The organism is Corynebacterium senegalense, assembly GCF_900411315.1.
GTDB classification, from domain to species: Bacteria; Actinomycetota; Actinomycetes; order Mycobacteriales; family Mycobacteriaceae; genus Corynebacterium; species Corynebacterium senegalense.
In genome coordinates this window covers 396,118-452,811 of the sequence record NZ_LS990887.1, presented here as the reverse complement: position 1 = coordinate 452,811, position 56,694 = coordinate 396,118, and the positions used below count along the sequence as shown (strand labels likewise).

49 protein-coding genes, 2 tRNA genes and 3 pseudogenes (1 of these 54 only partly in view) are annotated in these 56,694 nt (G+C 69.1%); 38 read left to right on the top strand and 16 right to left on the bottom strand.

Annotated elements, in window-relative coordinates:
* Positions 1-262 carry the end of an alpha/beta hydrolase gene (locus tag DYZ02_RS02175; RefSeq protein WP_115684795.1) on the top strand. 956 nt of this gene lie to the left of the window's left edge, so only the last 262 of its 1,218 coding nucleotides appear in the window; its start codon lies off the left edge, out of view; its stop codon occupies positions 260-262.
* The gene (locus DYZ02_RS02170; protein ID WP_115684794.1) at positions 259-2,688 is read left to right on the top strand and encodes a bifunctional lysylphosphatidylglycerol flippase/synthetase MprF; all 2,430 of its coding nucleotides are present in this window, start codon (positions 259-261) and stop codon (positions 2,686-2,688) included. Before DYZ02_RS02175 ends, DYZ02_RS02170 begins: the two co-directional genes overlap by 4 nt.
* On the opposite strand, the gene DYZ02_RS02165 is transcribed toward DYZ02_RS02170, so the two are convergent.
* A complete protein-coding gene (locus DYZ02_RS02165; RefSeq protein ID WP_115684793.1) occupies positions 2,612-3,415 on the bottom strand; it encodes a spermidine synthase in 804 nt (267 codons plus the stop codon). The genes DYZ02_RS02170 and DYZ02_RS02165 overlap by 77 nt on opposite strands.
* 26 nt (positions 3,416-3,441) lie before the next feature.
* Between DYZ02_RS02165 and mnmA the strand changes: the two genes are divergently transcribed.
* A complete protein-coding gene (gene mnmA / locus DYZ02_RS02160) occupies positions 3,442-4,521 on the top strand; it encodes a tRNA 2-thiouridine(34) synthase MnmA (RefSeq protein ID WP_115684792.1) in 1,080 nt (359 codons plus the stop codon).
* Between the two features lie 11 nt (positions 4,522-4,532).
* On the top strand, positions 4,533-5,378 hold the full coding sequence (locus tag DYZ02_RS02155; protein ID WP_115684791.1) for a uroporphyrinogen decarboxylase/cobalamine-independent methonine synthase family protein: 846 nt from the start codon (positions 4,533-4,535) through the stop codon (positions 5,376-5,378).
* An 8-nt stretch (positions 5,379-5,386) separates the two neighbouring features.
* Here DYZ02_RS02155 and DYZ02_RS02150 read toward each other — a convergent pair whose 3' ends face one another.
* Positions 5,387-6,058, bottom strand: a complete 672-nt coding sequence (locus tag DYZ02_RS02150; RefSeq protein ID WP_115684790.1) for an exonuclease domain-containing protein — start codon at positions 6,056-6,058, stop codon at positions 5,387-5,389.
* A gap of 28 nt (positions 6,059-6,086) precedes the next feature.
* Here DYZ02_RS02150 and ligA (DYZ02_RS11490) point away from each other — a divergent pair, with 28 nt between their 5' ends.
* A complete protein-coding gene (gene ligA / locus DYZ02_RS11490; protein WP_245945822.1) occupies positions 6,087-8,378 on the top strand; it encodes an NAD-dependent DNA ligase LigA in 2,292 nt (763 codons plus the stop codon).
* Between the two features lie 13 nt (positions 8,379-8,391).
* Here the strand turns inward: ligA (DYZ02_RS11490) and DYZ02_RS02140 are convergent, their stop codons facing one another.
* The gene (locus DYZ02_RS02140; protein ID WP_115684788.1) at positions 8,392-9,531 is read right to left on the bottom strand and encodes a MarR family transcriptional regulator; all 1,140 of its coding nucleotides are present in this window, start codon (positions 9,529-9,531) and stop codon (positions 8,392-8,394) included.
* A gap of 161 nt (positions 9,532-9,692) precedes the next feature.
* On the opposite strand from DYZ02_RS02140, the gene DYZ02_RS02135 reads away from it, so the two are divergent.
* From DYZ02_RS02135 to DYZ02_RS02090, 9 genes are all read left to right on the top strand, one after another.
* The gene (locus DYZ02_RS02135) at positions 9,693-10,823 is read left to right on the top strand and encodes an LLM class flavin-dependent oxidoreductase (protein ID WP_115684787.1); all 1,131 of its coding nucleotides are present in this window, start codon (positions 9,693-9,695) and stop codon (positions 10,821-10,823) included.
* A gap of 12 nt (positions 10,824-10,835) precedes the next feature.
* Positions 10,836-11,357, top strand: coding sequence for a flavin reductase family protein (locus DYZ02_RS02130; protein ID WP_115684786.1), 522 nt, complete (start codon positions 10,836-10,838; stop codon positions 11,355-11,357).
* 29 nt (positions 11,358-11,386) lie between these two features.
* Positions 11,387-12,217, top strand: coding sequence for an ABC transporter permease (locus DYZ02_RS02125; RefSeq protein ID WP_245945536.1), 831 nt, complete (start codon positions 11,387-11,389; stop codon positions 12,215-12,217).
* A gap of 2 nt (positions 12,218-12,219) precedes the next feature.
* The gene (locus DYZ02_RS02120; protein ID WP_115684784.1) at positions 12,220-13,266 is read left to right on the top strand and encodes a taurine ABC transporter substrate-binding protein; all 1,047 of its coding nucleotides are present in this window, start codon (positions 12,220-12,222) and stop codon (positions 13,264-13,266) included.
* Complete coding sequence (locus DYZ02_RS02115; RefSeq protein ID WP_115684783.1) at positions 13,259-14,053, top strand: ABC transporter ATP-binding protein; 795 nt, start codon at positions 13,259-13,261, stop codon at positions 14,051-14,053. The genes DYZ02_RS02120 and DYZ02_RS02115 overlap by 8 nt, the downstream gene beginning before the upstream one ends.
* 193 nt (positions 14,054-14,246) lie before the next feature.
* Complete coding sequence (locus tag DYZ02_RS11295) at positions 14,247-15,053, top strand: CPBP family intramembrane glutamic endopeptidase (RefSeq protein ID WP_181896868.1); 807 nt, start codon at positions 14,247-14,249, stop codon at positions 15,051-15,053.
* A 40-nt stretch (positions 15,054-15,093) separates the two neighbouring features.
* Positions 15,094-15,585, top strand: a complete 492-nt coding sequence (locus tag DYZ02_RS02105; protein WP_115684782.1) for an ArsR/SmtB family transcription factor — start codon at positions 15,094-15,096, stop codon at positions 15,583-15,585.
* A complete protein-coding gene (locus DYZ02_RS02100; RefSeq protein WP_245945535.1) occupies positions 15,585-16,601 on the top strand; it encodes a serine hydrolase domain-containing protein in 1,017 nt (338 codons plus the stop codon). Before DYZ02_RS02105 ends, DYZ02_RS02100 begins: the two co-directional genes overlap by 1 nt.
* A gap of 269 nt (positions 16,602-16,870) precedes the next feature.
* Positions 16,871-17,269, top strand: coding sequence for a hypothetical protein (locus tag DYZ02_RS02090; protein WP_115684779.1), 399 nt, complete (start codon positions 16,871-16,873; stop codon positions 17,267-17,269).
* Between the two features lie 360 nt (positions 17,270-17,629).
* Here DYZ02_RS02090 and DYZ02_RS02080 read toward each other — a convergent pair.
* Positions 17,630-18,127: pseudogene (locus tag DYZ02_RS02080) on the bottom strand (helix-hairpin-helix domain-containing protein); the annotation flags it as partial.
* Here DYZ02_RS02080 and ligA (DYZ02_RS02075) point away from each other — a divergent pair.
* Positions 18,126-19,259 (top strand): annotated as a pseudogene (ligA, locus tag DYZ02_RS02075) (NAD-dependent DNA ligase LigA); the annotation flags it as partial. The pseudogenes DYZ02_RS02080 and ligA (DYZ02_RS02075) sit on opposite strands and share 2 nt — an antisense overlap.
* On the opposite strand, the gene DYZ02_RS02070 reads toward ligA (DYZ02_RS02075), so the two are convergent.
* From DYZ02_RS02070 to DYZ02_RS02050, 5 genes are all read right to left on the bottom strand, one after another.
* Positions 19,213-19,491 carry a hypothetical protein gene (locus tag DYZ02_RS02070; protein ID WP_115684777.1) on the bottom strand — a complete coding sequence of 93 codons (279 nt, stop codon included), beginning with the start codon at positions 19,489-19,491 and terminating at the stop codon, positions 19,213-19,215. The pseudogene ligA (DYZ02_RS02075) and the gene DYZ02_RS02070 sit on opposite strands and share 47 nt — an antisense overlap.
* Positions 19,488-20,504 carry a serine hydrolase domain-containing protein gene (locus tag DYZ02_RS02065; RefSeq protein WP_181896867.1) on the bottom strand — a complete coding sequence of 339 codons (1,017 nt, stop codon included), beginning with the start codon at positions 20,502-20,504 and terminating at the stop codon, positions 19,488-19,490. The genes DYZ02_RS02070 and DYZ02_RS02065 overlap by 4 nt, the downstream gene beginning before the upstream one ends.
* Positions 20,504-21,019, bottom strand: a complete 516-nt coding sequence (locus DYZ02_RS02060; RefSeq protein ID WP_115684775.1) for an ArsR/SmtB family transcription factor — start codon at positions 21,017-21,019, stop codon at positions 20,504-20,506. The genes DYZ02_RS02065 and DYZ02_RS02060 overlap by 1 nt, the downstream gene beginning before the upstream one ends.
* Before the next feature lie 75 nt (positions 21,020-21,094).
* Positions 21,095-22,129: a serine hydrolase domain-containing protein gene (locus DYZ02_RS02055; RefSeq protein ID WP_115684774.1), complete on the bottom strand. Its 1,035-nt coding sequence runs from the start codon at positions 22,127-22,129 to the stop codon at positions 21,095-21,097.
* A 30-nt stretch (positions 22,130-22,159) separates the two neighbouring features.
* Positions 22,160-22,825: an ACT domain-containing protein gene (locus tag DYZ02_RS02050; RefSeq protein WP_115684773.1), complete on the bottom strand. Its 666-nt coding sequence runs from the start codon at positions 22,823-22,825 to the stop codon at positions 22,160-22,162.
* Positions 22,826-22,940: 115 nt separating this feature from the next.
* Between DYZ02_RS02050 and gatC the strand changes: the two genes are divergently transcribed.
* From gatC to gatB, 7 genes and pseudogenes are all read left to right on the top strand, one after another.
* Entirely contained in the window at positions 22,941-23,249 is a 309-nt protein-coding gene (gatC, locus tag DYZ02_RS02045; protein WP_115684772.1) for an Asp-tRNA(Asn)/Glu-tRNA(Gln) amidotransferase subunit GatC, read from the top strand.
* A 2-nt stretch (positions 23,250-23,251) separates the two neighbouring features.
* Positions 23,252-24,739 carry an Asp-tRNA(Asn)/Glu-tRNA(Gln) amidotransferase subunit GatA gene (gatA, locus tag DYZ02_RS02040; protein WP_115684771.1) on the top strand — a complete coding sequence of 496 codons (1,488 nt, stop codon included), beginning with the start codon at positions 23,252-23,254 and terminating at the stop codon, positions 24,737-24,739.
* Between the two features lie 45 nt (positions 24,740-24,784).
* Positions 24,785-25,816 (top strand): 6-phosphofructokinase, encoded by a 1,032-nt coding sequence (locus DYZ02_RS02035; protein WP_115684770.1) that lies wholly within the window; start codon positions 24,785-24,787, stop codon positions 25,814-25,816.
* The gene (locus DYZ02_RS02030) at positions 25,813-26,331 is read left to right on the top strand and encodes a mismatch-specific DNA-glycosylase (protein WP_115684769.1); all 519 of its coding nucleotides are present in this window, start codon (positions 25,813-25,815) and stop codon (positions 26,329-26,331) included. Before DYZ02_RS02035 ends, DYZ02_RS02030 begins: the two co-directional genes overlap by 4 nt.
* A 22-nt stretch (positions 26,332-26,353) precedes the next feature.
* Positions 26,354-27,295: pseudogene (locus DYZ02_RS02025) on the top strand (bile acid:sodium symporter family protein).
* Positions 27,296-27,684: 389 nt separating this feature from the next.
* Positions 27,685-28,470: a hypothetical protein gene (locus DYZ02_RS02020; RefSeq protein ID WP_115684768.1), complete on the top strand. Its 786-nt coding sequence runs from the start codon at positions 27,685-27,687 to the stop codon at positions 28,468-28,470.
* A gap of 69 nt (positions 28,471-28,539) precedes the next feature.
* On the top strand, positions 28,540-30,039 hold the full coding sequence (gene gatB / locus DYZ02_RS02015; RefSeq protein ID WP_115684767.1) for an Asp-tRNA(Asn)/Glu-tRNA(Gln) amidotransferase subunit GatB: 1,500 nt from the start codon (positions 28,540-28,542) through the stop codon (positions 30,037-30,039).
* 33 nt (positions 30,040-30,072) lie between these two features.
* Here the strand turns inward: gatB and DYZ02_RS02010 are convergent, their stop codons facing one another.
* Positions 30,073-31,476, bottom strand: coding sequence for a YkvI family membrane protein (locus tag DYZ02_RS02010; protein WP_115684766.1), 1,404 nt, complete (start codon positions 31,474-31,476; stop codon positions 30,073-30,075).
* An 84-nt stretch (positions 31,477-31,560) separates the two neighbouring features.
* Positions 31,561-32,640 (bottom strand): glutathione S-transferase family protein, encoded by a 1,080-nt coding sequence (locus tag DYZ02_RS02005; protein WP_245945533.1) that lies wholly within the window; start codon positions 32,638-32,640, stop codon positions 31,561-31,563.
* 104 nt (positions 32,641-32,744) lie between these two features.
* Here DYZ02_RS02005 and DYZ02_RS02000 point away from each other — a divergent pair, with 104 nt between their 5' ends.
* Positions 32,745-33,626, top strand: a complete 882-nt coding sequence (locus DYZ02_RS02000; RefSeq protein ID WP_115684764.1) for a DoxX family protein — start codon at positions 32,745-32,747, stop codon at positions 33,624-33,626.
* A gap of 63 nt (positions 33,627-33,689) precedes the next feature.
* On the opposite strand, the gene ilvD is transcribed toward DYZ02_RS02000, so the two are convergent.
* The 3 genes from ilvD to DYZ02_RS01985 are packed head-to-tail and all read right to left on the bottom strand — an operon-like array spanning position 33,690 to position 37,673.
* Positions 33,690-35,528 carry a dihydroxy-acid dehydratase gene (ilvD, locus tag DYZ02_RS01995; RefSeq protein ID WP_115684763.1) on the bottom strand — a complete coding sequence of 613 codons (1,839 nt, stop codon included), beginning with the start codon at positions 35,526-35,528 and terminating at the stop codon, positions 33,690-33,692.
* Between the two features lie 10 nt (positions 35,529-35,538).
* On the bottom strand, positions 35,539-36,063 hold the full coding sequence (locus tag DYZ02_RS01990; RefSeq protein ID WP_115684762.1) for a PH domain-containing protein: 525 nt from the start codon (positions 36,061-36,063) through the stop codon (positions 35,539-35,541).
* 14 nt (positions 36,064-36,077) lie between these two features.
* A complete protein-coding gene (locus tag DYZ02_RS01985; protein ID WP_115684761.1) occupies positions 36,078-37,673 on the bottom strand; it encodes a mechanosensitive ion channel family protein in 1,596 nt (531 codons plus the stop codon).
* Between the two features lie 252 nt (positions 37,674-37,925).
* Here DYZ02_RS01985 and DYZ02_RS01980 point away from each other — a divergent pair, with 252 nt between their 5' ends.
* The 3 genes from DYZ02_RS01980 to ilvC all read left to right on the top strand — a co-directional run bounded on the left by DYZ02_RS01980 (position 37,926) and on the right by ilvC (position 41,463).
* Complete coding sequence (locus DYZ02_RS01980; protein ID WP_115684760.1) at positions 37,926-39,821, top strand: acetolactate synthase large subunit; 1,896 nt, start codon at positions 37,926-37,928, stop codon at positions 39,819-39,821.
* 2 nt (positions 39,822-39,823) lie between these two features.
* On the top strand, positions 39,824-40,342 hold the full coding sequence (gene ilvN / locus DYZ02_RS01975) for an acetolactate synthase small subunit (RefSeq protein WP_425450994.1): 519 nt from the start codon (positions 39,824-39,826) through the stop codon (positions 40,340-40,342).
* Positions 40,343-40,446: 104 nt separating this feature from the next.
* A complete protein-coding gene (gene ilvC / locus DYZ02_RS01970; RefSeq protein WP_115684759.1) occupies positions 40,447-41,463 on the top strand; it encodes a ketol-acid reductoisomerase in 1,017 nt (338 codons plus the stop codon).
* A 79-nt stretch (positions 41,464-41,542) separates the two neighbouring features.
* Here ilvC and DYZ02_RS01965 read toward each other — a convergent pair whose 3' ends face one another.
* A complete protein-coding gene (locus DYZ02_RS01965) occupies positions 41,543-42,091 on the bottom strand; it encodes a hypothetical protein (RefSeq protein WP_115684758.1) in 549 nt (182 codons plus the stop codon).
* A 228-nt stretch (positions 42,092-42,319) separates the two neighbouring features.
* Between DYZ02_RS01965 and DYZ02_RS01960 the strand changes: the two genes are divergently transcribed.
* From DYZ02_RS01960 to DYZ02_RS01920, 9 genes are all read left to right on the top strand, one after another.
* Positions 42,320-43,273 carry a cation diffusion facilitator family transporter gene (locus DYZ02_RS01960; RefSeq protein ID WP_115684757.1) on the top strand — a complete coding sequence of 318 codons (954 nt, stop codon included), beginning with the start codon at positions 42,320-42,322 and terminating at the stop codon, positions 43,271-43,273.
* A gap of 21 nt (positions 43,274-43,294) precedes the next feature.
* Entirely contained in the window at positions 43,295-45,157 is a 1,863-nt protein-coding gene (locus DYZ02_RS01955) for a DUF262 domain-containing protein (protein ID WP_115684756.1), read from the top strand.
* Positions 45,123-46,001: a hypothetical protein gene (locus DYZ02_RS01950; protein ID WP_245945530.1), complete on the top strand. Its 879-nt coding sequence runs from the start codon at positions 45,123-45,125 to the stop codon at positions 45,999-46,001. Before DYZ02_RS01955 ends, DYZ02_RS01950 begins: the two co-directional genes overlap by 35 nt.
* A 136-nt stretch (positions 46,002-46,137) precedes the next feature.
* Entirely contained in the window at positions 46,138-47,721 is a 1,584-nt protein-coding gene (gene serA, locus DYZ02_RS01945) for a phosphoglycerate dehydrogenase (protein WP_115684755.1), read from the top strand.
* Between the two features lie 70 nt (positions 47,722-47,791).
* The gene (locus tag DYZ02_RS01940) at positions 47,792-48,808 is read left to right on the top strand and encodes a 3-isopropylmalate dehydrogenase (protein WP_115684754.1); all 1,017 of its coding nucleotides are present in this window, start codon (positions 47,792-47,794) and stop codon (positions 48,806-48,808) included.
* A 112-nt stretch (positions 48,809-48,920) separates the two neighbouring features.
* Positions 48,921-50,390 carry a cell wall-binding repeat-containing protein gene (locus tag DYZ02_RS01935; RefSeq protein WP_115684753.1) on the top strand — a complete coding sequence of 490 codons (1,470 nt, stop codon included), beginning with the start codon at positions 48,921-48,923 and terminating at the stop codon, positions 50,388-50,390.
* 41 nt (positions 50,391-50,431) lie between these two features.
* Positions 50,432-52,285, top strand: a complete 1,854-nt coding sequence (locus DYZ02_RS01930) for a DUF294 nucleotidyltransferase-like domain-containing protein (RefSeq protein ID WP_115684752.1) — start codon at positions 50,432-50,434, stop codon at positions 52,283-52,285.
* On the top strand, positions 52,286-52,852 hold the full coding sequence (locus tag DYZ02_RS01925) for an exonuclease domain-containing protein (RefSeq protein WP_115684751.1): 567 nt from the start codon (positions 52,286-52,288) through the stop codon (positions 52,850-52,852).
* 21 nt (positions 52,853-52,873) lie between these two features.
* Positions 52,874-53,665, top strand: coding sequence for a fumarylacetoacetate hydrolase family protein (locus DYZ02_RS01920; protein WP_115684750.1), 792 nt, complete (start codon positions 52,874-52,876; stop codon positions 53,663-53,665).
* On the opposite strand, the gene DYZ02_RS01915 is transcribed toward DYZ02_RS01920, so the two are convergent.
* On the bottom strand, positions 53,666-54,778 hold the full coding sequence (locus DYZ02_RS01915; RefSeq protein ID WP_115684749.1) for an isochorismate synthase: 1,113 nt from the start codon (positions 54,776-54,778) through the stop codon (positions 53,666-53,668).
* 63 nt (positions 54,779-54,841) lie between these two features.
* On the opposite strand from DYZ02_RS01915, the gene gltX reads away from it, so the two are divergent.
* From gltX to DYZ02_RS01900, 3 genes are all read left to right on the top strand, one after another.
* A complete protein-coding gene (gene gltX, locus DYZ02_RS01910; protein ID WP_181896866.1) occupies positions 54,842-56,350 on the top strand; it encodes a glutamate--tRNA ligase in 1,509 nt (502 codons plus the stop codon).
* A 145-nt stretch (positions 56,351-56,495) separates the two neighbouring features.
* Positions 56,496-56,567: transfer RNA gene (locus DYZ02_RS01905), tRNA-Gln, on the top strand.
* Positions 56,568-56,591: 24 nt separating this feature from the next.
* Positions 56,592-56,664 (top strand) — tRNA-Glu (locus tag DYZ02_RS01900).
* Positions 56,665-56,694: the final 30 nt, after the last annotated feature.

Genomic DNA, 56,694 nt, shown 5'->3' with positions numbered 1-56,694 from the left:
GGCCTTCCAGGCCGTCAACCCCGCCACCCTCCTGGAAAACGCCGCGGGGACGGACACCTACCGGGGCATCGCCGGGCGCTTCGTCGCCGGCGAGCGCGACCAGATGAGCACGGCGGCGCTGCCGCACCTCAACGACCTCGCCCGGACCGCGGGGATGGACACCACCTACGACACCCTGCCGGGCGCGCACAGCTACGGAGTGTGGCGCGTCGCGCTGCGCCAGAACCTCGAGTTCGTGGCGAAAAGGGGAGGAATCGCATGAGGTCGATAGCCCGTTCCATCCCGGTCTCCCTGGTCCTCCTCGCGGCCGTGTGGCTCACCTTCGCGGTGCGTGCGGCCACAGGGGTCGCCCTCGGCGTCGACCTGCCGGGAGACTCGGAGCTGTGGCACATCGCCAGCTCGGGGCTGACCAGCGGCCACCCGGTCGGGCTGCTGTTTTCCTCGCTGGCGTGGGCCGCCTTCGCGGTGCCGGCCGAGGTGAGCCTGGGCTCGCGGCGCTTCCTCGTCGCCGCGGCGGCTTCCCAGGCGGTCGCCGTACCCGCCGGCCTGGTGGCGGCGACGTTCATCGAGCACGCCGGTTTCAACCAGTGGGGCACCGACCTCGCCAACGAGACGTTCCTCTCTCCGGTCGCTTGGATCTTCGGCCCGGCTGCCGTCGCCACGGCGGGCATGGGCGTCCTGTGGCGCCGGCGCCTGCGCCTGGTGATGCTCGCCCTGACCGGCACCCTCGTGCTCTACTCGGGCGCGCTGAGCGACGTCGTGGCGCTCTCCGCCGTCCTCCTCGGGTGGGCGGCGGGCAGCCTGATTGACGCAGACACCGGCCCGGCGTGGCACATGTCGCTGCGCGAGTCCCGCGTCATGGTTGCCACCCTGGTCGCGGCCGTCTCGACGGGACCGGTCCTTACGGCGCTCAACCCCGCCGCGGAGGGGCCGTTCGCCGGGGTGAGCAAGCTGATGTGGGAGCCGGCGTTAGCCTCCCACCAGGTCGCCCACCGCTGCCGCGACGTCGCCTCGACGGCGTGCCAGGAGGCCATCGCCATTAACCAGCAGAACGGTGTCGGGCCCTTCCTGCTCAACCTGGTCCCGCTCGCCCTCATGCTCGTCATCGCGCTCGGTTTGGCGCGCGGGCGCCGCCTGGCGTGGCTTCTGGCGGTGGCCGCCACGGCCGGCTCCCTGGTGGTCATCGCCGCGCAGGTCGGCGGGGTCGGCGGCGACGCGATGACCAACGTCAACGTCGTCCTCGTGGTGCTGCCCTGGCTGGGCGTGCTGGCGGTGCTGGCGGCGACGCGCCGCCGCTTCGCGGTCGGCTCCGAGTGGCGCCCGGCCGTCGCCCGGGTGCTGGCGGCCCTGGCCACGACCGCCGCGGTGTGGACCGCAGGCGCGATGTCCCTGCGCCACGGCTTCCTCACCCCGACGACGCTGGGGTCGGTGCTGGCGGAGCTGCCGATTCGCTACCTTCCCCCGGCCGTCGCGGTGCTCATGCCGCACTACCTCGTGCCCCGCACGGCTGCGGCGTGGGCCCTCTACGAGTGGGTCGGCATCGTCTTCTGGGCTGTCGCGCTCTACCTGCTGTTCCGGGTGCTCTCCTCGCCGCCGTCGGCCGCGGCGGAGCAGGACCGCGCCCGCGCCCGCGCCATGCTCGAGCGCGGCACCGGCGACCACCTGGCGTGGATGGGGCTGTGGGACGGCAACCGCTGCTTCTTTCACGGCGAGGACGGGTACGTGGCCTACCGGGTCTCCCGCAACGTCGCGGTCACCGTCGGCGGGCCCGTCTGGTGCAGCGCGGCGGCGCGCGGGGAGGTCGCGGACGCCTTCGAGGACTTCGCCGCGGAGCAGGGGTGGCGCGTCGCGTGGTACTCGGTGGACCAGGACTTCGCCCGCCCCGGCCGCCGCAGCGTCCACGTGGCGGAGGAATCGCTCATGTACACGGACAATCTGGAGTTCAAGGGCAAGAAGTTCCAGAACATCCGCACCGCCCGCAACCGGGCGGCGAAGGAGGGGGTGCGCGCGGTGTGGACGTCGTGGGCCGAGTGCGACGTGGAGACCCGCGACAAGATCGTCGCCCTGTCCGAGGAGTGGGTGGCGGACAAGGCCCTGCCGGAGATGGGGTTCACCCTCGGCGGCGTGGAGGAACTCGCCGACTCGGGCACCCGGCTGCTCATCGCGCTCGACGAAGCGGGCCACCTCCACGGGGTGACAAGCTGGCTGCCCGTGTACGAGAGCGGCCGCCTGGTCGGCTACACGCTGGATTTCATGCGGCGCGACTCGGGAGGGTTCCGCCCCGTCATCGAGTTCCTCCTCGCCGAGGCTGCGATCGTGGCGGGCGGGGAGGGACTCGAGTGGGTCTCGCTGTCGGGCGCGCCGCTGGCCCGCACCGACACCCCGACCTCCCTCGTGGAGGTCCTGCTGGACAAGACGGGCGCGACGATCGAGCCGCTCTACGGCTTCCGTTCGCTGGCAGCCTCGAAGTACAAGTTCCACCCGGCGCACCGCGGCTGGTACCTGCTTTACGACGACGAGATGGCGCTGCCGTCCATCGCGCTCGCCGTGGTGGACTGCTACCTGCCGGACATGCGGCGCTCGGACGTGGTCACGGTCGCCCGGGAGTTCTTCAGCCGGCGGCAGCAGTCGGGTCGGGATCGCGCCGCGGAGTCGTCGCCAGGCGGCGGGCCCACTCATCGCCCTTGAAGTGCGCGGGCACGGCGCCCTTGAGCAGGTCGCGGGTCAGCTGCGGGCTCGCCTCGACCGGCTCGTTGGCGCCGATGAGGATGATGTTGCCGTAGCGGCGCCCCTTGAGCATGGGTGGGTCGGCGATGGCCGCGAGGTGCGGCCACACCTCGGCCATGCCCGCCAGCTCCTCGCGGGCCTCGCGCAGGTCGGCGTGGGAGCCGCAGTTGGCCACGTAGATCCCCCGCTCGCTCAACGACGCCCTCGCCGCCGCGTAGAACTCCACCGTGGTCAGCTCCCGCGGGGTCGTGGCGGAGGAGAACACGTCGCGGATGATCACGTCGCGCGTGGCCGGCTTGAAGCCGAAGGTCTCCTCGCGGGCGTCGCCCACGCGGATCTTCACCGCGGGCGCGCGGGGGACGTCGAAAAGCTGGCGGGCGAGCTGCGCGAGCTCCATGTCGATCTCGACGACGGTGTTGCGGCTGCCGGGCCAGGCGGAGGCGAAGTAGCGCGGCAGGGAGCACGCGGCCCCGCCCAGGTGCGTCAGGCGGGGCTTGTCCCAGCGCCGGACGCTGTCCAGGAAGTCAGCGATCCAGCGCATGTACTCGAAGTCGAGGCGCTCCGGCTCGCCGGGCACGATGTGGGAACTCGGCACCCCGTTGACCAGCAGGACGAGCGAGCCGTCGGGCTCGGTGACCACCTCCGCCACGCCCGTGTCGATCTCGTAGGTTTCGCTTTGTGGGGCCATAGCCAGCGAGGGTACACTGCGGGCCCATGCGTGTTTTGGCGGCGATGAGCGGGGGAGTGGACAGCTCCGTGGCGGCGGCGCGCCTCGTGGAGGCGGGCCACGACGTCGTCGGCGTGCACCTGGCTCTGTCGCGCGACCCGCAGGCCACCCGTGAGTCCGCCCGCGGCTGCTGCTCGCTGGAGGATTCCGCCGATGCCCGCCGCGTCTGCGACAAGCTGGGCATCCCCTTCTACGTGTGGGACTTCTCGGACCGGTTCAAAGAGGACGTCATCGACAACTTCGTCTGGTCCTACGAAAACGGCGAGACGCCCAACCCCTGCCTGCGCTGCAACGAGAAGATCAAGTTCGCCGCGCTGCTCGAGCGCGCCCTCGCCCTCGGCTTCGACGCCGTGGCCACCGGGCACTACGCCGTGCTCGACGACGACGGCAACCTGCGCCGCAGCGCGGACCCGCTGAAGGACCAGTCCTACGTGCTCGGCGTGCTCACCCGCCGCGAGCTGGACGCGTGCCTGTTCCCGGTCGGCGACACCGAGAAGCCGCAGATCCGCGAGGAGGCCGCCCGCCACGGCTTCGCCACCGCCACTAAGCCCGACTCCTACGACATCTGCTTCATCCCCGACGGCAACACCCAGGCCTTCCTGGGCGCGAAGATCGGGCTGCGGCCCGGCATCGTGCGCGACGGCGACGGCACCGAGCTGAAGCAGCACGACGGGGTGTTCCAGTACACCATCGGCCAGCGCCGCGGACTCGATCTGCGCGTCCCCGCAGCCGACGGCAGGCCGCGCTACGTCACGGGCATCGACGCCGCGACGGGGGAGGTCACCGTCGGCCCGCGCGAGGCGCTCAAGGTCCGCGAGATCCGCGCCGACAGGCTCAAGGTCCTCCACGAAGCGATGGCCGGCACCTTCGAGGCGCTGGTCCAGGTCCGCGCCCACGGCGGAGTCGTACCCTGCCGCGCCGCCATCGCGGGCGACGGGATGACCCTCACCCTCCACGAGCCGCTCGAGGGCGTCGCGCCGGGCCAGGCGGCCGTGCTCTACATGCCCGACCCGGACGGGCTGGGCGACGTCGTCCTCGGCTCCGGCACGATCTGCGCCACGGCGTGAGGGGTGGGGGCGTGAGCGCATTCGGCCTCGGCGAGCTGCCGGGCACCAGCATGGAGGAGGCGGCGGACGTCGTCCGCAGCGAAAGCCCGCTGCCGCACGTCCCGCAGCTGCCCGAGCGCGGCGTCGGCTCCGACGCCGTCGGGCGCACCGCAGCGCTGCTGGACATCCCCATCGACCGCGGCCCGCGCGGCTGGCGGGTGGCCACGCAGCACCGCGCCGCGCGCGATCGCATGCCCCGCGACCTCGACATCCTGCAGGAGTGCTGGGGCAGCGTTGAGGAGCTGAAGGTCCAGCTCGTCGGACCGTGGTCGCTCGCCGCCGAGATCGAGATGGGCAACGGCCACCGCATGATCACCGACCCGGGCGCGCTTCGCGACGTCACCGAGGCGCTCCTCCAGGCGGCGGGGGAGCACCGGGCGGACGTCGAGAAGCGCTTCGGCGCCCGCACCGTGCTGCAGCTCGACGAACCCCGGCTCAACGACGTCATGCGCGGCACCCTGGCGGGCCCCACCCGCTACCACGACATCCCCGCCTTCCCGGAGCCGCTGGAGCGCCTCGCGCCCTTCGGCGAGTTCCTGCTGCACACCGACGTGCTCGTCGGGGCGGGGTGGCTCACCGTGGACCTGGAGCGGATCACGGGAGCCGGGGAGAAGGACGCGCTGGCGCGGCTGCTCGAGTCGGGCACGCGTCTCGCGGTCGCCCCCGTGGAGCCGGCGACCCTCTGGCGCCTGTTCGACGAGCTGCAGATCGACCCCGCGGGCGTGGAGCTCGACGTGTGGGCGCGGCCCGCGCCCACACTGCTGGAGTCCGCGCGGCGCTACGCGGAAGCCCGCGAGATGGCCGAGGGCCTGCGCTAGGTGGACAGCTAGCCGATCATCGGCCACGACAGGTTGAAGTCGTCGACGCTTTTGCCCTTGCCGGCGAGGAACTGCCGCAGGCTGACCGCGTGGCGGTAGAACTGCACCGCCTGGTACTCCATGAGCTCCCCCTCGTTCATCTCCGCGAGGTCGGGCCACAGGGAGCGCACCTGCTTCCACGCGATGCGCGCCGCCGCCATCGCGTCGGAGGTGGCCTCGTGTGCGTTGTCCAGGCGCACGCCGTAGTGCTGCGCCATGTCCGACAGCGTGCGCTTGCCCCTGCGGCGGTCTCGGGCGCGGTCGATGACCAGCGGGTCGTAGACCGGGCCGGTGACGGTGAAGTCCCCGGTCAGGGCGCGCAGCACGGACAGGTCGTAGGGGGCGTTGAAAACAACCAGGGTCAGCCCGTCCTCCCAGCCCTGCTTGATCGCCTCGACGGTCTCGCGCAGCACCTCGTCGTGGTCGCGGCCCTCGGCGCGCGCCTTGTTCGTGGTGATGCCGTGGATCGCGGCAGCGGCCTCGGGGATCTCCACGCCCGGGTCGGCGAGCTCCTCGGTGGCGGTGACCTCCTTGCCGTCTATACGCACCAGCGCCGAGGTGACGATGCGCGCGGTGGCGGGGTCGGTCGAGGTCGTCTCGAGGTCGAAGGAGAGCATGCGCGAGGCGTCGAAAGTGGCCATGCGCCTTACTCTAGTGTGCGGGTCCGACATGTCGGGCGGACAACTAAGGTGGAGTGGTGTGACTGATATTTCGCCCGATCTGCGCCGCCAGTGGGACGACCTCGCCGAGAAGGTGCGCCACCACCGCGACCTGTACTACAACGGCCAGCCCGTGATCTCGGACGCGGAGTTCGACACGCTCTACCGCGAGCTGGAGCAGCTCGAGCGCGACCACCCCGAGCTCGCCGTGCCCGACTCGCCGACGAAGGAGGTCGGCGCGCCGACCTCGAGCGCGTTCGCGGACGTGGAGCACCTTGAGCGGATGATGAGCCTCGACAACGTCTTCTCCGCCGAGGAGCTGGCGGAGTGGCTGGCCAAGACGCCGGGGCCCTACCTGACCGAGCTGAAGATCGACGGCCTTTCCATCGACCTCGTCTACGAAAACGGCGAGCTCACCCGGGCGGCCACGCGCGGAGACGGGCGCGTGGGCGAGGACATCACCGCCAACGCCCGCGTCATCCCGGACATCCCGCAGAAGCTGACCGGCGACTTCCCCCCGCTGCTCGAGGTGCGCGGCGAGGTCTTCATCCGCCCTGAGGACTTCCCGGTGCTCAACGAGCAGCGCATCAGGGAGGGCGGCAAGCCCTTCGCCAACCCGCGCAACACCGCCGCGGGCGGGCTGCGGCAGAAGAACCCCGAGGACGTGAAGAAGCGCAAGCTGCACATGATCTGCCACGGCATTGGCGCCCGGGAGGGCTTCTCGCCGGAAACGCAGCACGAGGCCTACCTGAAGATGGCGCAGTGGGGCCTGCCCGTCTCCCCGTACACGAAGCCGGCGGAGAGCGCCGCTCAGGTGCAGGAGGCGGTGGAGTACTGGGCGGAGCACCGCCACGACGCGGTCCACGAGATGGACGGCCTGGTGGTGAAGGTCGACAGCGTCGCGGCGCAGCGCGGCCTCGGTTCGACCTCGCGCGCGCCGCGCTGGGCGATCGCTTACAAGTACCCTCCCGAGGAGGTGACGACGAAGCTGCTGGATATCGTCGTCTCCATCGGCCGCACTGGCCGCGCGACCCCGTTTGCCGTCATGGAGCCGGTCTTCGTCTCGGGCTCGACCGTCTCGCAGGCGACGCTGCACAACCAGTACGAGGTCAAGCGCAAGGGCGTGCTCATCGGCGACACCGTGGTGATCCGCAAGGCGGGCGAGATCATCCCGGAGGTCCTNTACAAGTACCCTCCCGAGGAGGTGACGACGAAGCTGCTGGATATCGTCGTCTCCATCGGCCGCACTGGCCGCGCGACCCCGTTTGCCGTCATGGAGCCGGTCTTCGTCTCGGGCTCGACCGTCTCGCAGGCGACGCTGCACAACCAGTACGAGGTCAAGCGCAAGGGCGTGCTCATCGGCGACACCGTGGTGATCCGCAAGGCGGGCGAGATCATCCCGGAGGTCCTGGGCCCGGTCGCGGATCTTCGCGACGGCACCGAGCGCGAGTTCGTCTACCCGGAGCTGTGCCCGAGCTGCGGCACGAAGCTCGCCCCCGCGAAGGAGGGCGACGCCGACTGGCGCTGCCCCAACACGCGGTCCTGCCCGGCGCAGCTCGCGCAGCGCCTGCAGTACCTTGCCGGGCGCGGCGCGTTCGACATCGAGGCGCTGGGGGAGAAGGGCGCGATCGACCTGACCAGCCGCGGCATCCTCACCGACGAGGGCGACCTGTTCAACCTCACCGAGGAGCAACTCGAGCGCTCCACCGCGTACACCACGAAGGCGGGCAAGGTCAGCGCCAACGGGCGCAAGCTTTTGAGCAACCTCGACAAGGCGCGCCACACCGACCTGTGGCGGGTCCTCGTCGCGCTGTCCATCCGCCACGTCGGCCCGACGGCGGCCCGCGCGCTCGCCGCGCGTTACCGCAGCATGCAGGCGCTTCTCGGCGCCCCACTTGCCGACCTGGCCGAGACCGATGGCGTCGGCGGGATCATCGCCGAGTCCTTCAAGGACTGGTTCGAGGTGGACTGGCACCGCGAGATCGTGCGCAAGTGGGCCGACGCGGGCGTGACCATGGAGGAGACCGCCACCGAGGCCGCACAGCAAACCCTGGAGGGTCTGACTGTGGTGGTCACCGGCACCCTGGAGAACTTCAGTCGCGACTCTGCCAAGGAGGCGATCCTCGCTCGCGGCGGCAAGGCGGCGGGCTCGGTGTCGAAGAAAACCAGCTACGTGGTCGTCGGCGAGAACGCGGGTTCCAAGGAGGATAAGGCCCGGGAGCTGGGCGTTCCCATCCTCAACGAGGAGCAGTTCGAAAAGCTTCTGGAAAACGGACCCGAAGCGACGGCCGACGAGGAGTAGTAGACAGCCTCCGTCATACGTTGCCCAGTGGGTCCGCCCACAGCGGCGCCAACGCGGTGTGCACGGCGGAGGCGACCGTCGATTGGCGGCGCGGGATGCGCAGGCGCAGGCCGGGGGAGGAGAGTGTCTCCGAGAGCACCTTGGTGGTCACGGGGTCCTGGGAGAACGTGTCGCCGGCGAGCACGACGGTGCGCGGGTTGACGACGTCGACAGTTGTGGCGACGATCTGGGCGAGCGCCGTTGCGCGGCGCGTCAACAGGTCGTTGATGGAGGCGTCGTGACGCGCGAGCGCGCAGATGTCGGGCAGCCCGCGCACGTGGTGCCCGCGCATGTGGCAGGCGTTGATGAGAGCGGTGACGCTTAAGGGGTGCTGGCCGACGGCGGCGCTTTCGCCCAGCTCTGGCACGGTGGCGGCGCGCATGAACGCGGGCATGCGGCCTGACGACGGCCTGTGGACCCGCCCGTGGAACGCCCACGCGTGGGAGAGCACGTTACGGGCGTAGAAGTACAGGCGCGAGTCCTCGAGCTCGACGCTGATCGGGTTGTGGGCGAGTTCGTGGCCCGCGAGCGCCTCGACGCCGACGCCCGCGGTGATTGGCCGGCCGAGCCGCTCGGACAGGATGTCGGTGGCCGGCACGTCGTCGCACTGGTACTCGGGCGAGGAGATGTGGCCGCGCGCGTCGACGAAGGAGGAAAAGGCGATGCCGATGTGGGCGGGCGCGGGCAGGCCTTGGCCCAAGGCTTGCAGGTGCGCGGCGGTGCGGGTGAGGAAGTCCGTGGCAGCGGGCTCGCGGATGCCGGAGCCGAGGCTGCGCTGGCGCAGGATGCGCCCGCCGGCGTCGGCGACAGTGAGCACGCTGTTGCGCACGCCGATGTGGGCTCCCCAGACGGTGAGATGTCGGCCGTCGACAAGCAACTGCTTGCGCGGTCTGCCGACGGATTGCGTGTCGCGCGCCGGGGCCTCCTCGACGAAGCCGGCGTCGATGAGTGCTGCGACGTGGCGTGTGACGCTCGGCTGCGACAGGCCCAGGGTGGTCTGGATGCGGCGCCGGTCCGCGGGGCGCAGGCAGCGGACCTGGTGGAACACCCGGGCCTCAGGGCGGGTGGGCACGCCGAAGCTGGTCACGGGGGAGGTCGGCGTCGCAGCGGTCACGGGAGAAATTCTAGACAAAATGGTCTGTCGGTTACAGGTTGTTCAGTACGGTACCGCAAAACGCCACCTCACATGGGTGAAGTGCGAGAATATTTTCACATAACATTCGCGGTAAATCTTTTCGTGGACCGGAGAATAGACCTCATGGTCTAGTTCTGTGCATGGCAATCAACGACATCACACTCCACTGGTTCCTCTCCACCACCGGCGATTCGCGCGGGATCATGTCCGGCGGGCACGGTTCGGGCGTCGCAACGCAGGACCGCGTCATCGACCTGCGCTACCTCAAGCAGCTCGCACTAGCCGCCGAGACCAACGGCTTCGAGTCCATGCTCACGCCGACCGGTCTGTGGTGCGATGACGCGTGGCTTGCGACGGCATCGCTTCTCGACGCCACCGAGACCCTCAAGTTCCTCGTTGCCATTCGCCCCGGCCTGGTCTCGCCGACGCTCATCGCGCAACAGGCCGCCACGTACCAGAAGCTGTCGAACAACCGGTTGTTGCTTAACGTCGTCGTCGGCGGCGAGGACCGCGAGCAGGCAGCTTACGGCGACCACTCCACGAAGAAGCAGCGCTACTGGCGCGCCGACGAGGCACTGCAGATCGCCCGCGCGCTGTGGACCACCGACGGTCCGGTCGACTTCCACGGCGAGTACTACGACATCGAGGCGGCCCAGCTGAAGGACCGTCCCGAGGTCCTGCCGAAGATCTTCCTCGGCGGCTCCTCCGACGACGGCGTCGAGGTGGCCGCCCGCCAGGTGGACACCTACATCACCTGGGGCGAGCCGGTCGATCCCGCCCGCGCGAAGATCGACCGCGTCCGCGACGCCGCCCGCCGCCACGACCGCGAGCTCGACTACGCCATCCGGCTGCACGTCATCGCCCGCGACACATCGGAGGAGGCGTGGGGAGTTGCACAAAAGCTTCTCGACGCCATCGATTCCGCCGAGGTGGCGAAAATCCAGGAGGGCCTGGCGCGCTCCCAGTCAGAGGGGCAGCGCCGAATGAGCGAGCTGCACGGCCGCGGCGAGGCCTTCACAGACGGCGCCGACGCGCACTCGCTGGAGATCGCCCCGAACCTCTGGGCCGGCGTGGGACTGCTACGCGGTGGCGCTGGCACCGCGCTCGTCGGCTCCTACGACGAAGTCGCCGAGCGCATCCAGGACTACTACATCGCGGGCTTTACCCACTTCGTCCTGTCCGGCTACCCCCAGCTCGAAGAATCCTTCCACGTCGGCGAAGGCGTCGTCCCGGCACTGAAGCGACGCGGCGTGTCCGTCACGAACCACTAAAAGGAGGCCACCATGACCGTTTCCACCCAGCTGCGCGACGAGACTATCCGCGCCGCCAAGTACACCGTCACCGACGTCTACCGCTCCGTTCCCACCCCGATCGTCGCCGTCGCTGCCCACGCGAACGGCGCCGGGCACGCGATGATCGTCAGCTCCTTCAACGCGATCTCCGATGACCCGGCGCTGGTCTCCGTATCCATCAAACACGGATCGACCACCTGGCCGCGTCTGCGCACCGCCTCCGAGGTGGGCATCTCCGTGCTCACTACCGACCACAACGACCTGCTCGCCCGGGCCTGGAAAAACCAGTCCCACGAGCGCCTCGCGGGATACCCCTGTGCCAGCGAGGGCAGCGCCATCCACCTCGCGGACTCTCCGACGAGGCTGACCTGCGACATTGCCGACGAAGTGCCGGTGGGCGACCACACCCTGGTCATCCTGGCGGTGTGCAGCATCCACCACGATCCGCGCCTCGGGCTCCCGATCGTGCACCACAACCGAACCGTGACAGAACTGCTGGGAAGGGCAGAATAATGACAATAAGCACAAAAGCTCATTCAGGCGTGAAGGCGGAACACGAGCAGAAGGTTGTCGAGGCGCCGCGGAAGCGCCGACGCGTCTCCACGCTCCAACTCCAGCGCGTGGTGCTGTTTGTCCTGCTCATCGCCGCGTGGCAGTTGGCCACCGCGATCGGCGGCATCGACCCAGTCATCCTGCCCGGCCCCGCAGCCGTGGTGGACGCGCTGTGGCAGGCCAGCGTGTGCAACGGCGCCACCTGCGGCGTCCAGGGCTACTTCCTGTGGCAGCACGTCCTGGCCACGCTTGAGCGCGTGCTCGTCGGCGTGCTCGGCGGCTCCGTCATCGGACTTGCCATTGGCTGGTGGCTGGGCACCCGCCCGCGGGCCCGCGCCATCGTCGAGCCTTACCTGAGCTTCCTGCGAGCCCTTCCGCCCCTGGGCTACATCGGCCTGCTCATCGTGTGGTTCGGCATAGGCGATGTGTCCAAGGTCGTCCTGCTGCTGCTCGCCGTGGTCCCGACTGTCACCGTCTCCACCATCCTGGGTGTCACCGGCGTGCAGCGCGACTGGATCCTCGCCGCCCGCACGCTCGGCGCGACGAACCGCCAGGTGTTCCGCACGGTGCTCCTGCCGGCGGCTGCGCCGCAGATCATCAACGGCGTGCGCCTGGCCACCGGCATGGCCTGGGCGTGCATCGTCGCCGCCGAGATGAACGACGGCATCCCGGGCATCGGCGGCCTGGCCTATATCTCCGGCACCCAGCTCAACACAGCCGTCACCATCGGATCCATCATCGTCATCGGCGTGGTCGCCCTCGCCATGGATGCGGCGTATGTGGGCGTCGAAAAGCGCTTCAGCATTGGAAGGGGGCTGTAGAGATGAAGAACCTGAAGCAACTCGCGGCTCTCGGAGCCATCGTCTCGGCCGCGGGACTGAGCGCGTGCGTCGGACCGACTGCCGCGGAGATCGCGGGCAAGACCGGAAACATCGAGTGCCCCTTCGAGCCGGTGCACGACAAGACCGAGCTGCGGCTGGCGTTTCAGATCATCCCCGGTTCCGAGCTGTACCTGAAGGACCAGCGCATCGTCGAGGAATGCCTGCCGGACACCAAGGTCTCCTGGACCAAGTACGCGACCGGCCAGGACATCGTCCAGGCGTTCGCGGCCGGCTCGGCGGACGTGGGCTACCTCGGATCGCCGCCGGTGGCCAAGCTGATCACCTCGCCGATCAGCTACCCGGCGAAGGTCATCCACGTAAACAACGTCACATCCTCGTCGGAGGCGCTGGTGTCCAAGAAGTACACCAAGCTAGAGGAGCTGCGCGGCAAGCGCGTCGGCGTCGCCTTCTCGTCCACGGCGCACTATTCGCTGCTCAAGGCGTTGGAGTCCGTCGGGCTCAAGGAAGGCCGCGACGTGGAGATTGTGAACCTCGCGCCGGGCAGTCAGGTCGCCGCGTACAACGGCGACCAGGTCGACGCGATCTACGCCTGGGACCCGACCCTTAAAGACCTGCAGGCCACGGGTGCGAACACCATCATCACCTCGAAAGAGGTCGGTGAGCTCGGGGCGCCGACGTTCAACTTCGGCATCGCGGACGCGAACTACATCAACGCCCACCCAGAGACTATCGCGATGGTGACCAAGCTGGAGGAGTGGGCCGCCGGCCAGTACGAGGCGGACCCGGAGCAGTTTATCGCGGCGAACGCCCGCGAGACCGGCGACGACGCCGCAACCGACGAGGAGCTGCTCAGCCGCTCCCAGTTGGTTCCGAAGAAGGACCAGGAGCGCTACCTGCGCGAAGCCGGCGCGACGCTGCTCGACACCGCTGAGTTCTTCGCGGAGCAGGGCCAGGTGGACCACCCGAGCGACCCGGCGCTTTATGAATCAGCGGTGACATACGGAGGAAAGGAACTGGGCAATGCTTAGCCTCGATCACATCAGTCACACCTACAACAGCAACGACGGGTCCACGGTCTCGGCGCTCAGCGACATCACGCTTGACATCATGGACTCGGAGATCGTCGTTCTGGTCGGCCCGTCGGGCAGCGGCAAATCCACGCTGCTCGGCATCATCGCAGGGTTCTCGCAGCCCACGGCTGGGCACGTGCTTTACGACGGCACACCAGTCACCGGGCCAGGAGTCGACCGCGGAGTGGTGTTCCAGAAGGACAACCTCTACCCGTGGCTGACCCTGCAGCAAAACGTGGAGCTGGCCGCGGAGTTTTCCGGCGACGAGTTCCAGCGCGAGCGCGGCCGCGAGCTCATCGACGTCGTGGGGCTTACCCACGCCGCCGAGCGCTACCCGCACGAGCTGTCCGGCGGCATGCGCCAGCGCGCGCAGATCGCCCGGGTGCTCGCCGCAAGCCCGTCGACAGTGCTTTTCGACGAGCCCTTCTCCGCCCTGGATCCGTTCACCCGCCGCCAGCTGCAGGGCGAACTGCTCAAGGTCTGGTCCCGCGAGCACCCGACCATCCTGTTCATCACCCACTCTGTCGAGGAGGCCGTGCTGCTCGGCGACCGCGTCGTTGTTCTCGGCGCGCAGCCGGGGCGGATCCTCACACAGGTGAGCGTGCCGGAAAAGCTAAAGGCCGAGTTCCGCGCCCCGGACGCTGACCTGGGGCGCCTGGCCACCGACCCGCGGGTCGTGGCGGTGCGCGCGGAGATCGAGGATCACATCCGCGTGGCGCACACGGGCAGGCATGCGACGGCGTAACCCCAGGTTTGAGTAGAGCTACTTGAACATGGCGCCGATGATGGTGCCCAGGTCGCCCGCCTGCTTCACCTCGGCGGGCCGGACTTCCTGGCCTCCGAGGTCACGCAGATCGGCGACCTCGGCACGATCATCGGGGCGATGCTGCGCTAGCGGATCCAGAGCGCCCGGGCGACAGGGCTGTTACGCTCCTCACATGATGCCCCCGAAGAACGTCACCTACTCCATGGCTGCGGTCTTCTCCGCCGCCGTCCTTGCCGCCATCACAGTGGTGTGCGCAGCGTTTCTCCTGCTCGGCGTCGTCATCCCCAACTGGTTTGTCATCGTCGCCCGGTGGATCCCCGCCCTCGTCGCGGCTGCGGTCCTCTTCGCTTTCCGCCAGCGCGGGTTGGTGGCCTGGTTCCGGCTCCGCACACCGTGGCGCACCGCTCTGACGGGAATCGTCGTTGCGGTGTGCGCTCTGCTCCTCGCCTACGGCATCGGGGCGGGCGTCTCCATGCTCGCGGGCGTCGGCGAGCCCCAGCCCGGCGCCTTCTACCTGCAGGCGATTCTGCTCGTCATCCCGTATGCCCTGGCATTTTCGTTGAGCACGCTCGGAGAGGAAGCCGCGTGGCGCGGTTTCCTCCACTCCTGCCTGTCGAGCCTCGGCTTCTGGGGTTTCGCCTCGGCCATCTCGGGGCTGTGGGTGATCTGGCATATTCCACTCCACGCCACCATGGTGGCCCAGGGAACGTTGCCCGCGCAGGCGGCGATAAGTTCGACGCTCACCCTTTTCCCGCTGGGCCTCTTCCTCAGCGCCGTCTCGCACCGGTACGGGTCGGCGTGGCCAGCGGTCGTTGCCCATGCGGTTCCCCTGTCCGCACTGAACCTCATCGCTTTTCCCGCCGGGCCCAGTCCCGCGGATCACTGGGTTGTCGCCGCCGCCACGTGCGTCGCCCTCCTGCTGGCGGCGCTCTTCGTCGCCCCCAGGGCATCGAGGCTTTTGGAGCGGTCCGAAGCGTAAACCTGTTGCAGTCGTTCCATAATTATGCAATTCTGGAATCATGGAAACGACGAATACGGAGCGCATCGCCGACCTCGAGCGGCGCGTTGCCGACCTCGAGGCACGACAGCAACCCGACAACCCCCGGCCCACACCCTCGGCGCTTCTCGACGCCCTCAAAGCCAACACGGACCTCGTCGACGGCGCCGTCACCTTCGGCGGCGTCGTGGATACGGGAGGCCACCACTACGAGTACGAGTGGACGCGCCCGACCCACTGGGTGACCGACAGCGAGTGGGAGGAGGAGATTTCCCGCCTGTCCGCCCTCGCCCACCCGCTTCGCGGCGACATTATGCGACGCCTTTTGTACGCCCCGGCCACGGTTGCCGAGCTCGTCAACGAACACATCGCCAGCTCCCCCGGCACCGCGTACCACCATGTCAGCGCGCTCCAGGCCGCAGGCTGGGTGACCAAGCACGACGGCAGTTTCGCCATTCCCCCCGCCCGCGTCGTCCCCCTCATGGCGATCATCACAGCATGCGAGGCGCACTGATGAAGCCGTCATCTGTGGCCGCTGGTGGCCTCGCCGCGATTGTAACGCTGGCTGTGATGCTGTTCCTCGGGCCCCGCCCGATCACTCTGGGCGCTCAAGCCACTGGAGACGTGTCCGTTTCCGACGCCCTGCGCAACCACGCCGACCCTGGGCACCACGAGCTTGCCGCGTTCTACCTCGACAACGGCGATGTGCGCTTCGGCGGCCTCGATGCCGACGAGCACACCGAGTTTGAGATCGGCTCCATCACCAAGACATTTAACGCCGAGCTTCTGCGCCAGCAGATTGAGCGCGGCGACATCACCCTCACGACAACGGTCGGCGAGCTTATCGACGTCCCCGGCGCCCCGATCGCCGACGTCACCATGGAAGAGCTGGCCAACCACACCGCCGGGTTGAGCTCCGCGCCGTCCGAGCTGCTCAGCAACCGCGTGGCCGCGGCGCTGACCAAGGCCAACCCCTACCGCGACGCGACCGCCGACGACATCCTCTCTTACGCCGCTGAAGCCGAGCTTCACGACCGCGGCGAGCGCAACTACTCCAACTACGGCCACGCCCTGCTCGGGCAGCTGCTCGCCCGCAACGCGGACATGAGCTACGAAGAACTGTTGCGCACCGCGATCTTCGAGCCCGCCGGCATGACGGAGACGCACCTGGCCACTTCCGGTTCGGGCGAGGACAGCTCGCGCGGACTCGGCTTGAGTGGCCGACCCGTCGAGCCTTGGGACATGGACGGCTGGGCCCCGGCGGGCGCGATCCGCTCCACCCCGGCGGACATGGCGAAGTACGCCCAGTGGGTCGCCGACCACGGCCGCCCAGAGTACGGGTGGAGCCACCGAGAGATCGGCGGGACCGAGTATACCTTACACAACGGCGGGACCGGCGGTTTCAAGACCACGCTCGTGTGGTCCCCGGACGACGAAGCCGCCGTGTTCGTCGCTAACGACAGCAACATGCGGGTCGAAAAGCTCGCCGCGGACCTACTCGAAGACCTCGAAGGGACACAGCAGCAATGATTAGTTACATACTCCTCGCCGTGTGCGTTGTAACGCTCGCCATCGAAGCCGTCCGCGCGTGGCGCCGGCCCGAACAGTCGTTTAGCGGCCTAATCAGCCCCGTGATTACCGTGGCTGTTGTCCTGCTGCTCTCCCGTGCCATCGCCTGGTATGAGGCCGTGCCGTTTTGGGCGTGGCCGGTATTGTCGCTGCTCGCAGCCGTAACCGTCGGAGTTGCTGTGTACAAGGCGACGGCCACGCGATCGCCCCAGCGCTAATAAGTTCAAGGTGTGAGCCAGTCAAACGCACGCGAAGCGTTTCTCTTTTGTGTCCTCTCCCTCGCCGCCGCGATCCTTCTTTGCGTAACCTTTCTCCTCGCCAACCCTGCCCTTCCCTTTTCGTGTATCACTGTTGGCCGATGGATCCCCGCCCTCGTCGCATTCGGTCTCCTCGCCGCCTTCCACCACAAAGACGGGGCGAGCCAGCTAAAGCTCAGCTCTCCTCTCGACAGCGCCGTCAAAGGCATCGTGATCGCTGTGCTGAGCCTGCTGGCCGCGAGCCTCTGTACGGCTTGGCTTGCCTCTGCGGTGGGCGCTGGTTCGCTTAATCCTTTTGGATCTTCTGCGCATGAGACGATCGCGCTGTTTTCCGCAGCTCTCCTGCTTGCGCTTGGTGCGATTGGGGAGTAAATCGGGTGGCGCGGGTTCTTGCAAACTAGGTTCGCGTCCCTCGGCTTCTGGCGCGCCGCGACGGTGGCCTCCCTCGCCTGGGTCGCCTTCTACATTCCGCTCTACGCTTACTTCGCCCTACAGGGCAGGTGGTCGTTAGAGGCTACGACCATGAACATCGTGCCTGTGTTTCTCTGGGCCTTTTCCATAGTGCTCTCGTGGTTCGGTTCGCGAGCGTCTGGCCAGCGGTCGGCGCTCGAGCGCTACCCTTGTCCACTCTGGCCCTAATGGACACCTCCACCATGACGACCAGCGCCGATTTCTGGATTGTTACCCTTTTGACCTGCGCGACGCTGACGGTTCTGGCCCTCGCTTTCGCACCTAGGCTTCGCCGGTTTGAAGCAACTGCTCAAATTGCGCCTCGTTGGGGATCGGCACGCCCAGCTCGCGGGCCTTGTCCTCTTTCGAGCCGGCGTTCTCGCCGACGACCACGTAGTTCGTCTTCTTCGACACGGAGCCAGCCGCCTTGCCGCCGCGAGCCAAAATCGCCTCCTTGGCTTCATCGCGCGAAAAGTTCTCCAGGGTTCCCGTCACCACGACGGTGAGCCCCTCAAGGGTCTGCGGGGCCGCGTCGGTGGTGTCGTCGACCATCCGCACCCCGGCTTTGGCCCACTAGTCCACGATGTCGCGGTGCCACTGTTCCTCAAACCAGTCCTTGAAGGATTGCGCGATGACCAGACCCACGCCGTCGGTGTCGGCGAGGTCGGTGACGGGGGCGTCGATGAGCGCCTGCATGGAGGTGTAGCGCGCGGCGAGCGCGCGGGCTGCGGTCGGCCCGACGTGGCGGATCGAGAGGGCGACGAACACGCGCCACAGCTCCCGCTCGCGCGCGCCGCGCTGGGCGATCGCCTACAAGTACCCTCCCGAGGAGGTGACGACGAAGCTGCTGGATATCGTCGTCTCCATCGGCCGCACTGGCCGCGCGACCCCGTTTGCCGTCATGGAGCCGGTCTTCGTCTCGGGCTCGACCGTCTCGCAGGCGACGCTGCACAACCAGTACGAGGTCAAGCGCAAGGGCGTGCTCATCGGCGACACCGTGGTGATCCGCAAGGCGGGCGAGATCATCCCGGAGGTCCTGGGCCCGGTCGCGGATCTTCGCGACGGCACCGAGCGCGAGTTCGTCTACCCGGAGCTGTGCCCGAGCTGCGGCACGAAGCTCGCCCCCGCGAAGGAGGGCGACGCCGACTGGCGCTGCCCCAACACGCGGTCCTGCCCGGCGCAGCTCGCGCAGCGCCTGCAGTACCTTGCCGGGCGCGGCGCGTTCGACATCGAGGCGCTGGGGGAGAAGGGCGCGATCGACCTGACCAGCCGCGGCATCCTCACCGACGAGGGCGACCTGTTCAACCTCACCGAGGAGCAACTCGAGCGCTCCACCGCGTACACCACGAAGGCGGGCAAGGTCAGCGCCAACGGGCGCAAGCTTTTGAGCAACCTCGACAAGGCGCGCCACACCGACCTGTGGCGGGTCCTCGTCGCGCTGTCCATCCGCCACGTCGGCCCGACGGCGGCCCGCGCGCTCGCCGCGCGTTACCGCAGCATGCAGGCGCTTCTCGGCGCCCCACTTGCCGACCTGGCCGAGACCGATGGCGTCGGCGGGATCATCGCCGAGTCCTTCAAGGACTGGTTCGAGGTGGACTGGCACCGCGAGATCGTGCGCAAGTGGGCCGACGCGGGCGTGACCATGGAGGAGACCGCCACCGAGGCCGCACAGCAAACCCTGGAGGGTCTGACTGTGGTGGTCACCGGCACCCTGGAGAACTTCAGTCGCGACTCCGCCAAGGAGGCGATCCTCGCTCGCGGCGGCAAGGCGGCGGGCTCGGTGTCGAAGAAAACCAGCTACGTGGTCGTCGGCGAGAACGCGGGTTCCAAGGAGGATAAGGCCCGGGAGCTGGGCGTTCCCATCCTCAACGAGGAGCAGTTCGTCCGGCTTCTGGAGACCGGCCAGCCCTAGCGTCCGCTACCTGTGTGGCGCGCAGCCCGACCGTCACCGCGGCGAGGAGGGCGAGGACCGGCCAGAGCCAGAACAGCCCGCGGCCCGACCAGTCCACGCCGTTGGCGAGGAGCAGGCCGACCAGGGCTGTGACGAGCGCGGAGGCGAGGCCCGCGCCGGGACTGCCGAGGCCCCTGAGCGCGCGGTACGCCTCCCAGCAGATCAGGGCAGCGAGAACGAGCAGCACCGTCATTGTTCCTTCTCCTTCGTTGCGTTGAGCAGGGCAACCCCGAGCTCGTCAACGCTCTCCGAGCTCGAGTTGCCGACGAAGCTCGCGCGCCGGCCTGCGGGGTCCCACACCAGCATCGTGTGGAATCCCTCCGTGCCGCCGTTGTGAAAGGGATACTCCGTGCCGTCGACCTCGTGCTTCAGCCACCCGTAGTCGGGTCGGCCGTGATCGGCGACCCACCCGACGTAGCGGGCCATGTCGGAGGCGGTGGAGCGGATTGCACCGGCGGGCGCCCAGCCGTTCATGTCCCACGGCTCGGCGGCGCGGCCGTTGGTACCCAGACCGCGCGGGGCGCCGTCGACGGTGCCGGGCAACGCGAGGTACGTCGAGTCCATCCCGGCGGGTTCAAAGATGCGGGTGCGCACAAGCTCTTCGTAGCTGGTTCCTGCCTGCTGGGCCAGCAGCTGGCCCAGCAGGGCCTGGCCGTAGTTGGAGTAGTGGTACTCGCCGCGCTTTTCCAGAGTTGCGGTTCCGGCGGCGGCGAGGATGTCCTCCGGGGTGTCGCGCCGGTAGGCGTTGCCGCCGTCGCGGAAGTTGGACAGCAGGAGCTCCGGCTGGGTCAGACTCTCCATCGTGTCGAGCCCGGCGGTGTGGTTGACCAGCTCCTCGAGGCGCACGTTCTCGATGGCGGCCCCGGGGACGTCGAGAAGCTCGCCGACGGTGGTGTCGGGGGAGAGGGTTCCCTCCTCGACAGCCTGGCGCAGCAGCTCGGCGTTGAAGGTCTTGGTCACCGAGCCGATCTCCATCTCCGAACTCTCGTCGGCGCCGAGGCCGCCGAAGCGGACCTCGCCGCCGTCGTAGACGAAGGCCGAAAGCTCGTGCGCGCCGCGTGGCGCGTTGTCCCGCAGCACCGCGGCGATGTCGGGCTCGCCCGTCGCGGGCTCGCCGAGGGACACGGGGCGGGGGCCTGCCGCAAGCAGCGTGGCGGCGACGGCGATGGTGGAGGCGGCGCCGAGGCCGCGTCGTGCGATGTTCATCAGTGCGCCTCGCATGCTGTGATGATCGCCATGAGGGGGACAACGCGGGCGGGGGGAATCGAGTAGGAACCGGAGGCCTTGGTGAGCCAACCCGCGGCGTGCAGGGCGTGGAGGTGGTGGTAGGCGGTGCCGGTGGAGGAGACGATGCAGTCGTCCACGAGTTCGGCGGCGCTGGCCGGGCCGCACAAGAGGTGGCGCAGGATCTCCCCGCGCACGGGATGGGCGAGCGCCGCTAGGCGGTCGATCTGCTCCTCCCACTCGTGGTCGGCGACCCAGTGGGTCGGGCGGTCCCACTGGTAATCGTAGGTGCGGATGCCGAGGGTAACCGAGCCGCCGAAGGTCACGGCGCCGTCGACAAGCTCGGGATTGTTCTTGATCGGGGTGACAAGGTCGGGGATTGGAGATGTGTCGCAATTCCGAGCGGCAGCGGTGTCGGGGGTGGTGTCGAGGCGGGCCTCGAGGGCGGCGACGCGCCGCTCGAGGTCGTGGAGGCGTTGAACATCGAGAAAGTTCATGGTTTCTAGTATTACAGAATTTTAGAAACGTTACAATGGAACTTCGGCGTCTCCACTACCGGCGTGCCAGCCGTCTCAATGTCGTCTTTCGTCGAGCCTGAGTAGTTCGACCTCGAGGTCACCGCCTTCGAACCAGCTTGAATTTGCAACGTAGGCGGCGCGCCATCCCTCGGTGGAGGTGTCCCAAACAACTGCGTTGGTATACCCTGCTGTCGCCCCGCCCTTGAAAACGAATTCTTCGCCTTCGTTCGTGTACCGCTGCCACGTGTCGCCTGGGCCACCGTGGCACGCTACCCAATGCACAAACTTCGCCATGTCGGAGGCGGTCGAGTGTGCTGCGCCGGCCGGTGCCCAGCCGAATTCCTCCCAGGGGGCAGATGGTCGACCGTCCGCGCGTGTGCCGCGTGGGGCATCCTTGGCCGTGCCGGGGATTGCGATGTAAGAATTCCGCATGCCCGCTGGCTCGAAGATACGTGAACGGACCAGTTTTTCATACGGGGTGTCCTGGTGGTGGGCCAGCAACTGGCCCAGCAGGGCGTGTCCGACGTTGGAATAGCGGAACTGTCCACGGTTTCGCAACCGTAGCCTTGACACAGAGGCGAGAACCGCCGTCGGGCTTCTGCGCTTGTAAAATCCGAGCAGGTCAAGCCACGGGGCAATGTGGGTATCCAGGATGCCGGGGGTGCCGTAGGTGCCGAGTCCGGAAGTGTGATTGAGAAGTTCTCTGAGCGTCACCGTTGCGATCGGCGAACCTGGGACGGAAATGATTTCCCCGACCGTGGTGTCGGGTTTGAGCTTCCTCTCTTCTTCCAGTTGACGCACCAGCTCAGCGTTGAAAGTCTTGGTCAGCGAACCGATCTCTATTTCGGCGTGCTCATTGGTCCCGAGCCCGCCAAAGCGCACCGCGCCATTGTCGTAAATGAACGCAGCGAGGTTGCGGTGGTCACGTCGAGCGTGGGTGGCTAGGGCGCGAGCGATATCTGGGTCACCGGTGTGCCGTTTTGCACGTGCGATGGGGCGCGTCGATCGCGCCCTGGCGGTGGTGAGAATGAACGTTGTGCCAATCGTCACCGCAGCCACAGCCGCGATCTTTCGTCCCGCCGATGACATGGAAAAGGCTCTCCTTCTGTGCGCCTACGGCTAGCGCAGCATCGCCCCGATGATTGTGCCAAGGTCGCCGATCTGCGTGACCTCGGAGGCCAGGAAGTCCGGCCCGCCGATGCGTCCGATGACCAGCAGGAGGTCGGTGCCGTTCAGGGGGCAGGCCGCGAGCGTGGTGTCGAGCAGCCACCACGGCTCCGGGACCCAGGGGTCGGACTCCTCGTGCAGGATCCGCGCCGAATCCACGCCGAGCGCGACGGGGGAGGAGCCGTCGTCACCGGGCGCCGCCTGGGAGGCCGCGACGCGGCGCAGGCCGGAGCCGGTGTCCTCCAGCACCACGGCCCACGACGACGTCATGGCCTGCGGCAGCACCGAGACCAGCTCCTCCATCGCGGAGGCGACGTTCTTCGTCTGGGAGGCGATCCGCGCCAGCATCTCGATCTGGCCGCGGCGGTCGACCCGCCCGGTGAAGGGGCGGATGCTGTCGACGTCCACGCCCTCGATGCTCCCGGCGGCGGTGATGAGGGCGTCGACAAGCGTGCCCGTGGGGAGATCGACCACGATGTCGTCGGTGACGGTGCCGCTGGGGTCGGTCTGCACGATGTCCACGGAGCGGATGTCGGCGTCGATCACCCCGAACGCCTCCGCGAGCTCGCCGAGGCTGCCCGGGACGTCGGGAAGGGAAACGCGGATCAGGTAGGACATGCCCCTTTTATAGCACCGTCGACATGGGACACACCCCGGAATCGGCGGTTCCCGGCTGCTAAGATGATGGCGTTTTACGTACGCACTCCCAACAGATTCGTAGATTGGATTCGCATTGGCTGAAACTCAGGGGATTTCACGCGACGAGGTGTCCCACATCGCCCGTCTCGCCCGCATCACAATGAGTGGGGAGGAGCTCGACCACATCGCAGAGCAGCTCGACACCATCGTCGACGCCGTGTCCAAGGTGCAGCAGGTCGACACCGCCGGGGTCGAACCGATGAGCCACCCGCACTCCGTCGAGGCGGGCATGCGCCCGGACGTGGAGAAGAAGACGCTGACCCAGCAGCAGGCGCTCGACCAGGCCCCCGCCGTGGAGGCCGAGCGCTTCGTCGTGCCGCAGATTCTCGGGGAGGGCGAGTAACAGTGACGGACTACACCCTGCCCGCCGAGGGCGTGGCCAGCCTTCCGGCCCACGTCCTCGCCGAGAAGATCCAGGCCGGCGAGCTCACCTCGCGCGAGGTCACCCAGGCCTTCCTCGACCGCATCGCCGAGACCGACGCCGAGCTCGGTGCCTTCCTCCACGTCGGAGCCGAGGAGGCCCTCGCGGCCGCCGACAAGGTCGACGCCCAGGTCAAGGCCGGCGGGGCACCCGCCTCCGCGCTCGCGGGCGTGCCGCTGGCGCTGAAGGACCTGCTGGTCACCACCGACGCCCCGACGACCGCGGCGTCGAAGATCCTCGAGGGCTACATGAGCCCCTACGACGCGACCGTCGTGAAGCGGCTGCGCGAGGCCGGCATCCCCATCCTCGGCAAGACCAACCTCGACGAGTTCGCGATGGGCTCGTCGACGGAGAACTCCGCGTACAAGAACACGAAGAACCCGCACGACCTCGAGCGCGTCCCCGGCGGCTCCGGCGGCGGCACCGCGGCCGCCCTCGCCGCGGGCCAGGCCCCGCTCGGCATCGGCACCGACACCGGCGGCTCGATCCGCCAGCCGGCCTCCCTGACCGGCACCGTCGGCGTCAAGCCGACCTACGGCGCCGTGTCGCGCTACGGCGTCATCGCCTGCGCCTCCTCCCTCGACCAGGTCGGCCCCTGCGCCAACAACGTCCTCGACACCGCGCTGCTCCACGAGGTCATCGCGGGCCACGATGAGTTCGACGCCACCTCCGTCGAGCGCGAGGTGGCGCCCGTGGTCGCGGCGGCGCGCGAGGGTGCCTCCGGCGACCTGAGCGGCGTCCGGATCGGCCGCGTCACGCAGTTCGACCGCCCCGGCACCCAGGACGGCGTCAACGAGGTCATCTCCCGGGCCTTCTCTCAGCTAGAGGCGCAGGGCGCCGAGATCGTCGAGGTGGACTGCCCGACCTTCGAGGACGTCATGGGCGCCTACTACCTCATCCAGATGTCCGAGGTCTCCTCGAACCTGGCGCGCTTCGACGGCATGCGCTACGGCCTGCGCGTCGGCGACGACGGCACCCGCTCCGCCGAGGAGGTCATGTCGCTGACCCGCGGCGAGGGCTTCGGCGCCGAGGTCAAGCGCCGCATCCTGCTGGGCACCTACGCGCTCTCCGTCGGCTACTACGACGCCTACTACCTGCAGGCGCAGCGCGTGCGCACCCTCATCGCCCGCGACTTCGCCAGGGCATTCGAGCTTTGCGACGTCATCGCCGGCCCCGCCGTCCCCCAGACCGCGTTCAAGCTGGGCGAGAAGGTCGACGACCCGCTCGCGATGTACAACTTCGACCTGTTCACGCTCCCGCTGAACCTGGCCGGCCTGCCCGGCATGTCGGTGCCCGCGGGCAGCGCCCCGGACACCGGCCTGCCGGTCGGTCTGCAGCTCATGGCTCCCGCCTTCGCGGACGACCGCCTGTACCGCGTCGGCGCCGCCTTCGAGGCGGGGCTCGGCCGGTAGCGCTGGGCGGGCGTCGGGAAGCAAAGCTGCGCTAGGGTGGGGCGCATGCGACTTGCGACACTCACCTCCGGCGGAGACTGCCCCGGCCTGAACGCCGTGATCCGCGGGATCGTCCGGACCGCCAGCTCGGAGTACGGCTCCACCGTCGTGGGCTACCGCGACGGGTGGGTCGGCCTGATGGAGGACCGCCGCGTCGACCTCTACGACGACGCCTTCATCGACTCCATCCTCCTGCGCGGCGGCACGATCCTCGGCACGGGCCGCCTGCACCCCGACAAGTTCAAGGCGGGCCTGGACCGGATCAAGGCGAACCTCGAGGACGCGGGCGTCGACGCCCTCATCGCGATCGGCGGCGAGGGCACCCTCAAGGGCGCGAAGTGGCTCTCCGACAACGGCATCCCCGTGGTCGGGGTGCCCAAGACGATCGACAACGACGTCGCCGCCACCGACTACACCTTCGGCTTCGACACCGCCGTGTCCGTGGCCACCGACGCCATCGACCGGCTGCACACCACCGCCGAGTCCCACAACCGCATCCTCATCGTCGAGGTGATGGGCCGCCACGTCGGCTGGATCGCCCTGCACGCGGGCATGGCCGGCGGGGCGCACTACACCGTCATCCCCGAGGAGCCCTTCGACATCGCCGACATCTGCAAGGCGATGGAGCGCCGTTTCCAGATGGGCGAGAAGTACGGCATCGTCGTCGTCGCGGAGGGCGCGGTGCCGAAGGAGGGCACCATGGACGCCGGCCTCGGCGAGGAGGACGAGTTCGGCCACGTCACCTTCAACGGCATGGGCCAGATCATCGCGGGCGAGGTGAAGAAGCGCCTCGGCTACGACGTGCGCACCACCGTCCTCGGCCACATCCAGCGCGGCGGCACCCCCACGGCCTACGACCGCGTCCTGGCCACCCGCTACGGCGTGCGCGCCGCCCACGCGGCCCACGAGGGCTCCTTCGGCATGAGTGTCGCCCTGCGCGGCGAGGACATCGAGCTGGTCACCCTCGAGGACTGCGTCGCCCACCTCAAGCGTGTGCCCGAGTACCGCTACAACACCGCCAAGAGCATGTTCGGGTGAGGCTCTTCCTCGACAACGCCCGCCTGTGGGTCGTAGGCATCAACCCCGGCACGCGGAGCTCGCTTGTCGACGCCCCCTTCGCCCACCCCGGCAACCGATTCTGGCCCGCCCTCTTCAAGGCGGGCATCACCCCCTGGCAGGTCGACGCCCGCGACGGCTTCAGCGACCGGGACGTGGAGATGCTCGCCTCGCTGCGCCTCGGCTTCACCAACTTCGTGGACCGGACCACTGCCCGCGCCTCCTCCCTGACGCGCTCGGAGATCGTCGACGGCGGCCGCGCCCTCGCCGAACTCGCAGAGGCGTACCGCCCCGGCGGGATCATGGTGCTGGGACTTGGCGCGTACCGGACCGCCTACTCACGGCCGAGTGCCGTGAAGGGCCTGCAGGAGGAGCGCATCGGGGGAGCGCCCGTGTGGCTGGTGGGCAACCCGTCGGGGCTGAACGCGCACGAGAGCGTCGATAGCCTTGCCCTGGCTTTCCGCGAGGTGTGGAAGGCGACGAACGAGCGCCCATAGGGTGAGACTAGAATCTCAATCTATGAATGACGCGCAGCAGGACCGTTCCGCCTACCTCGCCAGCCTGGGCTTCCCCCTCCTCGTTCTCGCGGCGGGAGCGCTGGGCTACCTCGCCCCCTCGGCGATCGCGCCGGTGTCCGGCTGGACGACGTGGCTCCTCGGCCTCGTGATGTTCGGCATGGGGCTCACGCTCACGCCCGTCGACTTCGCCCTCGTGGCCAAGCGGCCCCTGCCCGTGGTCATCGGGGTGATCGCGCAGTTTGTCATCATGCCGCTCGTCGCCGTGTTCGTGACCTGAATCCTCCGCCTTCCCCCCGAGCTCGCCGCCGGCGTCATCCTCGTCGGCTGCGCGCCCGGCGGCACCTCCTCGAACGTGGTCACCTACCTCGCGCGCGGCGACGTCGCCCTGTCCGTGACCATGACCTCCATCTCGACCCTGCTCGCCCCGCTCGTCACCCCCTTCCTCACGCTCTGGCTCGCCGGGGCGTACATGCCGGTCAGCGCCACGGCGCTGGCGCTGTCGATCGTCAAGATGGTGCTGCTGCCCGTCGTGCTCGGGCTCGTCGTGCGCCTCGCCGCGCCCCGCCTGGTTTCCGCTGTTCTGCCCGCCCTTCCGTGGGTGTCCGTGCTGGCCATCTCCCTCATCGTGGCCATCGTCGTCGCCGGGTCGCGCGACAAGATCGCCCAGGCCGGCCTGCTGGTCCTCCTGGCGGTGATCCTCCACAACACCCTCGGTTACCTGCTCGGGTACCTCACGGGCAAGCTCACTGGCCAACCTCCTGCTGTTGCGCGCACCATGTGCATCGAGGTGGGCATGCAGAACTCCGGGCTCGCCGCCACCCTCGCGGCCGCGCACCTCAGCCCGCTCGCGGCCCTGCCCGGCGCCGTGTTCTCCGTCTGGCACAACCTCTCCGGCGCTGTCGTGGCGTTTCTGGCGCGCCGGGCAGACCAGCGCGCCGCGTAGCGCGGGTTGCTTTTCCCGCGCAGCCCGGACGACCGCATTGGTTTCCGGGTAGGGAAAGGCCAGCTCGCGCTCTGCCTGTGGGGCGTGTGGTCGTCCACGGGGTGTCACGGGGCCCCGCCTCGCGCTGGACGACGGCATTGAAAAGCGGGGTCCAAAACCCCGGGTCGCGCTGGCGGTGCGGAGCGTGCGGTCGTCCGGGGCGCGCCGCGTCGTGCGCCGCGGGGGGCCTCAGTGCGCCCGGACGACGACACGTCCAGGCGACACAGTCTGAGCCCCCTGATCTGAGCGTGCGGTCGTCCCGCAGGCTGGCCTGTGGAATACGCGCGGTTATCCACAGGAGGAGGCGCAGGGGAGGTCCGCGTGTCCGGCGCCCCTGCTATACAAAGCGCATGTACTTCTCGGGGGAGCAGGAAATGGCGGTGATCAGGCGCCTGTACGGGCTCAGGCGCACGGCGGTGCTGACCGGGCCGGCGGCGCTGCGCGTGATGGGCATCAAGACGTTGGACTGGGTGACGGACATTGACCTCGCCCTGGCGGGGGAGACCAGGGCGAAGGCGAAGGGGAGGTGGCGCCCCGGGTTCGTCTACCACAGCGGCCGTCTCGAGCCGGGGCACATCGTGGTGTACCGGGGGGTGACAATGACGTCGCTGATCATGGCGTTGTTTGACACGTACCGATACCACGGGCGCTTGCCGGCGCTGGTGTCGATGGAGTCGGCGCTGCGTCGGCCGGAGGTGAGCAAGGACCTTCTGCGCAGGTGGGCCGAGGAGTTGCCGCAGTCGCCCGGGGTGCGGGGCTTTAGGCAGCTCATCGAGTACGCCAGCGAGCGCAGCGAGAGCCCCTTCGAGACGCTGGGGCGCGACCGGGTGCTCGGTGCGAACCTGCCCGGGGTGGTGAGCGTCGAGCAGCAGGTCCCTTTCCAGTACCGGGACTCGTGGGGGCAGCCGCGCAACGGGAGGGCGGACCTGGAGATCAACGGGTGCATCGTGGTGGAGTTCGACGGGCGTTCGAAAAGCAGGGACGACTGGGAGGAGGTCACGCGCGAGGAGCGGGCGCGCGAACGCTGGCTGATGAAGGGGCAGAAGGTGCTCATCAGGGCGGAGTGGGCGGATCTGAAAAGCGGGGCGCTGGTGGCCATGGTGAAGGCGGCGCTCAAACTCACGGGTTTCACATAGCTCACAGGCGCGACCCACCAAACGCAGCCCAGCAAACACCGGTCGCACCCGCAAACTAGACTGGTGCGCATGACTGCGTACGACCTGATGGATTACGACGAGGTACTGGAAAAGTACGACCCCGTGATGGGCCTGGAGGTGCACGTCGAGCTGGGCACGGAGACCAAGATGTTCTCCACGTCCTCGGCGCACTTTGGTGCCGAACCCAACACGAACATCGACCCGGTGTCGCTGGGTCTTCCGGGGGCGCTGCCCGTCGTTAATGCGAAGGGCGTGGAGTGGGCCATCAAGATCGGACTGGCGCTGAACTGCCAGATCGCGGAGCGCTCGCGTTTCGCGCGCAAGAACTACTTCTACCCGGATCAGCCGAAGAACTACCAGATTTCGCAGTACGACGAGCCCATTGCTTACGACGGCTACCTCGACGTGGTCCTCGAGGACGGCACCGAGTGGCGCGTGGAGATCGAGCGCGCGCACATGGAGGAGGACACGGGCAAGCTGACGCACCTGGGTTCCGCGAGCGGGCGCATCACGGGCGCGACAGCGTCGCTGGTGGACTGCAACCGCGCGGGCGTGCCGCTGATCGAGATCGTGACCAAGCCGATCATCGGGGCGGGGGAGCGTGCCCCCGAGGTGGCGAAGGCGTACGTGGGCGCGCTGCGCGAGCTGGTCAAGGCCCTCGGCGTGTCGGACGCGCGCATGGATCAGGGCTCGATGCGCTGCGACGCGAACGTCTCGCTGCGCCCGATCGGCCAGGAGAAGTTCGGCACCCGCACGGAGACGAAGAACATCAACTCGCTGAAGTCGGTGGAGCAGGCGGTGCGCTTCGAGATGATGCGCCAGGCCCGCGCGCTGGACAACGGTGAGGAGGTCATCCAGGAGACCCGCCACTACCAGGAGAAGGACGGCACGACCTCGAAGGGCCGCCCGAAGGAGGAGGCGAGCGACTACCGCTATTTCAACGATCCGGATCTGCCGCCGGTGATCGCGAAGAAGGAGTGGGTGGAGGAGATCCGCCAGACCCTGCCGGAGCTGCCGTGGGTGCGCCGCGCCCGCATTCAGGAGGAGTGGCAGCTGCCGGAGAAGGAGTTCCGGGACCTCGTGAATGCCGGCGCGCTGGACCTGGTGGTGGACACGGTCGAGGCGGGTACGACCCCGGACGAGGCGCGCGCCTGGTGGGTGTCCTACATCATGTCCAAGGCGAACGAGCAGGGTCGGGACCTCGACGCCGTGGGCGTGCAGCCGCGCGACGTGGCGCGGGTGGTGCAGCTGGTCAAGGAGGGCAAGCTCACGACCAAGCTGGGGCGCCAGGCCATCGACGGCGTCATCGCGGGTGAGGGGGACGTTGACGAGGTCGTCGCCAAGCGCGGGCTCGAGGTTGTGCGCGACGACGGCGCGATCGAGAAGGCCGTCGACGAGGCCCTGGCGGCGAACCCGGACATCGTGGAGAAGTACCGAGCGGGCAACAAGAAGGTCACCGGCGCGATCGTGGGCGCCGTGATGAAGGCGACGCAGGGCAAGGCTGATCCCGGCCAGGTGAACAAGCTCATCGCCGAGAAGCTCAAGTAAGGAGAAAGGCCGCCCCGGAGGGGGGCTTTTGTTCTATTCTTTGGGCTTCTTCACGGCGGGGAAGGAGCCGGTCTCGTACATCTCCTCGTAGGCCTCCCAGTTGATGGGGGCGTCCTCCGCGTCGGGGGCGCCCTCGTATTCCTCGGCCTCGGGGTCGAGGGCCGGGGCGTCCTCGAGGGAGAACTCGCTTTCGGGGTCGGCGTCGAGGTCGGCGGCGACCTCCTCCTGAACGGACTGCCAGAGGTGGGTGTCGTCCACGTGGGACTCGTCGACAAGCGCCTCAACCTCGCGGCGCTGCGAGGCGGTGAGGTCGTCCTCCGCGGGGTCGAGGGCCGTGGTGGCGAGCGCGGCGAGCCGCTCGCGGCGGTGGGTCTCCTCGAAGATGCGGGCGCGGCCCTTCACCCAGGAGCCGAGCATGACCACGATGAGCGCCATGCCCAGGTAGCCGAGCACCGGGTAGACCCAGCCGATGAGGCTGGCGAAGCCGATGAAGGACAGGGCGAAGCCGATGAGCACGACGGTGAAGTAGACCGCGCGGAAGCGCGACGGCCGGTCGTGCGTGAGGCGGCGGGCCATGGCGTAGAACATGCCGACGGCGGTGTTGTACACCATCATGTAGATCACGATGGAGACGACCACCCCGACCGCCGGGTGCATGCTGTTGAACACCATGAGCAGCGGGAAGTCGGCTCCGAAGGCGCTTTCCATGTTCAGGAAGATGATGAACACCAGCACGACGAGCAGCGAGGCGAAGAGTATGCCGCCGATGAGGCCGCCGATGCCGGCCTCGCGCGGGTTGAGCTGGGATCCGGCGATGACGAGGATCATCGAGACGGCCATGATGATGCACAGCGAGGCGTAGTTCAGCGCGGAGAGAAGCCAGTTGTTGAACACGCCGCTGGCGGGGGTGTTCTGCATCGCCAGCTCGTTGAGCCCGCCGATGTGCTCGGGCATGTTGAGGATGGTCACCACCAGCGCGGCGAGCACCGCGAGGATGAGGAAGGGGGTGATCGCCGAGATCACGCGGGTGAGCTTGTCGACGTCCAGCAGGCCCGACAGGAGCAGCATCACCGTCATGATGGCGGCGCCGACCCACGTCGGGAAGCCGAACTGCTGCTCGAGGTTTGACCCCGCGCCGGCGATCATGACGAAGCCGATGGAGAACAGGGTGAGCATCGTGGAGACGTCCATGAACGTCGAGACGATCGGGTGGGAGACGCGGCGGAAGACGGCGCTGTGGTCGTCCGCGAGGTAGTAGGAACCGAGCTGGAAGAGCGAGGCGCCGACGATGATGATGGTGATGCCAGCGACGATCGCGCCGACGATCCCCCAGTACCCGTAGGCGAGGAAGTATTGGATTGTTTCCTGTCCCGAGGCGAAGCCCGCGCCGACCAGAAGGCCGACGAAGGCGAGGGCGACGGTTAGGGATTTTCTCATGTCACATCCTAGGTCGATTCTGAAAATTACCGGCCTACAAGGTTAACAAAACCCCCGCGTACACGTAGCAGTGCTTCTCGGCGCCTACCCGACCCGCAGCGGGTTCTTCACCTCTTCCCCCGCGCGGACGGGGCCGGGCAGGGTGACGCCCTCGGCGAAGGGCGCTCCCCCGAACCGGTCGCGGTCGTGGCCCTCGGCGAGCCAGGACATGTCCGGGCCGGCGGGCACGATCTGGGAGGGGTTCACCTCGGCGTGGGTGATGTAGTAATGCTGCTTGATCTCGGTGATGTCGGTCGTGTCGCCGAAGCCGGGCAGCTGGTAGAGCTCCTGCAGGTAGCCGCGCAGGTTGGGCATCTGCGCGATGCGGTTGCGGGAGGCCTTGAAGTGCCCGACGTAGACGGGGTCGAAGCGCACGAGGGTGGGGTAGAGGTAGATGTCGGCGAGGGTGATGTGCTCGCCGACGAGGTAGCGCTGGCGCCCGAGGCGCTCCTCCAGCCAGTCGAGGGTCTCCCACAGCTCGCGGTAGGCCTTTTCGTAGTGGCCCTGGTCACGGGTGAAGCCGCAGCGGTACACGCCGTTGTTGACGTAGGTGTAGACGCGGTCGGCGACCTCGTCGATCTCGCCGCGCAGGTCCGCGGGGTAGAGGTCCGGGGCGCCGTCGCGGTGGTAGGCCTTCCACTCGTCGTTGAAGTCGACGGGGATGCGGTGGAAGTCGTTGGTCACCACGCGGGAGTCGGTGCCGTCGACCTCGACGATTGCGGGCACGGTGATGCCACGCGGGTAGTCGGGGACGCGGTTGAGGTAGGCGTCCTTGAGGCGGTGCAGGCCGGTGACGGGGTCTACCTCGCCGGGGTCGACGTCGAAGACCCAGGAGTCGGCGTCGTGGGTGGGCCCGGCGAGGCCGAGGGAGATGGCGTCCTCCAGGCCGAGCAGGCGGCGGCTGATGATGGTCCGGTGGGCCCAGGGGCAGGCGCGGGCGCCCATGAGGCGGTAGCGGCCGGCCTCGACGGGCCAGCGGTAGGTGCCGTCGCCCTGTTTGACGGGTGCGGAGCCGGGCTCGAGGGAGGAGTCGAAGCGGTCCTCGATGTAGGTGGCGTCGCGCTCGTAGGCGCCCTCGAGGGCGGCGTTCTGGGGTGCGTTGGTCTGGTTCTTTTTCTCGCTCATGGCTCCAGGATGGCGGAGAATAGGTGAGATGTCAACAAAAATCTCGTGGGCCACGCCGGTCGCGCTCACGGCGCGGCGGGGCGATCTCGCATACATTCGAGTGCATGAAAGACAACGACAGGCGAGAGACAGCCCGCGACGTGACCGCGGACGACTTCGACAATCTGCACGACGTTCCCACCTACACCCCCGGGGAGAACCAGGGCAGCACGAAGGTCGGCGGCGCGCAGCAGGACATCTACCAGCGCACCGGCAAGGCCGCCCCGACCGAGGTCTTCCCCTCGTCCGGGTCGGCGGGCCGGGCCGCACCCGAGCCCACGGGGATTATCGACGTCAAGCGCGACGCCCCGGCCGCCACCGACACCGGCGCCGGCACCAGCACCGTCGCCCTCGACCGCCCCGCGGCTGCCGAATCCGTCGCGGTGGAGCCGGAGCCCGCACCGGCGGCGGCCGTCGCCGAGCCGAAGGCGCGCCGCGGCACCATCGACCTCGGCCTGTTCCTGCTGCGCCTGTTCGTGGGAGGCTACCTCATCCTCGACTCCCTCAAGGTCTTTTTCCGACTCGGCGGCTCCGACGGCATCACGGGCTTGGAGAACGCGTTCTCGGACTACCCCTTCGGCGACGCGCTCGCGATCGTGCTGCCGACCCTCGAGCTCGCCGCGGGCGTGTTCCTCCTGCTCGGCCTGCTCACCCCGGTGGCGGCGATGATCGCCGTGACGGTGACCGCCTTCTTCGCCATCCACGCGCTCGCCGAGTCGGGGGCCGGCGCCAACCCCCTGATGTGGGAAGCCGCCGTCTGGCTGCCCGTGCTCCTGCTCGCGGCGTGCGTGTCCCTGCAGTTCACCGGGCCCGGGTTCTACTCCGTTGACGCCGGCCGCAGCTGGGCGCGCCGCCCGCTGGCCAGCTCCTGGATCTTCGCGGTGCTGGGCATCGCCGCCGCCGCAGTGCTGTGGTGGTTCGGGGCGGGGGTCAACCCGCTGAACTAACTAGCCAGCACGTGAGAAGGGCCACCCGGGAGGGTGGCCCTTTTGGCGTCGTGAAGCGGGGTTCTAGTCCACGCTGCGGACAGCACCCTTGTCGGCGCTGGTGGCCATCTTCGCGTAGGCGCGCAGGGCCTTGGACACCGTGCGGGTGCGGTTCGGGGTCCACGGGTGCTCGGAGGCCTCCATCTCGGCGCGGCGGCGAGCGAGCTCCTCGGCGTCGACGTCGAGGGTGAGCTCGCGCCGCGACACGGAGATCGAGATGGTGTCGCCGTTGCGGATCAGGCCGATCAGCCCGCCGTGGGCCGCCTCGGGGGAGATGTGGCCGATGGACAGCCCGGAGGTGCCGCCGGAGAAGCGGCCGTCGGTGATCAGCGCGCACTTCTTGCCCAGGCCTGCGCCCTTGAGGAAGGACGTGGGGTGCAGCATTTCCTGCATACCCGGCCCGCCCGCGGGGCCCTCGTAGCGGATGACCACGACTTCGCCCTCCTGAACCTCGCGCGCGAGGATGGTGGAGACGGCCTGCTCCTGCGAGTCGACCACGCGGGCGGGGCCCGAGAACTCCCACAGGCCCTCCTCGACACCGGCGGTCTTGAGGATCGCCCCGTCGGGGGCCAGGTTGCCGCGCAGGACGACGAGGCCGCCGTCCGAGGTGAAAGGGTGCTCGACGTCGTGGATGACGCCGTTGGCGGAGTCGGTGTCCAGGGAGGACCAGCGCGCGGACTGCGAGAAGGCCTCGGTGGTGCGCTGCCCGCCGGGGGCGGCGTGGTAGAGCTCGACGGCCTCCGCCTTCGGGTTCTCCGCGCGGATATCCCAGTCCGCCAGCCACTCGTCGAGGGAGGGGTAGGCCACCGTGTGGACGTCCTTGTGCAGCAGGCCGGCGCGGTTGAGCTCGCCCAGGATGGCGGGGATGCCGCCGGCGCGGTGGACGTCCTCGACGTGGGCCTCGCCGTTCGGGGCGACCTTGGACAGGCAGGGGATGGCGTGGGAGAGCTCGTCGATGTCCTGCAGATCGAAATCCACTTCGCCCTCCTGGGCGGCGGCGAGGATGTGCAGGATGGTGTTGGTGGACCCGCCCATCGCCATGTCGAGCGCCATCGCGTTGCGGAAGGCGTGCTCGGAGGCGATGGAGCGCGGCAGCACCGACTCGTCGCCCTCGCCGTAGTAGCGGTTGCACAGCTTCACGACGGTCTCACCGGCCTGCTCGAACAGAGCGCGGCGCGCGGTGTGGGTGGCCAGGGTGGTGCCGTTGCCGGGCAGGGAGAGCCCCAGCGCCTCCGTGAGACAGTTCATGGAGTTTGCGGTGAACATGCCGGAGCAGGAGCCGCAGGTGGGGCAGGCGTTGTTGGCGATCTCGTCGAGCTGCGCATCGGAGACGCTCTCGTCGGCGGACAGCGCGATGGCGTCGATGAGGTCCGACTTCGGCTTGGTCACCCCGTCCACGGAGAAGGCCTTGCCCGCCTCCATCGGCCCGCCCGAGACGAACACCGCCGGGATGTTCAGGCGCATCGCCGCGTTGAGCATGCCCGGGGTGATCTTGTCGCAGTTGGAGATGCACACCATCGCGTCGACGGTGTGCGCGTTGACCATGTACTCCACGGAGTCGGAGATGATCTCGCGCGACGGCAGGGAGTAGAGCATGCCGGAGTGGCCCATCGCGATGCCGTCGTCGACGGCGATGGTGTTGAACTCCTTGGGGATGCCGCCGGCGGCGCGCACCGCCTCCGCCACGATGTCGCCCACGTTCTTCAGGTGCACGTGGCCCGGCACGAACTGCGTGTAGGAGTTGACGATGGCCACAATCGGCTTGCCGAACTCATTTTCCTGCGTGCCGGTGGCGCGCCACAGCGCGCGGGCTCCGGCGGCCTGGCGGCCGACGGTGGTGACTCGTGAGCGAAGGGGGATCACTGCCTGCTCCTTAGTGTTCGTTGGGGGAAGCCTCCGGGCGCGGGCCCGGGAGGTCTGGGTGCTCGCGCAGGTACGCGTCGTACTCCTCGCGGTTGAGAAGTACCTTACGACCCTCGCGGTCGATAATCTCGTACTTCCCGTCCGCGGCCTCGGAGCTTTCGGTGATGACGTCGGTGATGCGCCCGCCCGAGGCGTCGGAAAGCGCGGGCAGGGAGTTGAAGGTGACCCCGGGCATGGGGAACTCGCGGCCGTCAGTCGTGGTGGCGAGGGCGCGCGAGCCCTTGAATGAAATTCCGGCGAGGTCGCCCCACCCGATGGAGTGGTTCGGGCGCAGGAGGTACTTCAGGCTCAGCCCGCGCTCGTCGACGCGGGTGGAGGCCGTGAAGACCCAGGCGAGCGCCACGATGGGGAACACGAGGAGCCAGCCGAGGCGCAGGGGGGCCCACGAGATCCCCATGAGCGCGATGCCCGTCATGAGCACGATCGCGATGACGTGCTCGCGGCTGGGGCGGAAAACCTTCGGCGTGTCTGTCATGCGAGTCATGCTAGTCAACGCGCCGCGGGGGCCTGCGTCTGGGGAGCCTGGACGCCTGGCAACGCCCCGACCCCGCTCCGCTGGGTCTCAGGCGCGGCTGTCGGCGCCGGCGTCACCTGGGAGGGCGCCGGAGAACTGGGTTCGGCCGGGGCGGAGCCCGCGGGCTGCTCGGGAGCGGTCTCGCCGGGCTGGTTCTGCGCGGTCGGCGAGGCGGGGGCCGTGGGCGTTTCCGTGGTCGGCGCGACCGACTGCTCCGTCGTCACCGGGGAGGGCTGCGGGGCGACGGTCGACGTCGGGGCGGTGCTGCGCGGCGGGGGAGCGAACACGCCGCTGTCGTCCGGGTTGGACTCGGAGGCACCCAGGGTCAAACCGCGCGCGATGAGCAGCACGACGAACATGACGAGGAGGACGGCCGTGGACAGGCGCATCGTCCCGCCGAAGGCGAGGCGGGGCTGGTTCTCGTCGCTCTCGCCGGTGTCTGCGAGGGCGTCGGTGGCCGGGTCCTCCTCGGCGTCGGTGCGCAGGTGCTCCTCCTCGTCGTTGGTGGCCTTGGCGCCGAGGAACTCCGTGGCGGGGTCCTGCGGCCGGCCCCCGGCCGAGGTGCGCGGCAGCTCGGTGGTGGGCTGCTCGGCCGCGGGCAGCACGGTGGTGGGCTGCTCGGCCGCGGGCTGCTCGTCGGGGCGCACCGGGCGCATGTACTCGGTCGGGGGGAAGGCCTCGGGGGAGGTGTGGTCGATGATGCGGTCGAGGCGGGTGCCCGCGGTCGTGGGGGCGGAGCCATACTCGTCCCAGAACTCGTTGAGCACGGCCATCCGGATCGCGCGCTCCACCATCCACTGGCTCAGCGGCTCGACGCGCACGAGGAAGCGCACGTCCATGGTCCACGGCATGCCGACGGTGGCGGGCGGGTTGACCTCCACGGCGGGGTGGACGGCCAGGTCGCCGAGCACGGTCTTCGCCACGTCCGGATCCGCCAGCGCGCGACGGGCGGCGCGTTCGGCGCGGGCGACGGCCTGATCCGCGCTGGTGGAGCCCAGCAGCGGGACCTGGATGACAACGAGCGCCGAGGACCAGTAGTTGGAGTAGTTGATGCAGATGCGCGCCGTCGAGTTCGGGATGGACACCGTCGCCTGCTCGAGGGTGCGGATGTGGGTCGAGCGCATCGTGATCTGGATAACGTCGCCGCTGACGTCGACGCCGCTGCCCTGGAAGGTGACGAAGTCGCCCACGCCGAACTGCTTCTCCGTGAGGATGAAGAACCCGGCGAGGAAGTCCGCGATGATCGACTGCGCGCCGAAACCGATGGCGGCGGAGACAACGGTGGCCGGGATGGCCGCGCCGGCCAGGGAGAAGCCGACCTGCTGGAGGAAGAAGACGAGCAGGAGGAAAAACGCGATGATCTGCGCGACGTTGATGCCCACGCCGGCGATGGCGAGGCGGGTCTTGCCCTCGTCGGTGTCCGCGCTCTGGTTGACTTTCTTTTCCACCACGCGGTTGGCGAAGCGCCCCGCCCGGGGAATGAGGAACGCCACGAGGACCAGCAGCGCGAGATTGATTCCGGTTTCGGCGACCCAGCGCCAGATTTCTTCGGCGATACGAGCAAACGGCATAGTGACCCCAACCTTAGCCAGAATTTTTTACCGTTTGCCCGACAGGTTGCTGTGGGCTGTGTAATATGTAGCGCATGATCAATTCGACGCTAGTGGTAATTATTCCGGTGCGGCGCTTGCCGTAGCGGTCTGATTTCTGCTCAGTCGCCACAACAAGCGCCCCCGAACAGCACGAACCATGCTGTCCCGGGGGCTTTGTTTTTGGGTTTTGGTCACCCCGAACGTCCAGTTAGCAATAAGGAGCTTTCAAGCGTGGCTGCTTCTCACAAGCCTTCAAAAAAGGCATCGAAAAAGGCGAGGGAGGCCGCGGAGGAATCGCCCCGCGCGCCCGAGCGCATGACGGGCGCGGACGCGGTCGTCCGCAGCCTCGAGGAACTCGGTGTCGACGTGGTCTTCGGCCTGCCCGGCGGCGCGGTCCTTCCGCTTTACGACGCCCTCTTCTCCGCCCGGAAGCTGCGCCACGTCCTGGTGCGCCACGAGCAGGGCGCGGGCCACGCCGCCGAGGGCTACGCCCTGGCCTCGGGCAAGGTCGGCGTGTGCATGGCCACCTCCGGCCCGGGCGCGACGAACCTCGTCACCGCGCTCGCCGACGCCTACCTCGACTCCGTGCCCATGGTTGCCATCACCGGCCAGGTCGGCTCGCCGCTCATCGGCACCGACGCCTTCCAGGAGGCCGACATCCGCGGCATCACCATGCCGATCACCAAGCACAACGTCATGGTCAACCGCGCCGAGGACATCCCGCAGGCGGTGGCCACCGCCGTGCACATCGCCACCACCGGCCGGCCCGGCCCGGTCCTCGTGGACATCCCGAAGGACCTGCAGGCGGAGGTCATCGAGTTTGCCTGGCCGCCGAAGCTGGACTTGCCCGGCTACAAGCCGAACGTCAAGCCGCACTCCCGGCAGATCGTCCAGGCGGCGACGCTGATCTCCGAGGCGAAGCGCCCGGTGCTCTACATCGGCGGCGGCGTCGTCAGGGCCGAAGCCCACAAGGAGCTCCTCGCCTTCGCCGAGGCGACCGGGGTGCCAGTGGTCACCACCCTCATGGCGCTCGGCGCCTTCCCCCAGAGCCACCCGCTCTACATGGGCATGCCCGGCATGCACGGCTCGGTGCCCGCCGTCGGCGCGCTGCAGGAATCCGACCTGCTCATCGCTATCGGCACGCGTTTCGACGACCGCGTCACCGGCGACACCACAACCTTCGCCCCGCACGCCAGGACGATCCACGCCGACATCGACCCCGCTGAGGTGGGCAAGATCCGCGAAGTCGACGTCCCCATCGTCGGCGACGCCAAGAGGGTCCTGGCGCAGCTCAGGGACGTGTTCCACTCCAAGGGGCTGGACAAGCCGTCGATAAGCGAATGGCTCCGCCGCCTCGAGGACCTGAAGAAGCGCTTCCCGCGCGGCTACGAGCCGCAGTCGGACGGCAAGCTCGCGCCGCAGTTCGTCATCGAGACCCTCTCGCGCGAGGTCGGCCCCGACGCGGTCTACGTCTCGGGCGTGGGGCAGCACCAGATGTGGTCCGCGCAGTTCCTCGACTTCGAGCACCCCCGGACCTGGCTCAACTCCGGCGGGCTGGGCACGATGGGCTACGCCGTGCCCGCTGCGCTCGGCGCCAAGGCCGGGTGCCCGGACAAGGAGGTCTGGGCGATCGACGGCGACGGCTGCTTCCAGATGACCAACCAGGAGATCACCACCGCGGCGCTCGAGGGCTTCCCGATCAAGATCGCGCTGATCAACAACGGCAACCTGGGCATGGTGCGGCAGTGGCAGACCCTGTTCTACGAGGGCAACTACTCCCACACCAAGCTGGGCGGCGAGGTCTACCTGCCGGACTTCGTCAAGCTCTCCGAGGCGCTCGGCGCCGAGGCGATTCGCGTGACGAAGGAGGAGGACGTCCTCCCGGCCATCCGGAAGGCGCGCGAGATCAACGACCGCCCTGTCGTCGTCGAGTTCATCGTCGGCGAGGACGCCCAGGTCTGGCCGATGATCGCGGCGGGCACCAGCAACTCGGACATCCAGTACGCGCTGAACATCCGCCCCTTCTTCGACATGGAGGAATCCGCCGCGGAGACCCCGGGCGCGATCCACGACGCCAGCGAGGCACTGCACCACGAGCAACACGAGCACGTCCAGGAGGGAAAGTAGACATGCTGAGCAACGACGAATCGACCCGGAACATCCTCTCGGTGCTGGTGCTCGACCTCGACGGCATTATCACCCGCGTTACGGCGCTGTTCACGCGACGCGGCTACAACCTCGTCTCCCTCGTCTCGGCGAAGACGGAGAACGAGGGGATCAACCGCCTCACCATCGTGGTCGACGCCTCGGAGTACCACATCGAGCAGATCACCAAGCAGCTGCACAAGCTCGTGCAGGTGCTCAAGGTCGTGCGCCTCGACGACGACACCACGATCGCCCGCTCGCTGATGCTGGTCAAGGTCGACGCCGACAACAAGAACCGCACCCAGGTTGTCGACGCAGCGAGCATCTTCCGTGCCCGCGTCGTCGACGTCGCGCCGGACTCCGTGGTCATCGAGGCCACCGGCATCCCCTCGAAGCTGCGCGCGTTCCTCGACGTCATGGAGACCTTCGGCGTGCGCGAGCTGGTCCAGTCGGGCCAGGTGGCGCTCAACCGCGGCCCCAAGACCTTCGCCCCCTCCAAGTAGGGGCGGGGCCGGTTTTCGGGGGCGCAACGGCCGCACCCGACGCCGGGCTGTGTCATAATGTGAAACAGAAATCCCATCTAATAGGAAAGGTGAGTGTGTAACTCATGGCAATTGACGTCTTCTACGACAAGGACGCCGACGTCTCCCTGATCCAGGGCAAGAAGGTCGCCGTCATCGGCTACGGCTCCCAGGGCCACGCCCACGCCCAGAACCTCCGCGAGTCCGGCGTCGAGGTCGTCATCGGCCTGCGCGAGGGCTCCAAATCCGCCGAGAAGGCCCGCGAGGCCGGTTTCGAGGTCAAGTCCAACGCCGAGGCCGCCAAGTGGGCCGACGTCATCATGCTGCTCGCCCCGGACACTTCCCAGGCCGAGATCTTCACCAAGGACATCGAGCCGAACCTCAACGACGGCGACGCCCTGTTCTTCGGCCACGGCCTGAACATCCACTTCAAGCTCATCGAACCGGCCGACAACATCACCGTCGCCATGGTCGCCCCGAAGGGCCCCGGCCACCTGGTGCGCCGCACCTTCGTCGACGGCAAGGGCGTGCCCGCCCTCATCGCCGTCGAGCAGGACCCGACCGGTGAGGGCCAGGCGCTCGCGCTGTCCTACGCCGCAGCGATCGGCGGTGCCCGCGCCGGCGTCATCCCCACCACCTTCGAGGCGGAGACCGTCACCGACCTCTTCGGCGAGCAGGCCGTGCTCTGCGGCGGCCTGGAGGAGCTCATCATGAAGGGCTTCGAGGTGCTCACCGAGGCCGGCTACGAGCCGGAGATGGCCTACTTCGAGTGCCTGCACGAGATCAAGCTCATCGTTGACCTGATCTACGAGGGCGGCATCGCCAACATGAACTACTCCGTCTCCGACACCGCGGAGTTCGGCGGCTACCTCTCCGGCCCGCGCGTCGTCGACGAGGGCGCCAAGGAGCGCATGCGCGACATCCTCAAGGACATCCAGTCCGGCGAGTTCACCCGCCGCCTCGTCGCCAACGTCGAGGCCGGCAACACCGAGCTCGAGGGCCTGCGCAAGAAGGTCTCCGAGCACCCGATCGAGAAGACGGGCGCTGAGCTGCGCGACATGATGAGCTGGGTGAAGAACCCGCTCACGGACACCGCTTCCTAAGCGGGCGAGCTCGCTTCACGACGCCAAACAGCCGCCGACCCGGAAAACGGGCGGCGGCTGTTTCGTGTGCGGGGAGCGCCTAGTTGGTGGCCGGTGCCTCAGCAGGCGACTCGGCGGTCACGCCCTCGGGCACGACGGTCTCGGTGCCGGGGACGACCGACTCCGGGCTCTCGGCGGTGGCCGTGGAGGGGGCGACTTCGGTCGTCTCCACCTGGGAGGTGGTGGTGGCCACGGTGTTCGTGGTGGTCGTGGTGGAGGTCTCGCCCTCGTCCTCGCCGCCGATCAGGCTCCACAGCAGCCAGGCGAGCAGCAGCAGCGCGAGGATGCCCAGCAGCCACTTCCACCAACCGCCGCCGCCCTCGCCCTCGCGGGCGGCGGTGGAGCCGCCGGTGGTGCGGGTGACGGGCTGCGCTCCCTCGACGCGGGCGGTGTCCACGCGGGTCTCGTCGGCGCGCACCGGATCGACGCGGGGGCGCTCGACGCGGTCGGGGTTGACGCGGCCTGCCTCGTCCCGCAGGCGGTCTGCGCCAGCACGCTCGGCGTCGGGGAGGTCGCCCGCGCGGCGGCTAACGTCGTCCGCGCCGAAACGCGGGTCGTTCGGGTTGGTGGGGTCGTTGGGGTTCGTCATTGTCGCTTTCCTTACCTGTTGTGTCGCTTGTTGCGGACGCGCTCGGTGTCTGTTTCTGTGACGCGCCTTGATTTACGTTAACAAACTATCTGGGCTTCGTGTCGAGGCCCAGTGGGCCGCCTCCCGGGTGCGCGGCATCAAACGTGCAGCGTGAAGCATATTTCAACGAGCCTGCATACGTTTTCAATTGGTTGCCAATAAGGCGGTCCCGGGGCTAGGCTGGGGTGCATGGAATACGGGAGCAGGCAACATTCGCAGGGGCACGCGGGGCACGGCGCGGACCACGGACACCACCACCATCACGCGCCGCCGACCGACGCCCCGCTGCGCGCGCTCGCCGTCGCCCTCGTCATCACCGCCGTCGTCTTCGTCGCCGAGCTCGTCGGCGGCTGGGTGACGGGCTCGATGGCGCTGATGGCAGACGCCATGCACATGCTCTCCGACGCCGCCGGGCTCATCATCGCGGTGGTCGCGGTGCTCGTCGGCCGGCGCACCACGACGGCTGCGGCGACCTTCGGCTACCGCCGCGTGGAGGTGCTCGCCGCCTTGGTCAACGCGGCGACGGTGCTGCTCATCTCGATCTGGATCGTCGTCGAGGCGGTGCGCCGGCTTTCTGCGCCGGTCGACGTGACGGCGGGCCCGATGATGCTCATCGCGGCCGTCGGATTCGCGGCGAACGCGGCCTCGGCGCTCGTGCTGGCGCGCCAGCGGGGCAACTCCATCAACGTGCGCGGAGCCTTCCTCCACGTGCTGGTGGACATGCTGGGCTCCGTGGCGGTCCTTGTCGCGGGCGCGGTCATCTACTTCACCGGCTGGCAGGCTGCGGACGTGATCTCCTCGCTGCTCATCGCGGCGCTTGTGCTGCCGCGGGCCTGGCAGCTGATGAGCCAGTCCGCCCGGGTGCTCCTGGAGCAGGTCCCGCACGGTGTGGACACGCGGGCCGTGTCCGAGTGCCTGCGCGCCGTGCCGGGTGTGGTGGACATCCACGACCTGCACCTGTGGTCCCTCGACGGCACGAGCGTGCTCGCCTCCGCCCACGTGGTCGTGGGGGAGGGCGCCGACCCCGGGCCCGCACTGCGCGCGGCCCAGCGCGAGCTGCGCCGCCGGGGGATCGAGCACTCGACGATCCAGATCGAGTACCCCGGCCACGTCGCCGTCGAAGGTCCCGAGAACGTTTGCTGAGTCTGGCCTACAGTTGGGCCCATGGGCTTCACGACGCCGAGCTACTCCCTGTCCGACCTCTTCGCCCGAGCCGACCGCGGCGAACTCCAACTGCCCGACTTCCAGCGCGACTACCTGTGGGACCTTGACCGCATTCGCACGCTCGTGACCTCCGTGCTGCGCGGCTACCCGATCGGGTCCCTGCTCGCCCTCGACACCCGCAACGCGCCGATGCGCTTCCGGCCCCGCCCGCTCGAGGGTGCCCCCGACACCGGCCGCGAGCCGGGGCTTCTGCTTCTCGACGGCCAGCAGCGCCTCACCTCCCTCTACCACGCCTTCTCCGGCGACGGGGTGGTGCCCACCGCCGACTCCCTCGGCCGCCGCCTGGAGGGCAGGTTCTTCGTCGACGTCGCCGCGGCCGCTGCCGCCGACCCGATGCCCGTCGAGGCCGTCTTCGCCGTCGGTCCGGAGGGCGAGGTGCTGTCCCACTTCGGCCCGGACGTCGAGGCCGGCATCACGGGGAGGGAGGCGATGGTCGAGCACGCGGTCGTCCCGGTCTCCGCGCTGTTGTGGGCGGAGGGCAACGACCTCATCTTCGACATGGCCGCGGCGGCCGGCGCCGGGGACTCCCTGCGCCGCGAGGCGATCAAGGCGTTTCACACCAGGGTGATGAGCCAGCTGCCGGCCTACACCGTGCCCGTCGTGCGCATCGACAGGGCGACCTCGCTCGCGGGGGTGGGGCAGATCTTCGCCCACGCGAACTCGGTCGGGGCGCAGATGGACGTCTTCGACCTGCTCACCGCGCTGTTCGCCATGCAGGACCCGGGGTTCGTCCTGGCGGAGCGTTTCGCGGACGTCGAGAAGCGGCTGCGTGAGCACCCGGTACTTGACGGGGTGGGAAGGATCGAGTTTCTCCGCGCGATGTCGCTCGTGCTGACCAGCAGGGAGGGCTCCGCGCTGGGGCACAGGGGTGACATCCTCAACCTCGGCCTCGATGACTACCGCGCCCACGCCGGGGAGCTGGCCGGAGCCTTCGAGCGCGCTGCGGGATTCCTTGAGGAGCGCCGCTTCTTCGCGGCCGCGCAGGCTCCCCACCCGGCGCAGATCGTCTCGCTCGCGGCGATCCTCGCCAGGCTGGGGGAGGGCGGCGAGCTCGGTGAACAGGGCACGGACCGCCTGAACCAGTGGCTGTGGTGCGGGATGTTCGGTGAGCTCTACGGCGGTCACGCGCCCACGATCCGCTCCGGAAGCGACGTGGAGGAGGTCACCCCCTGGGTCCGCGGCGAGACCGACGCCGCGCCGCGCACGGTGGCCGACGCAGAGTTGCGCCAGTCGCGGCTGCTCACGGCGGGCCCCGACTCGGGCGTCTACCACGGCCTGTTCGCTCTGCTCATGGCGCGCGGCGCGCGCGACTGGCGCACCGGCTCCGCCTTCGACGGCGGCTCCGCCGCGCAGCTCGACCCGATCTTCCACACCGTGTTCCCGCCGGAGTTCTGCGCCGAGCACGGGGTGGAGCCTCAGCTGGGCGCCTCGGTGCTCAACCGCACCCCGATGGGAATCCGCACGCGGGTGCTCATCGAGGGCAACGGCCCGAAGCGCTACCTGCCGCGCCTGCAGTCGAAGTCGCTGCTCGACGACGCCGAGTTCGACGCCATGCTCGCCGGGCACGAGATGGACCCCGCGCTCGTGTCCGCCTCCGACCACCGGGGTTTCTTCAGCGACCGCCTCGCCCGCTTCACCGCCGCGATCGAGCACGCGATGGGCAGGGAGGTCGTCCGCGACCTCGAGAGCGCGGGCGATATCATGGACGGCATCCCCGCAGACAGCGAAGATGACCGCACCGAACCCGACGAGGCCGCCGAGAAACCGCATGACACAGCCAGCTCCCCGGGCGCAACGCCCTAGGCGCAGCGCCATCGCCGCAGCGCTGTGCTGCGCGGCCCTCGCGCTCGCCGGGTGCTCCACCGCCGGGCCGGTCACCCCCCTCGGGCAGGCGCGCAACGCGAACCAGTCGCGCCACATCTCGGAGCGCTTCGAGCAGCGCCCCGTGGTCATCGACGACCCGGCCGGCATCGAGACGGCCCGCCTGCTTTTCGACGCCTCCGAGACGCTCGTCGTCACCGACGCCACGCCGGAGGCGCAGTTGCGTGGCGCGTCGATAGCCGTGGTGGCTCACGCGCCGATGCTGATCTACGACCCCGCGCGCCACGACGACATCGTCTCCGAGATCAAGCGGATGAAGACGTACACCGTGCTCACGGTGGGAGACGTGTCGCTGGCGCGCAGCACGGGCGCGGTGCGCATCTTCCGCGATCCGGGCGGGTTCGACGCGCTCGCGGAAATGACCACGTTCCACTTCGGGCAGCGTGAGGTCGCGGACCCGGCCCAGGCGGCGGAGGCGGTGGCGCAGCTGCGCGCCGCCGACCCGACGTGGTTGCGGGCGTCGTGGGCCGAGCCGAAGGTGCTCCCGGGGGCGCAGGCGCGGCCGTTTCCCGTGCATTCGCGGCGCGACGCGGACATGGCCCCGGTGGTGGTGGCGACGGCCGAGAGCCCCATCCCGGCGGTGGCGAACCTGCGCAGCTTCGGTGCCGCCGTGACGGTGGTGCCGGACCCCGACCCGCGGGCGGCGGAGGAGACGCTGATGGCGGTGGCGGGCCTGGCGCAGGCCCCGCTCATCGCGCTGGGGCCCCAGTTCGGCTCCGCGGAGGAGCTTGAGGCGAGAATCATGCAGGCCGAGGAACGTTATTAGTCGGCCCATGGGAGGGTGCCACGTGCACCCGAGGGAAAAACGGTGCGGGCCGTAGGGCTATTCTATTCGGTGTCGCGCGGCACACCGCCGCCCGCCGACCGCCACCGTTCACACCGACTCGCAGGAGATCATTGTCGTGACTAAACCCGTCGTGCTCATCGCAGACAAGCTTGCCCCGTCCACCGTCGAAGCCCTGGGAGACTCTGTCGAGGTGCGCTGGGTCGACGGGCCGAACCGCCCCGAACTGCTCGCCGCCGTTCCGGAGGCCGACGCCCTCCTCGTGCGCTCCGCCACCACCGTCGACCGCGAGGTCATCGAGGCCGCCCCCAACCTGAAGATCGTCGGCCGCGCCGGCGTCGGCCTGGACAACGTCGACATCGACGCCGCCACCGAGCGCGGCGTGATGGTCGTCAACGCGCCAACCTCCAACATCCACTCCGCCTGCGAGCACGCCATCGCCCTGCTGCTGGCCACCGCGCGCCAGATCCCGGCGGCGGACAAAACCCTGCGCGACGCCGAGTGGAAGCGCTCCGCGTTCAAGGGCGTGGAGATCTTCGGCAAGACGGTGGGCATCGTCGGCTTCGGCCACATCGGCCAGCTGTTCGCGCAGCGCCTCGCCGCCTTCGAGACCACCATCATCGCCTACGACCCCTACGCCAACCCGGCCCGCGCCGCGCAGCTCGGCGTCGAGCTGGTGGAGCTGGAGGAGCTCATGGGCCGGGCCGACTTCGTCACCATCCACCTGCCGAAGACCAAGGAGACCGCGGGCATGTTCGACGCGGTCCTGCTGTCGAAGGCGAAGGAGGGCCAGATCATCATCAACGCGGCCCGCGGCGGCCTCGTCGACGAGCAGGCGCTTGCCGACGCCATCGTGGCCGGCCGGATCCGCGGCGCGGGCTTCGACGTCTACGCGTCCGAGCCCTGCACCGACTCCCCGCTGTTCGCCCTTGAGCAGGTCGTCGTGACTCCGCACCTGGGCGCCTCCACCGTCGAGGCGCAGGACCGCGCGGGCACCGACGTCGCTGCCTCCGTGCTCAAGGCGCTGGCCGGCGAGTTCGTCGCCGACGCCGTGAACGTCACCGGCGGCCGCGTCGGCGAGGAGGTGGCCCGCTGGCTGGAGCTGTCGCGCAAACTGGGGCTCATCGCGGGCAAGCTGCTTGACGACGCCCCCGTTTCCCTCAAGGTCACCGCGGCGGGCGAGCTGTCCACCGAGGACGTCGCGGCGCTGGGCCTGTCGGCCGTGCGCGGCCTGTTCTCCGGCATCACCAGCGACCCGGTCACCTTCGTCAACGCGCCGTCGATCGCCGAGACCCGCGGCCTCGACTACAGCGTGGAGACCGTCACCGAGGCGGCCACCCACCGCAGCACCGTCGAGGTGCAGGTCGTCTCGGCCACCGGCGAGACCTCGACGGTCACCGGCGCGCTGACCGGACTGGAGTCGGTGGAGAAGATCGTGCGCATCAACGGCCGCGGCCTCGACCTGCGCGCCGAGGGGCGCAACCTCTTCCTGCGCTACACCGACGTGCCGGGCGCCCTGGGCAAGGTGGGCAGCCAGCTGGGCGAGCAGGACATCAACATCGAGGCCGCCGCGCTCACCCAGGCGGCCAAGGGCGACGGCGCGGTGCTCATCCTGCGCGTGGAGAAGGAGATCCCGGCGGAGCTGGAGCAGCGCATCGCGGAGTCCATCGGCGCGGAGTCCGTCCAGATCGACCTGAGCTAGCCGCCCCGGGAATCCTTTCCGCCTGCTAGGCTGGGCGCATCGTCCATCAGGTGAGAAAGGAATCTCAAAAATGAAGATCGCTGTCATCGCCGGCGACGGCATCGGCACCGAGGTCATGGCCGAGGGCCTCAAGGTCCTGCGCGCGGTGCGCGACGACGTCGAGACCACCGACTACGACCTCGGCGCCCGCCGCTACCTCCGCAACGGAGAGCTGCTCACGGACGCCGACCTGGCCAGCCTGCGCGAGCACGACGCGATCCTCCTCGGCGCCATCGGCGACCCCCGCCACGTGCCCGCCGGCGTCCTGGAGCGCGGCCTGCTGCTGCCGCTGCGCTTCCAGCTCGACCACTTCGTCAACCTGCGCCCCTCCCGCCTGTACCCCTCGGCGGTCAGCCCGCTGGCCAACCCCGGCGACGTCGACTTCGTGGTCGTGCGCGAGGGCACCGAGAGCCTCTACGCCGGCAACGGCGGCACCCTGCGCGCCGACACCCCCCACGAGGTGGCGTGCGAGGTGTCCCAGAACACCCGCTTCGGCGTCGAGAGGCTCGTGCGCTACGCCTTCGAGAAGGCGGCCTCGCGCCGCGGCAAGCTGACGCTGGTGCACAAGACCAACGTGCTGGTCAACGCCGGCGGGCTGTGGCAGAAGACGGTCGACGAGGTCGGCCGCGAGTTCCCCGACGTCGAGGTGGACTACAACCACATCGACGCCGCGACGATCTACATGGTCACCGACCCGCAGCGCTACGACGTCATCGTCACCGACAACCTCTTCGGTGACATCCTCACCGACCTCGCGGGCGCCATCACCGGGGGAGTGGGCATGGCCTGCTCGGGCAACATCGACGCCTCCCGCGCCAACCCCTCCATGTTCGAGCCCGTCCACGGCTCCGCCCCCGACATCGCGGGCCAGGGCATCGCCGACCCGACGGCAATGATCCTGTCGGTGGCCATGATGATGCGCTGGCTCGGCGACGAGGACGGCGCCGGCCGCATCGAGCGCGCCGTCGAGGCCGACGTCGCCTCCCGCAGCGCCGGCCCGGTGCGCACCGCAGAGGTGGGTGACCGCATCGCCGCGGCCGTGAAGTAGGGTTGACGCGAGCCCGAAGGGTGCGCCCGAGCTTATGCTTGGCGACGCCCCTCCCGCCCCACCCCTGACCGCACGACCGCCGGCCGCCGACAGCGCCCGGGAGAGGAAACACATGAATCTGACCACCACCGCCCGCCGATCCCGGATCCTCGCGGCTCTGGCCGTGTGCAGCGCGGTGGTGGTCGCCGGGTGCGGTGAGGGGACGTCGACAAGCTCGGGCGAGCCCGCGAAGCTGGCCACGAGCGGACCCGAGGTGGTCCCCGACGCCGACGGCACCGGCGTGGAGACCTCGCGCAGGATCTTCGAGGAGTCGACGGACGTCGTCGTTGCCGGCCCGGCCCGCGAGGACCAGCTGCTCGGCGCGGCCGTGGCGAACTCGCTGGGCGCGCCGCTGCTCGTGCGCCTGCCCGGAACCGACGCCGCGGTGGACGCGGAGATCGAGCGCCTGAAGGCCGAGAACGTGGTCACGGTGCCCGGCGACGCCACCGACGTCGCCCCCGTCGCCTCCGCCGAGCCCGCCTCGGACGTCGCGGCGGTGGCCGGGCAGGAGCCGGCGAAGCCCCTCTCCCTGCAGCTGCCGCCGATGCTGGCCACCGACGCCACCTCGATCGCCTCGGCGGCCACCGCCCGGGCGGCCGGCGCCCAGCTCACCGTGCTGCCCGCGGCCGACCCCCGCGCCACTGCCGACTCCATGCGCACCGTGACCGGGCAGGACACGATCGCCCTGGGCAACCAGTGGGGCAGCACCGAGGACTACCGCACCCGCGTCGAGCTGGCCGGCAACGGCGAGCTGCCGGGCGGCGGCGGGCTCGTCTTCCCGGGGCGGCGCATGGTCGCCCTCTACGGCCACCCCTCCGGGCCCGCACTCGGCGTGATGGGGGAGCAGGGCCCCGCCGAGGCGGCCGCGCTGGCCCGCGAGTACGCGCAGAAGTACCAGCCGCTCGAGGAGCAGCCGGTCGTACCGGCCTTCGAGATCATCGTCACCGTCGCCTCCAACGCTCCGGGCGGCGACGGCGACTACTCCAACGAGACCGACCCAGCCGAGGTCGCGCCCTACGTCGACGCGATCACCGAGGCCGGCGGCTACGCGGTGCTCGACCTGCAGCCCGGCCAGGGCGACTTCCTGCGCCAGGCGAAGCTCTACGAGGACCTGCTCAAGCGCCCGAACGTGGGCCTGGCGCTCGACGCCGAGTGGAAGCTCAACCCGGGTGAGCAGCCGCTCTCGCGCGTCGGCTCGGCCAGCGCGGAGGAGATCAACGTCGTCGCCGACTGGCTCGCGCAGCTCACCCGCGACAACCACCTGCCGCAGAAGGCCTTCATCCTGCACCAGTTCCAGGTGGCGATGTTCCCCGACCGCGAGAACATCCGCGCCGACCACCCGGAGCTCGCGTACGTCCTCCACGCGGACGGTCACGGCTCCGCGGGTGAGAAGTTCGAGACGTGGAACGTGCTGCGCGAGGGCCTCGACCCGCGCTTCTTCCTCGCCTGGAAGAACTTCATCGACGAGGACATGCCCATGTTCACCCCGGAGCAGACCTACTCTGAGGTCAGCCCGCGACCCTGGTTCGTCAGCTACCAGTAAAAACGCCGCCTGCGCCCGCCCCGGCCCGCTACAGTTGGGGCATGTCAGTGGAACTCGAGGAGATCAGCTCCTTCCTCGCCGAGCACGAGCCCTTCGCGCACCTGCCGGGCGAGGTGCTCAGCGCCCTGCCCGCGCAGATGGGCATTACCTACGTGCGCCGCGGGGCGCGCATCATCGAGGCGGGCGCGGACAACGACAACCTCTACGTCATCCGCTCGGGCGCCGTCGACGTCATGGACGCCGAGGGGGCGCTGCTCGACCGCAGGGACACCGGGCGCAACTTCGGCTATTCCACGCTTGTCGACGCCCCCACCTCCCGCTACACCATGGAGGCCGTCGAGGACTCCGTCCTGCTCATCCTGCCCCGCCAGGCCTTTTCCGCCCTGGTGGAGGCCAACCCGCAGATCGAGCGCTACTTCCTCTCCCAGTCGCGACGTGTGCGCGCGGCCGCCGACGAGCTGCGCGAGGGCCACACCGCCGCGGACGTCCTGCGCACCCCGATGCGTGAGCTCGTCGCCGGCCGCCCGGTGGCGCGGATTGGGGCGTCGCAAAGCATCGCGGAGGCCGCCCGCGTGATGGAGGCCAACCGCGCCTCCTACGTGCTCGTCGACGGCGACGGGGAGGTGGGCATCCTCACCGACCGCGACCTGCGCTCGCGCGTCGTCGCCGCGACCTACGACCCGCTGCGCCCCGTCTCCGAGGTCGCGACCTCGCCCGTGCGCACCATCCGCGCCGACACGATGGTCTTCGAGGCGATGCTGCTCATGGGCGAGCTCGGCTTCAACCACCTGCCCGTGGAAGGGCCCGAGGGCATCGTCGGTGTGGCGTCGAGCAGCGACATCATGCGCCCGCTGCAGGCCGACCCCATCTACCTGGCCGCCGCGGTGGAGAAGGCGGACCTCGCGGAGCTTCAGGGGGCCTTCGGGCGCGCGGCGGCCGTCGCGGCGCGCTTCCTCGAGCGCGGCGCCTCCGCAGCTGAGGCACAGAAGCTGCTGACCAGCATCGCGGACTCCATCGCGCGGCGCCTCGTGGCTCTCGCCACCGAGAAGTACGGCCCCGCACCCGTGCCCTACGCGCTTGTGGCCGTCGGCTCGCAGGCGCGCCACGAGATGGGCCCGGCCTCCGACCAGGACAACGCGCTCGTGCTTTCCGACGCCTACGACGAGGCTGCCCACGGTGAGTACTTCGCGCGCCTCGGCGAGTTCGTCTGCCGCGGCCTCGCCGCCGCGGGTCAGGCGCTGTGCCCGGGCGACATGATGGCGATGAACCCCCAGTGGCGGATGACGGAGTCGGAGTGGAACCGCGCCTTCCACGGGTGGATCACCGCCCCCGAGCCCGACGCGGTGCTGCACACCCAGGTCTTCTTCGACTTCCGCTGCCTGGCCGGTGACGCCGAGATGGCCGAGCGGGTGCACTCGGGCGCCGTCGTCGGGGCGCGCGGCTCGAAGCGGCTGCACACCCACCTCGCGGCGCTGGCCACGTGGCGCGAGCCCCCGCTCGGTTTCTTCCGCGGCTTCGTGGTGGAGCGCAGCGGCGAGTACGCCGACACCCTCGACGTGAAGAAGGGCGGCACCGCGGCGGTGGTGCAGATGGCGCGCCTCTACGCCATCACGGCCGGGGTGACCGAGGTGGACACGCTGGCGCGCCTGCGCGCCGCGTCCGGCGCCAGCCTGTCCGCCCGCGGGGCCGAGGACCTCATCGGTGCCTACGAGTACCTGAGCAACCTCGCGTTAAAGCAGCAGGCCAGGCAGGTCCGCGCGGGCGAGGCCCCGAACTACCACATCGACCCGAAGCAGCTGCCGGGCCGCGACCGCGACGCGCTGCGCGACGCCTTCGGGGTGATCAAGTCGATGCAGACCGCGCTCAGCGGCGCCTACCCGGTGAGGTCGGTCTAGATGTTCGGCCGTCCGACGCGCCCGCTTCTCGACGCCCACCTGCTCGCCGTGGACGTCGAGACCACGGGACTGACACCGGGGCGCGACCAGCTGGTCTCGATCGGCTGGGTGCCCGTGACTAACCGGGTGATCGAGCTGTCCGGGGCCCGGCACTTCCTCGTCGCCGGGGCGCAGGTGGGGGAGTCCGCCACGCTGCACGGCGTGACCGACGGCGACATCGCCGCCCGCGGCGTGGACATCGCGGAGATCCTGGACGAGGTCGACGCCGCCCTCGAGGGCCGCCGCCTGCTGGCGCACTTCGCGCAGATGGAGACGGGGTTCCTCGGCCACGCCTACAAGAAGGCGCGCGGCCGGGCGCGCCGCTTCGCCGCGGGGGAGGTCGTGGACACCTTCGTCCTCGAGCGGCGGCACATGGAGCGCATGGGTACCTACCCGCGCGGAGAGGACCTGCGCCTGGCGCGTGTCCGGCAGCGCTACGGCCTGCCGTCGTACAGCAATCACAACGCGCTTTCCGACGCCATCGCCTGCGCCGAGCTCTACCTGGCGCTTAACGCTTCGCAGCCGTAGCGACAAGGTAAGCTGTGCCACATGCGCTTTGGACGAATTGCTACACCTGAAGGGATGACCTTCGCGGTCATCGACGACGAGGGGACCACCGCGAAGGCGATCGCCGGCACCCCCTTCACCGACCCCGAGTACACCGGAAAGGAGTGGCCGCTCGAGCAGGTCCGCCTGCTCGCCCCGATGCTGCCGTCGAAGGTGGTGGCCATCGGCCGCAACTACGCGGACCACGTCGCCGAGGTGTTCAAGCAGTCGGCCGAGCACCTGCCGCCGACGCTGTTCATCAAGCCGCCGACAGCCGTGATCGGCCCCGAATCGCCCATCAAGATCCCCGAGTTCGCCACCAAGGTCGAGTTCGAGGGCGAGATGGCCCTGGTCATCGGCGTGCCCTGCAAGAACGTCAAGGCTGAGGACTGGAAGTCCGTCGTGCGCGGCGTGACCATCGTCAACGACGTCTCCTCCCGCGACCTGCAGTTCGCCGACGGGCAGTGGGCCCGCGCGAAGGGCATCGACACATTCTGCCCGCTTGGCCCGTGGATCGAGACGGACCTGGACAAGTTCGACTTCTCCAACACCCCGATCAAGGCGCACCTGACCCACGACGGCGTGACCGAGACCAAGCAGGACTCCAACTCGAACCAGATGATCATGAACCTCGGCGAGATCATCGAGTTCATCACCGCTTCGTTCACCCTGCTGCCGGGCGACGTGATCTGCACCGGCTCCCCGGCCGGCACCGCGGAGATGGTCCCGGGCGACTACATCGAGGTGGAGATCCCGGGCATCGGCAAGCTTGGCAACCCGATCGAGCGGGCCTAGCTACAGCCCGAAGGCGCGCATGATGGTGCGCAGCTTGGCGGTGGTTTCGTCGAGCTCGGCCTGCGGGTCCGAGTCTGCGACGAGCCCGCCGCCCGCCCACGCGCGCGCCGCCGTGCCCTCCGCGTTGACCTCGGCGCAGCGGATGGCCACCATGTACTCGCCGTCGCCGGCGGCGTCCGTGTAGCCGACGGCGCCGGCGTAGAATCCGCGGTCCGATTCCGCCGTCTCGATGACCGCCTCCGCCGCGTGCGTCGGCGTGCCGCAGATCGCGGGGGTCGGGTGGGCCTGCAGCGCCAGCTCGAGCGCCGAGGTGGCCGGGTCCTTCAGCGTCCCGACGATCGGGGTTGCGAGGTGCCACATCTCGTTGGTCCTGGTCAGCTCGGGTGTCGCCGGGATCTCCAGCCGCGAGCACAGCGGCGCGAGCTTTTCCCGGAGGTGCTCGACCACAAACGCGTGCTCGTCGAGGTCTTTGGCGGAGCCCGCCAAGCGCTTGGCGACGTCCGCGTCCTCCCCCGGATCCACCGCCCGCGGCGCCGACCCCGCCAGCGGGTACGCCGACACGGTCTGACCGCAGCGCCTGACCAGCACCTCGGGAGAGGACCCGACGAGCATGGCGCCCGCGCGCCCCGCCGGGGTGAGGTCGGCGATGAAGCCGTCCCTATTGTAGGAGTTGTCGATCAGCCTGGCCGCCACCAGCAGGGGATCGACGGGCGGGTCAAAGGCGATGTCCACCGCCCGGGCGAGGACGACCTTCTCCAGCTTCGAGGCCTGGATCGTGCCGATCGCGGCCTCGACCCTGCGCAGGTGCTCGCCGGGCTCCGGGTCGAGCCCGGCGATTCTGGCGGACAGCCGTGCGCCCGGGCCCTGCCTGTAGTAGGCGGGTGGTTCCAGCGGCCCGTCCTCGCGGATGATGCGCTCGGGCACGGTGAGGGCGGCGGGCGAGTCGACGTCGAAAGGCAGTGCCCCGACGACCATCTCCGCCGATCCGGACTTGAGCGCGTCGACGGCCTGCCAGGGGTCGGTGAAGGTGGCGAGGCAGCCCTGGGTGCGAACGGAGCCGTGCGCCCGGGACAGCAGGAAGTCCGGGGCGGTCGAGGGTCGGTTCGCGCGCATGGGGCGACAGTTTACCCGCTACCCGTCCGCCCGCCCGGGGCCGGGCCGCGCCGGGGAAGTAGCATGGGGGCCATGACTGAAGCCCCACACGCGATGCGCGTTCGTTTCTGCCCCTCTCCGACCGGCACCCCCCACGTCGGCATGGTCCGCACCGCCCTGTTCAACTGGGCGCAGGCCCGCCACTCCGGCGGAACCCTCGTCTTCCGCATCGAGGACACCGACGCTGCCCGCGACTCCGAGGAGTCCTACCAGGCGATCATCGACTCGCTGACCTGGCTCGGCCTCGACTGGGACGAGGGCGTGCTCAAGGGCGGCCCGCACGAGCCCTACCGCCAGTCGCAGCGCATGGACATCTATAAGGACGTGCTGAACAAGCTCATCGAGACCGGCGAGGTCTACCCGTCCTACTCCACCAACGAGGAGGTGCAGGAGCGTCACAAGGCCGCGGGCCGCGACCCGCAGCTCGGCTACGACAACTTCGACCGCGAGCTTTCCGACGCCCAAATCGCCGCCTTCGAGGCCGAGGGCCGCAAGCCCGTCTGGCGTCTGCGTATGCCCGACCAGGACTGGACCTGGACCGACCTGGTGCGCGGCGAGGTGACCTTCAAGTCCGAGACTCAGCCCGACTACGTGGTGGCACGCTCCAACGGCGCGCCCCTGTACACCCTGGTCAACCCGGTGGACGACGCGCTCATGCAGATCACGCACGTGCTGCGCGGCGAGGATCTGCTGTCTTCGACCCCGCGCCAGCTGGCGATGTACGCGGCGCTGCAGCGCATCGGGATCACCGACTTCACCCCGGAGTTCGGCCATCTGCCCTTCGTGATGGGCCAGGGCAACAAGAAGCTGTCCAAGCGCGACCCCGAGTCCAACCTGTTCAACCACCGGGACAACGGCATCATCCCCGAGGGCATGATCAACTACCTCGCCCTGCTGGGCTGGTCGCTGTCCGCGGACAAGGACATCTTCTCCGTCGACGAGCTCGTCGCGGCCTTCGACGTCTCCGACGTGCTCGGCAACCCCGCCCGCTTCGACCAGAAGAAGCTGGAGGCGATCAACGCCGACCACATCCGGCTCCTCGAGCCCGCCGACTTCGCCTCCCGCCTGCGCGATTATCTCACCGAGTTCACCGACTTCCCGGCGGACTACCCGGCGGACAAGTTCGCCGTCGCCGCCGACCTGGTGCAGACGCGCATCAAGGTACTTTCCGACGCCTACGGCCTGCTCAAGTTCCTCGTCACCGCCGACGCGGACCTCGAGCTCAACGAGAAGGCGGCCCGCAAGAACCTCAAGGAGGCCGCCATCCAGCCTCTCGACGCCGGCATCGCCGCGCTGGAAGCGCTCGGCGAGGGGGAGTGGGCCACCGCGACCATCGAGGCCGCGCTGAACAAGGCGCTCATCGAGGACCTCGGCCTGAAGCCCCGCACCGCCTTCGGCGCCCTGCGCGTGGGCATTTCGGGCGAGGCCGTCTCCCCGCCGCTGTTCGAGTCCTTGGAGCTGCTGGGCAGGGACTCCACCCTGGCCCGGCTGCGCGCGGCTCGGGCGGTCACGCCTTTCGCTGTCGCGGAGTAGTTACGAGCGTGTCATTCCGCGTCCCGGATTTCCGCCGCTGAGCTGGCGATTTGTTACCGTGCCAGCTTGATGGTTATAGTAATCCACGTTGTTCAGAGAGAGCAGCTCGGGCCGAAAAGCCCGGGCCGCGGGATCTGGAAAACGATGGCCTATGGTGTAATTGGCAACACAACGGTTTCTGGTACCGTCATTCTTGGTTCGAGTCCAGGTAGGCCAGCTGCAGAGCAATCTGCTAGTCCTTGCCCCGTTCGTCTAGTGGCCTAGGACGTCGCCCTCTCACGGCGGTAACACGGGTTCAAATCCCGTACGGGGTACAACATGAAAGCAGTCGGTGGTTTCCACCG

Excerpts from the sequence above, each read along its gene's own strand:
- DYZ02_RS02005 (WP_245945533.1), bottom strand. The coding sequence starts at position 32,640 with ATGAGCGAGAAAAAGAACCAGACCAACGCACCCCAGAACGCCGCCCTC.
- DYZ02_RS02055 (WP_115684774.1), bottom strand. The coding sequence starts at position 22,129 with ATGTCATCGGCGGGACGAAAGATCGCGGCTGTGGCTGCGGTGACGATT.
- DYZ02_RS02060 (WP_115684775.1), bottom strand. The coding sequence starts at position 21,019 with ATGAACTTTCTCGATGTTCAACGCCTCCACGACCTCGAGCGGCGCGTC.
- DYZ02_RS02065 (WP_181896867.1), bottom strand. The coding sequence starts at position 20,504 with ATGAACATCGCACGACGCGGCCTCGGCGCCGCCTCCACCATCGCCGTC.
- DYZ02_RS01985 (WP_115684761.1), bottom strand. The coding sequence starts at position 37,673 with ATGCCGTTTGCTCGTATCGCCGAAGAAATCTGGCGCTGGGTCGCCGAA.
- DYZ02_RS01920 (WP_115684750.1), top strand. The coding sequence starts at position 52,874 with ATGCGCTTTGGACGAATTGCTACACCTGAAGGGATGACCTTCGCGGTC.
- DYZ02_RS01915 (WP_115684749.1), bottom strand. The coding sequence starts at position 54,778 with ATGCGCGCGAACCGACCCTCGACCGCCCCGGACTTCCTGCTGTCCCGG.
- DYZ02_RS02170 (WP_115684794.1), top strand. The coding sequence starts at position 259 with ATGAGGTCGATAGCCCGTTCCATCCCGGTCTCCCTGGTCCTCCTCGCG.
- DYZ02_RS01990 (WP_115684762.1), bottom strand. The coding sequence starts at position 36,063 with ATGACAGACACGCCGAAGGTTTTCCGCCCCAGCCGCGAGCACGTCATC.
- DYZ02_RS01965 (WP_115684758.1), bottom strand. The coding sequence starts at position 42,091 with ATGACGAACCCCAACGACCCCACCAACCCGAACGACCCGCGTTTCGGC.
- DYZ02_RS02165 (WP_115684793.1), bottom strand. The coding sequence starts at position 3,415 with ATGGCCCCACAAAGCGAAACCTACGAGATCGACACGGGCGTGGCGGAG.
- DYZ02_RS01950 (WP_245945530.1), top strand. The coding sequence starts at position 45,123 with ATGACACAGCCAGCTCCCCGGGCGCAACGCCCTAGGCGCAGCGCCATC.
- DYZ02_RS01930 (WP_115684752.1), top strand. The coding sequence starts at position 50,432 with ATGTCAGTGGAACTCGAGGAGATCAGCTCCTTCCTCGCCGAGCACGAG.
- DYZ02_RS02035 (WP_115684770.1), top strand. The coding sequence starts at position 24,785 with ATGCGACTTGCGACACTCACCTCCGGCGGAGACTGCCCCGGCCTGAAC.
- DYZ02_RS11295 (WP_181896868.1), top strand. The coding sequence starts at position 14,247 with ATGATGCCCCCGAAGAACGTCACCTACTCCATGGCTGCGGTCTTCTCC.
- DYZ02_RS01925 (WP_115684751.1), top strand. The coding sequence starts at position 52,286 with ATGTTCGGCCGTCCGACGCGCCCGCTTCTCGACGCCCACCTGCTCGCC.
- DYZ02_RS02135 (WP_115684787.1), top strand. The coding sequence starts at position 9,693 with ATGGCAATCAACGACATCACACTCCACTGGTTCCTCTCCACCACCGGC.
- DYZ02_RS02105 (WP_115684782.1), top strand. The coding sequence starts at position 15,094 with ATGGAAACGACGAATACGGAGCGCATCGCCGACCTCGAGCGGCGCGTT.
- DYZ02_RS02020 (WP_115684768.1), top strand. The coding sequence starts at position 27,685 with ATGTACTTCTCGGGGGAGCAGGAAATGGCGGTGATCAGGCGCCTGTAC.
- DYZ02_RS02050 (WP_115684773.1), bottom strand. The coding sequence starts at position 22,825 with ATGTCCTACCTGATCCGCGTTTCCCTTCCCGACGTCCCGGGCAGCCTC.
- DYZ02_RS02115 (WP_115684783.1), top strand. The coding sequence starts at position 13,259 with ATGCTTAGCCTCGATCACATCAGTCACACCTACAACAGCAACGACGGG.
- ilvC (WP_115684759.1), top strand. The coding sequence starts at position 40,447 with ATGGCAATTGACGTCTTCTACGACAAGGACGCCGACGTCTCCCTGATC.
- DYZ02_RS02070 (WP_115684777.1), bottom strand. The coding sequence starts at position 19,491 with ATGACGGTGCTGCTCGTTCTCGCTGCCCTGATCTGCTGGGAGGCGTAC.
- DYZ02_RS01960 (WP_115684757.1), top strand. The coding sequence starts at position 42,320 with ATGGAATACGGGAGCAGGCAACATTCGCAGGGGCACGCGGGGCACGGC.
- ilvN (WP_425450994.1), top strand. The coding sequence starts at position 39,824 with ATGCTGAGCAACGACGAATCGACCCGGAACATCCTCTCGGTGCTGGTG.
- gatB (WP_115684767.1), top strand. The coding sequence starts at position 28,540 with ATGACTGCGTACGACCTGATGGATTACGACGAGGTACTGGAAAAGTAC.
- DYZ02_RS01935 (WP_115684753.1), top strand. The coding sequence starts at position 48,921 with ATGAATCTGACCACCACCGCCCGCCGATCCCGGATCCTCGCGGCTCTG.
- DYZ02_RS01955 (WP_115684756.1), top strand. The coding sequence starts at position 43,295 with ATGGGCTTCACGACGCCGAGCTACTCCCTGTCCGACCTCTTCGCCCGA.
- DYZ02_RS02000 (WP_115684764.1), top strand. The coding sequence starts at position 32,745 with ATGAAAGACAACGACAGGCGAGAGACAGCCCGCGACGTGACCGCGGAC.
- DYZ02_RS02100 (WP_245945535.1), top strand. The coding sequence starts at position 15,585 with ATGAAGCCGTCATCTGTGGCCGCTGGTGGCCTCGCCGCGATTGTAACG.
- DYZ02_RS02120 (WP_115684784.1), top strand. The coding sequence starts at position 12,220 with ATGAAGAACCTGAAGCAACTCGCGGCTCTCGGAGCCATCGTCTCGGCC.
- DYZ02_RS02130 (WP_115684786.1), top strand. The coding sequence starts at position 10,836 with ATGACCGTTTCCACCCAGCTGCGCGACGAGACTATCCGCGCCGCCAAG.
- mnmA (WP_115684792.1), top strand. The coding sequence starts at position 3,442 with ATGCGTGTTTTGGCGGCGATGAGCGGGGGAGTGGACAGCTCCGTGGCG.
- gltX (WP_181896866.1), top strand. The coding sequence starts at position 54,842 with ATGGGGGCCATGACTGAAGCCCCACACGCGATGCGCGTTCGTTTCTGC.
- DYZ02_RS02010 (WP_115684766.1), bottom strand. The coding sequence starts at position 31,476 with ATGAGAAAATCCCTAACCGTCGCCCTCGCCTTCGTCGGCCTTCTGGTC.
- DYZ02_RS02150 (WP_115684790.1), bottom strand. The coding sequence starts at position 6,058 with ATGGCCACTTTCGACGCCTCGCGCATGCTCTCCTTCGACCTCGAGACG.
- DYZ02_RS01940 (WP_115684754.1), top strand. The coding sequence starts at position 47,792 with ATGAAGATCGCTGTCATCGCCGGCGACGGCATCGGCACCGAGGTCATG.